Here is a 56697-nt window from a genome sequence, read left to right on the forward strand (position 1 = left end):
GCCCAGTTCGGCCCCATCAAGGTCCCGGAGGGTCCGCCCGACGACCGTTTCGTCTACCTCTCCGACGTCCTGCCCACCGCCTGGCAGGCGGTCGCCTACGCCGACATCCCCGAGGGCGGCAGCGTCGCCGTGCTGGGTCTCGGCCCCATCGGCGACATGGCCTGCCGGGTCGCCCAGGTGCGCGGCGCCGGGCGGGTGTTCGGCGTGGACCTGGTCGGCGACCGGCTGCGCCGGGCCCGCGCGCGGGGTGTGGAGACGTACGACCTGCGCAGCTTCGACAGTGAGAAGGAGTTGGTCGCCGCGATCCGCGACGAGACCGACGGCCGCGGCCCCGACGCCGTGATCGACGCCGTCGGCACGGAGGCGCACGGCAGCGCCGCCGCCCGCCTCGTCCAGAACGCCTCCGCCCTGCTGCCGCGCAGGATCGGCGGCCCGCTCGCGGAGCGCTTCAGCATCGACCGGCTCGCCGCCCTGCACACCGCCATCGAGCTGGTGCGCCGCGGCGGCACCCTGTCCCTGGTCGGCGTCTACGGCGGCATGGCCGACCCGCTGCCGATGCTCACCATGTTCGACAAGCAGCTCCAGATCCGGATGGGCCAGGCCAACGTCCGCCGCTGGACCGACGAGATCATCCCGTACCTCACCGAGGAGGACCCCCTCGGTGTCGACGACTTCGCCACCCACCGGATGCCGCTGTCGGAGGCGCCGAAGGCGTACGAGATGTTCCAGCGGAAGCGGGACGGCGCGGTGAAGATCCTCATGACGCCGTGACTCTCGTGACGTCGGGAGTCTTCCCGTGACGCCGTGAGTCTCGCGACGCCTGGAGTCCTGATGACGTCGTGAGTCCTGGTGACGTGGTGAGTCCTCGTGATGACGTCGTGCGTCCTCATGGCCCCTGAGTTCCCGTGCCCCGTGAGTCGCCGTGCGCCGTCAGGCAGGTGCCCTGACGGCACCGTGACGCAGGTGACGGCGTGCCGGCGCCGTGGTGACGTCGTGCGTCAGGTGCCGGCGGGCGGCGTCCGGGGCGGGGTGCCGAGGATCTCCGCGAGGTCGTAGCGCACCGGCTCCTCCAGCTGCGCGTACGTGCAGCTCTCCGGCATCCGGTCCGGGCGCCAGCGGCGGAAGCGGGCGGTGTGCCGGAAGCGCGCCCCGTTCTCCATGTGGTCGTACGCCACCTCCGCCACCCGCTCCGGCCTCAGCGGCACCCAGGAGAGGTCCTTCTTGCCCGACCAGCGGCTCGGCGCGCCGGGCAGCCGGGCCGTCTCGTGGGCGGCCTCGTCCGACCAGGCCGCCCACGGATGGCCCGCGACGTCCTGCACGCGCAGCGGCTCCAGCTCCTCGACCAGTTCCGCCCGGCGCTTCATGGTGAACGCGGCGGACACCCCGACGTGCTGGAGGGCGCCCCGGTCGTCGTACAGGCCCAGCAGCAGCGAGCCGACCACCGGACCGCTCTTGTGCAGGCGGTAGCCGGCCACCACCACGTCGGCCGTGCGCTCGTGCTTGACCTTGAACATGGCGCGCTCGTCCTGGAGGTAGGGCAGCGTCAGCGGCTTGGCGATCACACCGTCCAGACCCGCGCCCTCGTACTCCTCGAACCACCGCCGCGCCACCTCGATCTCAGTGGTCGCCGGGGCCAGGTGCACGGGCGGTGTCACCTCGGCCAGCGCCCTGGCCAGCAGCGCCCGCCGGTCGTTCAGCGGCACGTCGAGCAGCGACTCGTCGGCCAGCGCCAGCAGGTCGAAGGCGACGAACGACGCGGGGGTCCGCTCGGCGAGCGTGCGCACCCGGGAGTCCGCCGGGTGGATGCGCTCGGTCAGCGCGTCGAAGTCCAGCCGCCCCTCCCGCGCGATGACGATCTCCCCGTCCAGCACGCACCGCGCGGGCAGCCGCTCCCTGAGCGCCATCACCAGCTCGGGAAAGTACCTGGTCAACGGTTTCCCGGTACGGCTGCCCAGCTCGACGTCGGTCCCGTCGCGGAACACGATGGCGCGGAACCCGTCCCACTTCGCCTCGTACTGCATGCCCGGCGGGATCACCGTCACCGACTTGGCGAGCATCGGCTTCACGGGCGGCATCACCGGCAGATCCATGGTCCGATTCTGCGCTCGCTCCGTCCGTAATGCGAGGAACGCCCCGGTATGCGAGCGGCGGGAGGTGCGCCTACCGTGGCTCGCATGGGTGACGCGGTGGAACTCGAGGCGGGCGGCCGGACCGTACGGCTGTCCAGCCCGGACAAGGTCTTCTTTCCGGAGCGCGGCTTCACCAAGCTCGACCTCGCCCGGTACTACCAGGCGGTCGCCCCCGGCATCCTGCGTGCCCTGCGCGACCGCCCCACCACCCTCGAGCGCTACCCGGACGGCGTGGGCGGCGAGTCCTTCTTCCAGAAACGGGCCCCGAAGAGCATGCCGGACTGGATCCCGACCGCCCACATCACCTTCCCCAGCGGCCGCAGCGCCGACGAGATGTGCCCCACCGAGGAGGCCGCCGTGCTGTGGGCCGCCCAGTACGGCACCCTCACCTTCCACCCCTGGCCGGTCCGCCGCGCCGACGTCGACCGCCCCGACGAACTCCGCATCGACCTCGACCCCCAGCCCGGCACCGACTACGACGACGCCGTCCGCGCCGCCCACGAACTGCGCGCCGTGCTCGACGAGTTCGGCGGCCTGCGCGGCTGGCCCAAGACCTCCGGCGGTCGTGGCCTGCACGTCTTCGTGCCGATCGAACCGCGCTGGACCTTCACCCAGGTCCGGCGCGCCGCCATCGCCGTCGGCCGGGAGATGGAACGCCGCATGCCGGAGCGGGTGACCATCAAGTGGTGGAAGGAGGAACGCGGGCGCCGTATCTTCCTGGACTACAACCAGACGGCGCGGGACCGCACCATCGCCTCCGCCTACTCCGTACGGCCCCGGCCGCACGCCCCCGTCTCCGCCCCGCTGCGCTGGGAGGAGGTCGGCCAGGCCCACCCCCGCGATTTCGACATCGCGACCATGCCCGCCCGCTACGCCGAACTCGGCGACGTGCACGCCGACATGGACGACCACGCCTACTCCCTGGAAGCGCTGCTGGAACTGGCCACCAAGGACGAACGCGACCACGGACTCGGCGATCTGCCGTACCCGCCCGAGTATCCGAAGATGCCGGGCGAACCCAGGCGGGTACAGCCGAGCCGTGCGCGCAAGGAGCCGCCCGCGGCACCGTGAGCCGCCGCGGCCCCTCGCTCCGTCGCACCTCCCGCGGCCGCTACAGCTCCTTGATCCGGATGTCGCGGTACGACACCACGTCCGTCGTGCCGTGCACCTGGAGCCCGACGTAACCGGAGGCGAACCGCCGCCCGTCCGTGCCCGGGTCGTCCGCGCGCGGCGGGGAGAACGCCAGGCCGCCGATGTTGTCGAACTCGTTGATCAGCACGCCGTTGCGGTACACCGAGTAGTGCTGGCCGACCACGCGGATCTCGTAGTCGTTCCAGGTGCCCTTCTGGGTGACGCCGGCGCCGGCGAGCCCCACCCGGTCGAAGCCGTAGACCGAGCCCGTCTTGTACAGGTCGCCGTCCGGGCGGTCCAGCACCTGCACCTCGTGCCCGTACTTGATGGCGACCCACTCCGGACGCGGCTCCTCGGGATGACCGTGGATCCACGGGAAGCGCACGAAGACACCGGAGTTGGCGTTGCCGGTGCCCGGAGCGTCGTCACGCCACTGGAGCCGGAGGGAGAAGTCGCCGTACTTGCGCTGCGGGAACCACAGCATGCCGAGTCCCGGTCTCGTCGTGCCGGAGGTGATCGATCCGTCGGCGTTCAGGGCGAACGATCCGCCGCCGGCCTGCTCCCACCGCGCGAAGGACTCCGCGCTGCCGTCGAGGATCGTGCGGTAGCCCTCGGTCTGGCCCGGCTTGCCGATGCCGGAGGCGCGGGCCGCCTCGAGGACGGCGTCGTACTCCCGCTCGTCGACGACCCCGTCCCGGAACAGCCGGGCCAGGACCGACTTCACGTGCTTGAGGAAGAGCGCGTGGGACGTCCACTCCCTCTCGTCCTCGATCAGCTCGTTGATTCGGCAGCGGTTGTTCGTCACCCGGTTCGGCACGCCCGTGTCGACCGTGCCGACGATCACCGTCAACCGCTCGTCCCACTCGGGGCAGGCGGGCGCGGGCACCCCGCCACCGGCCACCACCGAGAACATGACGCTGAGCGCCGCGGAGGTGTTGCCCGCCTTGTCGCTCGCCCGGTAGGCCACGGTGTGCGTGCCGACACGGTCGACGACCACGGGGGCGGTGTACGCGATGTACGGTCCACCGTCGAGCGAGTACTCGATGCCGGCCACACCCGAACCTCCGTGGTCCGTCGCGCCGACGGTCACCCGCGCGCTGCCGACGTACGCCCCGGCCGAGTTGCGGGTGCCGTCGACGGTCGCGCCCGTGACCGGGGGAGTGGTGTCCTGCGGGGGCGCCGAGACGACGGTGAAGGTGACGGTCCTCTCGGGGGAGACGTTGCCGGCCTTGTCGACGGCGCGGTAACGGAGGGTGTGGGTGCCGGGCCGGTGGATCATGACGGGGGCCGTGTACGGGATCCAGTCGCCCGCCGGGCCGACCGCGTACTGTATGCGGTCGACGCCGGACCCCGTGTCGGAGGCCGTCACGGTGACGGTGGCCATGTCGACGTACGTCCCGTCGGCGTTCTGCTCACCGCTCACCGTCGCCGACGTCTCCGGCGGTGTGCCGTCGTCCGAGGGCTGGGGAACCACGGTGAACTCGACGCTCTTCTCCGCCGACACATTGCCGGCCTTGTCGAACGCCCGGTAGCGGTACGTGTGGCGGCCGAGCCGGTCGACGACGACCGGTGCGGTGTACGGGATCCAGTCGCCGGTGCCGCCGACCGCGTACTGGATCCTGTCGACCCCGGACCCGCCGTCGTCGTCCGTCGCCGCGATCTCGACGCTCGCCGACCCCACGTACTCACCCTGCGTGTTCTGCGTCCCGTTCACGCGAGCCGAGGTCTGCGGCGGCGTCGTGTCCTCACCGCCGCCCTCGGTCACCACGAGGATGCCCTGCATCTGGCCGTGGCCGGGGATCGTGCAGTGGTAGAAGTAGCGGCCCGGGGTGAGCGTGACCTCCGCGGTGTGGCGGCCGCCCCGGTCGTCGCCCGGGTTGGCGAGGATGTTCAGCTCGACGTCGCCGTTGAACTCGGGATCGGACGTCACGAACGTCAGCGTGTGCGGCATCCCGGTGGTGTTGCCGGTCGCCTCGCTGTTCTCGAAGACGATCGTCGCCGGTCCCGCCACCGCCGTCGTCGGCGCCGAGGTGTACTTCGTGATGTCGTCGCCGGCGGTCCAGGTGAGGACCTGGGCGGCGGCCCGCCCGGACGACGGTTCGGCCTGGCCGGACGCGGGCACCGCCTGCAGCCCCAGCACCGTCAGCAGCGCGGCCAGCAGGGCCGCCAGAATTCCTCGTCGCCGCGTCACCGGGCTCCCCCCACCAGGTGGCCGACGGCGGGCGTGGGCCCGCCGCCCGTGTAGGTGACCCGCCACAGCGCCGACTTGGCGTCGGAGGTGAAGAAGCCGCGGCCGTAGTCGAGGAGGTACAGGGCGCCGTCCGGACCGAACTTCCAGTCCATGAGGTTCTTGATGCCGTCGTTGCCGACCGGCACGATCCGCTTCAGCGACTCCGAGTGGACGGGCAGGCCGCCGTCGCCCTGGGTGGCCGGGTCCATCACGACCGCGTTGCGCGGCTGGTCGGCGTCGTAGAAGTCGCCGACGAACCACTTGCCGTCCCAGTACGCCGGCCACTTGGCGGTGCTCGCGCTCGTGGCGTCGTAGCGGTAGACGGGTCCGTTCATCGCGGCCTGCCCGCCGCCCTTGAGCCACGGCAGCCGGTAGGTGGCCTCCTCCTTCTTGTACGAGGGGACGCCGCTCGCGTCACGCGGGTAGTCGGGGGCGCCGCCCTGGGGCGAGTACCAGATGTTGTTGCCGGTCACCGGCGGCAGGTCGACGAGTCCGTCGTTGTTGGGGGACTCGTTCCTCGGGTGGTCGCAGTCGTACCAGCCCAGCGGCCGCGAGGGGTCCGGCAGGTTGCGGTCCCGGTAGGGCTGCTCGTTGCCCATGCAGTACGGCCACCCCCGGTTTCCCGCCTCGGTGATGACGGCGAACGTGTCGTACTTCGCCGGGCCCCAGGTCGTCGACGGCTCGCTCGCGTCCGGGCCGACCCAGCCCGCGTACAGGATGTCGGTGGTCCGGTCGACGAAGATGCGCGCGGGGTTGCGCACACCCATCACGTAGATCTCGCCGCGCGTCTTGCCGCCGCCCTCGTCGGTCTCCCGGCCCGTGAAGAGGTTCCCCTCCGGCAGCGTGTACGTGCCGTCGGGTTCGGGGTGGATGCGCAGGATCTTGCCGTTGAGGTTGTTGGTGTTCCCGGCGGTGCGGCGCGCGTCGGCGAAGGAGACGCCCTTGTAGTTCGGCTGGGGGTTGTTGCCGGAGTAACCACCGCTGAAGCCGCTGGAGTTGTTGTCACCGGTCGCGATGTACAGGTTGCCCCGGGAGTCCCAGGCCATCCCGCCTCCCGCGTGGCAGCAGCTGTGCACCTGAACCGGCCACTTCAGCAGCACCTTCTCGCTGTCGAGGTCCAGCCTGTTCGTGGCCTGGTCCAGCGTGAAGCGGGAGACGCGCCGCTCGGCCATCCGCGCCTCGCGGTCGACCCGGGCGTGGGGCGTGTAGTGGAGGTAGACCCAGCCGTTCTGCTCGAAGCGCGGGTCGAGTTCGATGCCGAGGAGACCTTCCTCCACCTTGACCAGCTCGTCGCCGCCGCCCTTGTTGCCGAAGACCGTCAGCTCGCCGGCCAGGGTGACCTCGCGGGTCTTCGGGTCGTAGACGTGGATCTGGCCCTTGCCCTTGCCGACGTCCGGGTTGTTCCAGTCGGTGATCACCGGCTGGGAGGAGTCGGCGCCGCCGCGGCCGATGTAGAACACGCGGCCGTCGGGGGCGGTGACCAGGCCGTGCGGTTCGCCGATCTGGTCGTTCCGACCCGGCTGGTTGGGCTGGGTGAGGCGTTCGGCCTTGTAGTTGCCGGTGATGGTGGCCTTGCAGTCGGCCTGCACCAGCCGAGACGTCCACAGCAGCGCGCCGCGCAGATGCGCCCGGAAGTCCGTCTCGTCGTACGACGACACGGTGCCGCCCATCCCCGTGTAGAAGGAGCGGCCGCCGTCGTAGTCGCGGCACCAGCTGATGGGGTGGTCCCAGCCGTTGGCGCCCGCCCCCGGCTGGTACGTCGACTCGCGCACCCGGGCGACGGTGTGCACCGAACCGGACGGATTGCGCACCCAGTTCGGCCACCGGTCGGGGCGCTTCCACTCGACCGGCAGACCCCGGGTGGCCGGATGCAGCCGGTCGCCGACCTCGACGGTGGCCCGCTGCGCGGCCGTCGGGCTCGACGCGGCTGGGCGGGCGCCGATCAGCCCGGTGAACCAGTCCGAGTACGGCTCGGCGCGGGCCGCGTCATGGATACCGACGAAGCCGCCGCCGGCCTCCATGTAGGCCTCCAGGCCCGCCTCCTGTTCCGGATCGAGGACGTCGCCGCCGCCGGTCAGGAAGACGACGGCGTGGTAACCGCCCAGCTCGGCCTCGCTGGTGAAGACGGAGGCGTCGTCGGTGGCCTCGATCTCGAAGCGCTGGTCCACCGGGCCGGACAGGCCGATCCGCTCGATCGCCTCGATCCCGGCGTTGACGACCGGCGACTCCTCACCGGCCGCCGCCGACCCGTGGAAGACCAGCACCCGTACGCCGGGGCCGCCCGGCGGCGACTTCACGGACATCGTTGTCGCGGACGGCTCCGGGGCCGGACGCGCGCTCGCGTCCGGCCCCGACAGCAGTCCGGCGGCGACCGCCCCGGCGGCCACACCGGCCGCCCAGACCCGTCTTCCCGGGCTCCTCGTCCTTCTCGCGCTTCTCCTGCGTGTCGTTCTCGTCGTGCTCCACCCTCGTAAGCGCATGGGCACCTCCTCGGTCACAGCGGCAGCGCCAAGGAAGCTAGACCCCTTTGCACGACCCGCCAATACCTATGACCGCAATGGCACGAACTTTGTCCTGGGTGTGGATGAACGGCGGAACGCCCGGTACCGTCTCACAGGTTCATCACAGGTACGCCTCCGCAAGTTCCTTACCCGGGTGGGGAGTTCCGCATGGACAGACGCAGTTTCAACCGGCGGGTGCTGCTGGGTGGCGCGACGGTGGCGACATCGTTGTCCCTGGCGCCCGCGGCCGTCGGCACCGGCGGACCGGCGCGAACGGCCCCGGCCGGGGGCGTGGTGCGACACCTGAGGCTGTACGCCGAGAAGCTCCCCGACGGGCAGGTGGGCTACGGCTTCGAGAAGGGCAAGGCCTCGATCCCGGGGCCCCTGATCGAACTCACCGAGGGCGACACCGTCCACATCGAGTTCGAGAACACCCTGGACGTGGCGGCGAGCCTGCACGTCCACGGCCTGGACTACGAGATCTCCAGCGACGGGACGAGGCTGAACCACAGCGACGTCGAACCCGGCGGCACCCGCACCTACACCTGGCGCACCCACGCCCCCGGCCGCCGTGCGGACGGCACCTGGCGTGCGGGCAGCGCCGGTTACTGGCACTACCACGACCACGTCGTCGGCACGGAACACGGCACGGGCGGCATCCGCAGGGGCCTCTACGGCCCGGTGATCGTCCGCCGGAAGGGCGACGTCCTGCCCGACGCGACCCACACGATCGTCTTCAACGACATGACGATCAACAACAGGCCGGCCCACTCGGGGCCCGACTTCGAGGCCACGGTCGGTGACCGTGTGGAGTTCGTCATGATCACGCACGGCGAGTACTACCACACCTTTCACCTGCACGGACATCGCTGGGCCGACAACCGCACCGGCATGCTCACCGGCCCCGACGACCCCAGCCAGGTCATCGACAACAAGATCGTCGGCCCGGCCGACTCCTTCGGCTTCCAGGTGGTCGCCGGGGAGGGGGTGGGCGCCGGCGCGTGGATGTACCACTGCCATGTGCAGAGCCACTCCGACATGGGGATGGTGGGGCTGTTCCTGGTGAAGAAGCCGGACGGCACGATCCCGGGGTACGAGCCGCACGGGTCGCACGAGTCGCCCGGGGCCGGTGAGACCTCCCGGACCCCCAAGGACCCCGCGTCGCACGAGCACTGAGGGATCATGGGCGGGTGACCCTCGTCCTGACGCGCGGCGACCTGGAGACCGTGCTGGAACCCGAAGCCTGCCTCGCCGCCCTGCGCGAGGGATTCCGCCGCGCGGACGGAGTGTCCGTGCCCGGGCAACGGGTCCGCACCGACCTGCCGTTCCCCGGTACGGCGACGGCGCTGATCCCTGGGCTGCTGCCCGGCATCGAGGCGTACACCGTCAAGGTCAACGCCAAGTTCCCCGGCGCCCGGCCCGCCCTGCGCGGGGTGGTCTGCCTGCACGGCGGACGGGACGGCGAACTCCTCGCCCTCCTCGACTCCGCGACGGTCACCGCCTGGCGGACCGGCCTCGCGGCGGCCCTCGGCACCCACGTCCTGGCTGGAGCGTCGGACGGACCGGTCGGGGTGATCGGCGCCGGCGCCCAGGCGGAGCTGGTGCTGTGCGGGCTGACCGTCCTGCGGGGGCGGCGCGACCTCGTCGTCCACGACACGGACGCCGGCCGGGCCGCCGCGTTCGCCGCCCGGCACGGCGGACGGACCGTCGGCTCGGCCGCGGAGGTGGCCGCGGCGGCCCACGTCGTCCTGCTGGCGACCTGGTCGCGGGCACCGCTGCTGTCCCTGGCGGACACCCGGGACGGCCAGCACCTCACCGGTCTCGGCGCCGACGAGCCCGGCAAGCAGGAACTCGCCCGCGACCTGCTGGAGACCGCGTTCCTCGTCGTCGACGACCGCGAACTCGCCGCCGCATCAGGCGCCCTGGCCGCCGCCGGCCTTCCCGCCGGGTCCGCCGACGCCACCCTCGGCGAGATCCTGCGCGGCGACCACCCCGGGCGCACGGACCCCGCCGCCCGCTCCGTGTACGCCCCCGTCGGTCTGCCCTGGCAGGATCTGGCGCTCGCCTGGCTCGCGTACGAGCGGGCCGGACGGGAGGGCGTGGGACGGCGGATCGACCTGCTGGCCTGAGCCCGGCAGGTCGTCAGCCGATGTCGTACACGGCCCAGTCGGTGAAGGGCTCCTCCTGGACGTAGAGGCGGGGGCCGCGGCTGACGACCCGGCTCCGGCCCGGTTCACCGCCGTCGGGGCGCAGCAGCCGGTCCTCGGTCACGGCTTCGACGGTGCCGTCCCCGAGGCGGCAGTCGACGAGGCGACAGCGCTCCTCGGCGTACCCGCCGAAGAACACGACCCGGTCGCCGTGCACGGCGAGGCCCCTGGCGCCCGGCACCGGCGTACCGCGCACCAGCGGCGGCCGGCCGTCGCGGACCTCGATGAGGGGGAACGCGGTGTACGGATACACCCAGGTCGCTCCGCGACCGACGTTGAGGGCGTAGCAGTCGACCAGCCGGCCGGCGTCGGGCAGCGGTTCGTAGGTCCACACGGGCGCGCCGGTACCGCTCCAGCACCGGACACCGGGAAAACCGAGCGGGTCGTCGCCGCACGTGCCTTCGTCGAAGTAGCCGACCCACAACCTGCCCGCGGCGTCGGCCAGCAGGTGCTCGATCCCGTCCCCCACGGCGAAGCCCCACGACGGGCGCCCCAGCGTGTCGAAGACCTGTACCTGTTCGTCGTCGCCCGGGCGCCGGCGCGCGTCGGCCACCACGAAGCCCCCGTCCGGCAGGGCGTCGAGCAGGGGGTACCGCGCGTGCAGGGAGTTCAGCTCCGTCTCGTACGGGCGGCCGTCGTCGACGGTCACGACCAGCGCGTCGTACAGGTCGCCCGGCCCGCGGGCGGTGCGGAGCAGCCAGTGGGCGCGCCCGAAGGCGTCGACGGTGCTGTGCAGGACGGTTCGGTCCCGGTACGCGCGGGGCAGCCGGGCGTACGGGGTGAGGAGGTCAGCGGCCACGGGCCTTTCTCGTCGTCATGCTGTGATCCTTGCCGGGGGACACCACCGCGCGCAAGCCGGTTCCGGGTGAGGAGAGCGCTCTCACCTCCGCCTGACCTCCGTCTCGTCGCGCGGTTATCCTGACCCCCACCCGTCCCGGAGGAGCCCCGCAGTGAGCAGGACAGCGCCACGTCCCACGTTGGAGGCCGTGGCCGCGCGGGCCGGGGTCTCCCGGGCCACCGTCTCGCGGGTCGTCAACGGTGGGGACGGCGTCAGGGAGCCGCTCGTCGAGCGGGTCCGGCAGGCCGTGGAAGAGCTCGGCTACGTCCCCAACCAGGCGGCCCGCAGCCTGGTGACGAAACGGCACGACGCCGTCGCCGTCGTCATCGCCGAACCGGAGACCCGCGTCTTCGCCGACCCCTTCTTCGCCCTCCAGCTCCGGGGCATCAGCAAGGAGCTGACGGCGCACGACAACCAGCTCGTGCTGCTGCTGACCGAGGGCCGCGACGACCACGCCAGGGTCGCCCGCTACCTCGCCGGCGGCCATGTCGACGGCGCCCTCGTCTTCTCGCTGCACCTCGACGACCCGCTGCCCGGCCTGATCCAGGGCGCCGGGGTGCCGACGGTGTTCGGTGGCCGCCCCGGCTGGAGCGACGGCACGCGCGACGTCGTGTACGTCGACAGCGACAACCGCGGCGGCGCCCGTGAGGCCGTCCGCCACCTGGTCGGCCTCGGCCGCCGCCGCGTCGCGCACATCACCGGCCCTCTCGACCAGACCTCCGCGGCGGACCGGCTCCAGGGGTTCCGCGACGTGATGGGCGACGCCGATCCGCGGCTGGTCGTGGAGAGCGACTTCACCCCCGGCGGCGGCGAGCGGGCCATGCGGCAACTCCTCGACCGCTGCCCCGACGTCGACGCCGTCTTCGCCGCCAACGACCTCACCGCCTCGGGCGCCCTGCGCGTCCTGCGCGAATGGGGACGCCGTGTGCCCGAGGACGTCGCCGTGGTCGGCTTCGACGACATGCTGCCCGTCGCCGAACAGACCGACCCGCCGCTGACGACGGTCCGTCAGAACATCGAGGAGATGGGCCGGATCATGGCCCGCCTCCTGCTGCGCGGCCTCGACCGCCGCACACCGCACGGCGCACCGGACGGCCCACCGCACGGCGCACCGGAAGACGAGCCCGACGGCTCACCGTCCGGTGTGGTCCTGCCGACCACACTGGTGCGCCGCGCCTCGGCCTGACCGGCAGCCCCCCGACCGGCCGCGCCCGCCGGGTGCTCCCCCGGAAGGCATCGCTCCGGGCCGCCGCCTCACGCCTGCTGCGGCGCGCTCCGGATCACCGCGAAGCGTGCCCCGTCCGGGTCGGCGAGACGGGCGATCCGGCCGACGCCCTCGACGTCCGTGGCGGCCAGCCGTACCGTGCCGCCCCGTTCCTCCGCCTGAGCGACCACCGCGTCCACGTCCGTGACCTCGAAATACGGCAGCCAGTACGTCCCCGAGTCCGGCTCCGCGGGAGCGTCGGCCAGCGGGACCACCCCGCCGAACACGGCGTCCTCGCCGGCGCCCGCCGGGTTGACGCAGGTGTAGCTGCCGCCCGGGAAGGAGACGGCCGACGTCTCCAGACCCAGGGCGGCCCGGTAGAAGGCGGCGGCCGCGGCTTCGTCCGGTGTGTAGAGCTCGACCCAGCACAGCGAGCCCGGCTCGCCCGCCACGTCCACACCCTCGGTCCGCCCGGGCTGCCAGAGGCCGAACGGTGCCCCCGCCGGATCGGCGAGGAGCGCCATCGTGCCCTCGCCCATCACGTCCATGGGCGGGAACAGCACTCTGCCGTGCGCCTGCTCGGCCGCCTTGCACGTGGCCTCCGCGTCCGGCGATCTGAAGTACACCGTCCACGACGGCGGGCCCTGCTCCGGCGTGGTCTGCATGCCGCCCGCCGCGGTCCGCGCGTCCAGCCGGAAGAAGCCGTAGCCGCCGGCGCCGGGCCCCGCCGACTCGAACCGCCACCCGAACAGGGCGCCGTAGAAGGTGGAGGCGCGGTCGATGTCGGTGGCGCCGACGTCGATCCAGTTCGGAGCGCCGTTGACGAAACGGGTGGTGAGCATCTTCGCCCTCCTCGTCGGAGTCCCGCCTGTGCACTGCCGAGTCTGGCACCGCCCTCTGACAATCGCTGCCGGAGCGTGGCGGTGGGCGTGGCGGAGGGTACGGCAGGGGGTACGGCAGGGGGTGTGGCGGAGGATGCGGCAGGGGGTGTGGTGGAGCGTGTGACCGTGGGATGGGCGGCCGGTGTGACCGGTGGGCGCGGCGGGGTGATCTCCTCGGCCCCTCCCGCTGGTCCCGCTGTTGCTGTCGTTCCCGCTGTTCCGCCGTTCCTGTCCCGTCGTTCCGACTGTTCCCGCCGTTCCTGCCGCTCCCGCGCGCCGCCGTGCGCCACGGTCCTCGGCGGGGGCACCATCGAGGCGGCCGGAGGCCTGCGGCCGCCGCGTATATCCGGCGTTGATCGAACGTTTTTCGCGGCGCGGCAAGCTCCTCGCCATGTACACCGACACGATTCCCACGCCCGACCTGGGCTGGCAGCGGGAGGCGCTGTGCGCGCAGACCGGGGCGGACTTCTTCTTCCCCGAGCCGGGCAGCTCGGTGCGGGAGGCCAAGCGCATCTGCGGCATGTGCGAGATGCGCTCCGCCTGCCTCGAGTACGCCCTGGACAACGACGAGCGGTTCGGCGTGTGGGGCGGCCTGTCCGAGAAGGAACGGTCGCAGCTCCGGCGTTCGTCGAGCTGAGCCCGCAAATCCGTGCGACCGCATCGCGGGGGTGCGGTTAGGATCCGGGGGCGCGTCCGGACGTAGCGCAGAGGCAGGCGCATCGCCTTGCTCAGGCGAATGACGCCGGTTCGAATCCGGCCGTCCGGATGCGTCTGCGGTCCCGTAGAGCAGAGGCAGACTCGCCGCCTTCTCAGGGCGGATACGCCGGTTCGAATCCGGTCGGGACCACGGCACGGCGAGCAAGGGGCGGGCAGGGCGGGGCGGGTACGGATGGGCGAGCACATCACCGGGACGAGCACGGGAGCGAGCGTCGGGCCGGTCGGCGACGTGGCCGCGAAGCCGACGCCGACCCACGAGCCGGTCACGGACGCGCTCACCGAGCGGACCGCCTTGCCGACCGCCGCGCCGGCCGGGCCGATCGCCGCGCCGCCGCACGAGCCGACCGCCGTACCGCCCCACGAGCCGGCCGGGCCGACGACCGAGCCGGCCGAGCCGGATCGGCCGGGGATCGCGGCCGGGACCGCGACGCCGGCCGCGGAGCCCGTCTCCGAGGCGGAGATGGCCGTCTTCCACGACCTCGTGGGCAGGCTGCGCGCCCTGCCCGTCGACGATCCCGTCCGGCTGAGGGCCGAGCAGGTCGCCGCGTCCTTCGCGCGCGACGGGCGGCTACGGCGGCGCAAGACGCGCGGCGCGCGGACATCGGCCGCGGACGCCGCCGCGATGGCCGCCACCGCGACCGGCGCCCCGGACCGGCGCGAGGACGCGCCCCTGGCCGGCACCGGCAGTCCCGGTGTCTTCCGCCGGCCGCGTACCTGCTACGTCTGCAAGTCCCCCTATCGACAGGTCGACGCCTTCTACCACCGGCTGTGCCCCGACTGCGCCGCCGACAACACCGCCCGCCGCGCCCTGAGCACCGACCTGAGCGGCCGCCGCGTCCTGCTGACCGGCGGCCGCGTGAAGATCGGCTTCCAGCTGGCGCTGATGATGCTTCGGGACGGCGCGGAGGTCTTCGTCACCTCCCGCTTCCCACACGACACCGTGCGCCGCTTCCGTGCCGCGCCGGGCAGCGGGGCGTGGCTCGACCGGCTCACCGTCCTCGCCGTCGACCTGCGCGACCCCCGTCAGGTGCTGGGCCTGTGCGAGGAACTCCGGGAGGAGGGCGCACCACTCGACGTCCTCGTCAACAACGCGGCCCAGACGGTACGCCGCCCACCCGAGTCGTACGCCCTGCTGGCCGCCGGCGAGTACGACGCCCTGCCCGAAGGGGCACGCCGCGCGCCGGGCTTCACGCCGATGCGGATGCTGGAGGGCCTCGGGGGCTGCGTCTCCGCTCTCCCCGCCGCCCTGCGCGAGGCCGACGAGGCGGGGCTGCTGCCCGACCCGTCCCCGGAGAACTCCTGGTCGGCCCGGCTCGGCGCCCTGGACCCGGCCGAGGTCCTGGAGACGCAGCTCGTCAACGCCCTCGCCCCCGCCCTGCTGTGCGACCGGCTGCTGCCCCTGCTCCTCGCCTCCCCGCGCCCGCGCCGGTACATCGTCAACGTCACCGCCGTCGAGGGCCGGTTCGCCGTGCGCCGGAAGATGCCCGGCCACCCCCACACCAACATGGCCAAGGCCGCCCTCAACATGCTCACCCGCACCAGCGCCGACGAACTCGCCGCGCAGGGCGTCCACATGTGCGCCGTCGACACCGGCTGGATCACCGACGAGAACCCGGCGCCCAAGAAGGCCCGCATGGCGGAGGCGGGCTTCCGCACCCCGCTCGACATCGTGGACGGCGCGGCCCGCGTCTACGACCCGATCGTGCGCGGCGAGGCCGGTGACCCGGTGTCGGGCGTGTTCCTGAAGGACTACCGGGAGGCGGAGTGGTGACCGAGGAGCCCCGGCCGGGGACGGAGCCCTCCCCGCGGCAGTCGCCCGGCTTCGCCGGTGTGCCGTACGTCGTCCCCCGCCCCCTGGCCGACCTCGCCCCGCTCCTGGACTGGCTGCGGGCCGGCCGCCCGGCGGGGGAGCGGCTGGACTTCGCCGCGGGCACCGCGCTGCCGGACGGACGCCTCGACCTGTGCAAGCAGGCGCTGGGCGCCCGGGGCGCCGCCCTGGTGGCCGAGGCCCTGGCCGACGGCCCCTCGCCGGTACGGCACCTGCTGCTGGGCACGGACGCCCTCGGCGACGAGGGCGCCGCCGCCGTGGCGGGCACCGACGCGCCGGTCGAGACGCTCTACCTCGGCTGCAACGGAATCACCGCGGGCGGCGCCTGCCGTATCGCCGACCAGCTGCGGGCCTCGCCGCAGGTCGTCACCGGCGTGTGGCTCAAACGCAACCCGCTGGGCAGCGGGGGAGGCCGGGCCGCGGCCGAACTCCTCGAGTCCGCCCGGACCCTGCGCACCCTCGACCTCGTCCAGACCGGCCTCGATCCGGCCGGTGCCGCCGTCCTCGCCGACGCGCTGCTGGCCGCCGCCGCCCACGGGCGGCGCATCGAGCGTCTCTTCGTCGGCGGCAACGCGCTGGGGGAGGCGGGCGCGGCGGCGCTCGCCGCGGTGGTCGCCGCCGGAGCGGTCGGCGAACTGTACGTCTCCGCCGCCCGGCTGGGCGACGCGGGCGCCCTCCGCCTCGCCGCCGCACTCGACGACGCCCCCCACAGACGGCTCGCGCGGCTGTCGGTCGCCAGCAACGGCATCGGCCCCGGCGCCGCCGCCCGGCTGGTCGCCGCGGCCGTCACGGCCGGCGTCACCCTGCTGGACCTGGGCCGGGTCCGGGCGGCGGCGGTGCTCGGCGCGGCGGACAACCGGCTCGACCTGGCGGCCGCCGAGACCGTCGGGCAGGCACTGGCCGCCTGCGAACACCGCCTCCACCACCTCGTCCTGCGCCACACGGGCCTGCGCAGCCGCGAGGCCCACCGCCTCCTCGACCACGCGACCCGCGCCGTCGCCCCCACCCGCTTCGTCCTCGGCTCGGGCGTCGCCGCCAGCATCAAACGCCGCCTGACGGACCTGAGCGGCCACCTCCCGCCCCCGGCCGTGCCCGCCGACGTGGCGGCCGTCCGCAGCGTGCACCGCACGGCACCCGCCGAGGAGTGACGGCCCTCCTCACCGTCGCATGTCGCCGAATACCCCCGTCCAGAACCTCTGCTGCTGCTCCGACGCCCCCACCAGATAGGTCGCCCGCAGCTTCGCCGGGAGATGGGCCACCAGGCGGGTCACCACCGCGCGGTGCTTCCTCAGCTGGGACAGCTCCGCGTTGGCGAGGATCTGGTGGACCACGTCGCTGTCGTCGGCTCCCTCGTCGGACCGCTCGGCGGCGCGGCGCAGCCGGGCCTCCCAACCGTCCGCGTCGCGGGCCAGCTCGCGCAGACCCGTCACCGGGCGGCCCCGGAACCGGTCGATCAGCGCGGACAGCGGCACGGGCGCGTACTCCCCGTCGCCGAGGTAGACCGTCGCCATCTCCAGCGGCAGCCCACGCCGGTGCAGCTTGATCAGCCGCTCCAGGGTGCGCTTGGTGATCCAGGCGCGACCCTCCTCGTCGATGTCGTGCTTCCACCACTCCAGCACCGTCTCGGCGTCCGGCCCGTACCGCGCCAGCAGCCACTCGTTGGCCGGGATGTCCTCCGGCGCCACCTCCAGCGAGGCCGTGAACCGCGTCGCCTGCGCGATGTTGTTCCGGGACACCAGCAGCTTGCGGCCCAGGTGGTACGGCGGGTTCTGCACGGCTATCTGCGCCCGCAGGTTCTCGATGCGCCGCCCGGCCAGCGACCACTCCTGGGTGATCTCCATCAGCTTGGCGAACGCGGCCCTGTCCTTCGGCCGGTTGTACTCGTCCCACACGATCGCCTTGGGCTCCGGCCCGGTGAACTTCGCGGCGAGGAGGTTGTCCAGCGTGCCGTCCGGCGACGGCACCGGCGCGCACAGGTCCTCCACGTTGGTCACCGGCAGCGAGAAGTACAGGGCGTCGCGGCCCAGCCCCTCGCGGACCGTCTCCCGCACCAGCTCCGTCTTGCCGCACCCGGGCGGGCCCTGCAGCAGCACCGTCCAGCGGTTGCGCAGCGCCGCCCGCACCACCTGCCGCACCGGGTCGGCGATCGTCGCCGGGTTGGGCACGCCCAGGGCCTGGGCGATCCGGTCGAGGATCTCGGCGGTGCGGTTCTGACCCGGTCTGCCGTCCGGGCCGGGCTCGGCCAGCCGCAGCCGCTCGCCGTCGACCAGGGGCAGGCCCCAGCGCAGCGGGAAGCCCTCGCGGGCGTTGGCCAGGACGTGGTCGAGGGTGCGCGGGGAGAGCAGCTCGCGCAGCGCCGGGGAGAGCGACGCCCACAGCGAGAACACCGGACGCAGGTCCCACGGCCGGTACCTGGCCGCGAGGTGCCGCCGCCAGGACGTGTCGTTCGCCGTGATCCGCATCGTGACCATGCGGTCCAGCAACGCCAGGTCGCCGCGCCGGGCGGACGTCTCCGCGAGGGACTCGTTGTCCGTGAGGAAGACGCCGACGCAGCCCAGGGCGCGCAGATCGTGCTCGCCGAGCGTCCAGTTGCAGGCGATCTGCATCAGCTGGGACTGGATGGTGTCCCCGGCCTGCAGCGAGTCGTCGATGAGCAGCACGAACGGCCGCCCCGGCTTCAGCTGGCTCATCACCAGTTGCCGCAGCACCAGCTCACCGGAGTCCGGGTCGCGCACCGGCGCGTTGACCAGCAGGTCGTCCGGTGTGAGGTTCGCCGCCGGCACGTACACCAGCGTGGTGTCCGGGCGGGCCCGCGCGACGTACGAGAAGAACGTGGCCGTCTTGCCGATGCCGTGCTCGCCGAAGACCTGACCGGTCTGTCCGAGGTCGATCATCGCGTCGATGAAGGCCTCCAGACGCGAGATTTCGGTGTGCTGCTCGTGGGTGGTCGAGGTGCTCATGTGCTGTGTCTCCGGGGTCGTTCACCGCGAACCTGTCGTGACGCGATGGCAGGCCATCGCCGGTGTGTGCGTCTCGGGCCACTCGCTGCCGCCCTCGGTGATCAGCCAGATCCACTTCTCCGGCTCGGCGGGCGTGACCGGCGGCGCGTACCCGTCGGTGAGGACGACGACCGCGTCCGGACTCACCTCGCACCGGCGGCCGTCCACCTCCGTACGGCCCTCCACGTAGTCCGCGACGGCCTGGAAGCTGGTGCCGCCACCGCCGTACACCCGCTCGCCCGGTCTGAACGGCATCACCACGGCGTCGAAGGACAGCCAGTGCGCCTCCACGCCGTCGATCCGGCCGACCAGGTCGGTCAGCCAGCGGATCACATGGTCCGGCATCGATCCCGACGTGTCGTACGCGATCACCAGGACCTTGTCGCGGACCGGGCCGCGGCGCGCCAGCACCGGGTCCTGGCCGAGGGCCGCGAGCAGCGCGCCCCGCTTCTTCGGGTACACCAGCCGCTCGCCGTCGCGCAGTCTCGAACCGAGGACGTCGACCAGCCACCGCTGCCACCAGTGGACCGTCCGGGTGCGCGTGATCTCGCCGCGCAGCGCGCCGGCGCCCAGCCGTCCCCAGAGGCGGGCGGCCCGCGCCGAGCCCTCCTCGGTGCGCCCCATGAGATCGAGCAGCTCACGCTCGGCGCCGGTGTGCCCGCGCCGGGCCGCCAGCAGGGAGTTGAGCAGCGCCGAGGACGTCACCGCGTCGACCGTCTCCTGGTCGGCGGGGACGCCGTCGGCCGACAGGTGCAGGCACAGCCGCCCGTCGGGTACCGGCGGGTGGCGCATCCGCTTCAGCTCGCCGTACACCCGCAGGTCGGTCTCGGTGAACGTCTCGTACGCCACCGGTTCCAGCCCGTGCGTCGTCAGGTCCTCGACGTAGGCGTCGTACACCTGCCGCGGGTCGACGCCCGTCGGGAGGCCGTCGAGCAGGGGAAGCTCCTCGCGGGCGAGCCGGACCAGTGTCACGTGGTTGATGGAGACCTCGGCGGCCAGCGTGAACACCGGGTCGTCACGCAGCTCGGGGTCGGCGAGCAGATGCCGGTGCACGAGATGGCGGGCCTCGTGGAAGAGGACGAACTTCACGCCCGCCAGGCCCAGTCCGACGAAGAAGTCCGGGTTGTACAGCAGCAGGCAGGTGCCGTCGCCGGAGGCGACCACGGCCGCCGTGTCCACCGCCGTCGTCGGGATCTGGTGGGGGCACTTGGCGTACAGCCAGGACGCCACCGCCGACTCGGTCAGCCCGAAGTCCAGCAGTGCGGCCTCCTTGAGCTGCCGCGCCTCCTCCACTACCGCCGGATCCGCCGGACGGTACGCCTCCAGTGCCCTGCGGTCGGCGAGGTCCACCACCGGCGGACGCCGCCGCCCCTGCTCCCCGTACCCCATGTCACGCCCCCCGTGCCGTGCTTCCCCCAGTGCCTCATTGGTATCAGGCCCCACTGACAACGGGCCAAGGCATTACCCTGAGCGGCAAGGGCGGGGTCGTAGCGCAGAGGCAGGCGCACCGGTCTCCAAAACCAGAACACGCTGGTTCGAATCCAGCCGCCCCGCCCCCTCGTCGCTCGCGGGGTCAGACGATGGCGCCCGCGGTGACCACCAGCTCCGGGGCCGTTCCGTGGAACGTGCCGACGATCTGGGCCAGCACCGCCCAGGCCTCCTCGTTCCCGCCCAAGTGGTCACGCACCAGCGGGCGCAGGGCCTCCTCGGCCTCACCGATCCGCGCCGGGAACATGAGCCGGCCCATCGCCAGCACCTCCAGCACCCGGACGGCGGGGCCGTGGTCCGTCGCGTACTCGGCCGGACCGCTCAGCACGCCCGCCTCGCGCACCCGGTGGGCGAACTTGGGGTGCGAGCCGAACTGGGAGCGCAGTGCGGGCGGGCAGTCCGGGCGGACGGACAACGCCCAGCGCGCGTAGCCGGGCAGCGGCGTCCCGGCGTCCGCGTCGGTGACCGTGCGCCAGTCCGCCGGGGTCAGCACCATGGACGCGGCCGCGCGGCCGGCGGCCATGGAACCGGCCTCGCGCAGCGCCCCGACGAGGCCGTGGCGGACGTAGCTCTCGGGGATCTCGGGTTCCTCGCCGGGCAGCCGGGGGTCCACCGGGACCGGCTCCGTGCGGCCGGGGCCGAACGGGATTCCCCGGGCGAGGGCCCGGCGCAGGCCGGCGTCGAGCCCGAGGTAGCGCCACACCACGGCGTTCAGCTTTGGGTCGTCCTCCTCCAGGATCCACAGCGTCAGCGAGGCGGGCACCCGGGGCCACGACCACACGCGGTGCAGCCGGCGCCGCGTCACCTCGGGGCTCTCCGGTTCGGGCGCGGGCAGCCCGATCCGGTCCCGGATCCGTCCGGCGGCGTCCTCGTCGGTCAGACCGAGCAGGAAACCGAGCGCCTGTCCGACCGTGTGGCTGTAGTACATGGCGGCATGATGCCGCAGGTCGCGAACGGCCCGCACCGGGAAATCGGTTCCCTGTGCGAGCCGTTGCCGTGCCGTCGTGCGCGGGGGTCAGCCGGCGGCGCGCGCCGCCATCCGCGCCTTGCGCGCCGCCAGCTTCTCGTCGAACTTCGACGCCTCCGCGTCCAGGCCGCCCATGAACAGGCCGAGTTCCTCCTGCGCCTGCCGCCCCTCGGAGCCGAGACCGTCGATCTCCATGACCTTGAGGTGGCGCAGGACGGGCTGGATGACGTCGTCGTGGTGGATGCGCAGGTTGTAGACCTCGCCGATCGCCATCTGCGCCGCGGCCCGCTCGAATCCGGGGATGCCGTGGCCGGGCATGCGGAAGTTGACGACGACGTCCCGCACCGCCTGCATGGTCAGGTCGGGGGCGAGCTCGAAGGCGGCCTTGAGCAGGTTGCGGTAGAAGACCATGTGCAGGTTCTCGTCGGTCGCGATGCGCGCCAGCATGCGGTCACAGACCGGGTCGCCGGACTGGTGGCCGGTGTTGCGGTGCGAGATACGGGTCGCGAGCTCCTGGAAGGCGACGTAGGCGACCGAGTGCAGCATCGAGTGGCGGTTGTCCGACTCGAAGCCCTCGCTCATGTGGGCCATGCGGAACTGCTCCAGCTTGTCCGGGTCCACCGCGCGCGAGGCGAGCAGGTAGTCACGCATCACGATGCCGTGCCGGCCCTCCTCCGCCGTCCAGCGGTGCACCCAGGTGCCCCAGGCGCCGTCCCGGCCGAAGAGGCTGGCGATCTCGTGGTGGTAGCTGGGGAGGTTGTCCTCCGTCAGCAGGTTCACCACCAGCGCGATCCGGCCGATCTCGGTGACCTGCGACTGCTCCTTCTCCCAGGCCTCGCCGTCCTCGAAGAAGCCGGGGAAGTTGCGGGCGTCGCTCCACGGCACGTACTCGTGCGGCATCCAGTCCTTGGCGACCTTCAGATGCCGGTTCAGTTCCGTCTCGACCACTTCCTCCAGGGCGTACAGCAGCTTGGCGTCGGTCCAGACGGAGGGGCTGCCGAGGTGCGGGGAAGTGATCGTCACGGGTACTCCAGGGGGACGTGATGCAATGCGGAAACCGTCCGGCAGGCGATGCCGGAACTTACGGGATCGTAGGCTACGAACCCGTAGGTTACGTAGCCGTAGGTTAAGAACACTGTAAAGACCGCTGACCAGTCCCGCTCCATGACGCTCCGAAGGGTGCTCCCGGGCATGCGAAGAAGCCCCGGAACCGCAGGTCCCGGGGCTGGAAGCGCCATCGGATCACCCGGTCAGGCGTACAGCTCCCGCAGGCGCACCGAGAGGCATGTCACACAGCCCTCGAGCTTCTCGAACTCACCGATGTCGACCACCACGGGTTCGTACCCGAGGTCGGCGAGCAGGTCGGCCGTCTTCGGCGCGCTCGCCGCCATCAGCAGCTTCGGGCCGCCCAGCAGCACCACGTGGGCGCCGGCCTCCTCGGGCACCGACAGGAAGCGCGGGAACAGCGACGGCCGGTCCACCTTCGGGATGTGGCCGATCACCGTGCCGTCGGGCAGCGCGGTGACGGCCGACTTCAGGTGCAGCACCTTGCTCACCGGCACGGCCACGACCCGCGCGCCCAGCGGCTCGAACGCCTCCCGCACCTGCTGCACGCCGGCCACGTTGGTACGGCCGCCCCGGCCGACGTAGATCGTGTCGCCGACCTTCAGCACGTCACCGCCGTCCAGCGTGCCCGGCGCCCAGATCCAGTTCACCGAGCAGCCCAGGGAGGCCACGGCCTCCTCGACGCCGGCGGTCTCCCCGCGCCTGGACTCGGCGCCGGGCCGCGTGATCAGGGCGACGTTCTTGTACATCACCACCGTGTCCTCGACGAACACGGAGTCCGGGCAGTCGTCGGCCGGATCGACCTCGATGGTCTCCCAGCCGTGCGTCCGCAGGGCCTCGGCGTACGCCTCCCACTGCTCCAGGGCGAGTCCCACGTCCACCTTGTCCCGCTCGAGGTGCGTCACCAGACCTTCGGCGAGGCGCGGGCTGGGGCGGCGGATGAGGGCCTTCTTGCTGGGCACGTCCAGGTCTCCGAGATCGGCGGTGGCTGACCGGCGCCCTTGACGCGGCGCCGGTCAGCCATCATGCAGGCCCGGTCCACGAGGACAAAACCCCGCCCGGCGGCTGTGTCCCTCCTGAGACCCGTGGGCCCCTACGCGGGGTCCACCGGTTCCAGCACCTCCTCCGCCGACGTCTCGCGCAGTTCCCCGTCCAGCAGCAGCCAGCGGGTGATGCCGACCGACTCCAGGAACGGCAGGTCGTGGCTGGCGACGATCAGCGCCCCCTCGTAGGACTCGAGAGCCGTGGTGAGCTGTCGGACGCTCGCCATGTCGAGGTTGTTCGTCGGCTCGTCCAGCATCAGCAGCTGGGGCGCCGGCTCGGCGAGCATCAGGGCAGCCAGGGCGGCGCGGAACCGCTCCCCGCCGGACAGGGTGGCCGCCTTCTGGTCGGCGCGGGCGCCGCGGAACAGGAAGCGGGCCAGCCGGGCACGGATCCGGTTGTTGGTGGCGGCGGGCGCGAACCGGGCCACGTTCTCGGCGACCGTCAGCTCGCCGTCGAGGACGTCCAGCCGCTGCGGCAGGAAGCGGAGCGGCACGTGCGCGCGTGCCTCGCCCGACACCGGGGCCAGCTCCCCGGCGATCGTGCGCAGCAGCGTCGTCTTGCCCGCCCCGTTGCGGCCGACCAGCGCCACCCGCTCGGGCCCGCGCAGATCGAAACCGCCCCGCACCCGCGCGCCGTACGCGAGTTCCAGGTCCAGGAGCGTGAGGACGTCCCGGCCCGGCGGTACGGCCGTGTACGGCAGGTCGACGCGGATCTCGTCGTCGTCCCGCACCGCCTCCACCGCCTCGTCGAGCCGCTCCCTGGCCTCGGCGAGCTTCTCCTCGTGCATGATCCGGTGCTTGCCCGCGGACTCCTGTGCCGCGCGCTTGCGCGCCCCCATGACGATCTTCGGCTCGCGCTTGCTGTCCCACATCTTCTGGCCGTACCGCTTGCGGCGGGCGAGCTTGACCTGCGCGTCGGCGAGTTCGCGTTTCTGCTTGCGCAGGTCGGCCTCGGCGACGCGCACCATGCGCTCGGCGGCCTCCTGCTCGGTGGTGAGGGCCGCCTCGTACGCCGAGTAGTTGCCGCCGTACCAGGTCACCTCCCCGCCGCGCAGGTCGGCGATCTGGTCGACGAGGTCCAGCAGTTCCCGGTCGTGGCTGACCACGACCATCACGCCCGGCCAGGAGGCCACGGCCGCGTACAGCCTGCGACGGGCGTACAGGTCGAGGTTGTTGGTCGGTTCGTCGAGCAGCAGGACGTCCGGGCGGCGCAGCAGCAGCGCGGCCAGGCGCAGCAGGACCGACTCGCCGCCCGACACCTCGCCGATCGTGCGGTCCAGGTCGACGTGGCCGAGTCCGAGTTCGCCCAGGGTGGCGAGGGCGCGCTCCTCGACGTCCCAGTCGTCGCCGACCGTCTCGAAGTACTCCCCGGACACGTCACCGGCCTCGATCGCGTGCAGCGCGGCCCGCTGGGCGGCGATGCCGAGGGCCTCGTCGACCCGGAGGGAGGTGTCGAGCGTGACGTTCTGCGGGAGGTGGCCCACGTCGCCGGCCACCCGCACGGTGCCGTCGGAGGGACCGAGTTCCCCGGCGATCAGCTTCAACAGGGTGGACTTGCCGGAGCCGTTGACACCGACCAGTCCGGTGCGGCCGGGGCCGAAGGCGACGTCGAGCCCCTCGAAGACGGGGGTGCCGTCCGGCCAGGCGAAGGAGAGGGAGGAACAGGTGATCGACATACTCAAGTGGGCCTCGCGGTTGCGTGTGCGGTCAGGGGCAACGCGTATCGAGACACCGAAGGGCGGCGACCACCGCGGGAGCGGGGGGAACGAGGGGGCACGGACACGGCCGCGCGGTCAGGTGAAAGGCCCTGCTCCGCAAGGACGGCTCGAACGCCGAGGTCGCACGCGGCACGCACACCCACAGGTGTGGCGCGGTGTCTCCAACCTCAGACGAGCAACGTCCTTCTCCGATCGACGGCAACAGAAGCGTTCTACACCGTAGGAGCGCGGCGGAGGGCTGTCAACGCATTATTCAGGCGTCCCGCATCAGCTCCGCCAGGTCGTGGTCGAGGTCCAGCTGGAGGTGTTCCAGGCCGGCCGGCACCAGTTCGCTCGTGGCGCGCAGGAAGCGCCGGATCTCCTCCGAGTGCACGTGGACGATCGCGGTGCCCTCGGGCGCGTGGAACTCCAGCACCGTACGGTCGTAGCCGTAGGGGCGGACGCGGACGTCGCCGTGTCCCTCGGCCTCGTGCAGCCCCGCGGAGAGCAGCTCGCGGGCGAAGGTCCAGCACACGTCCACGCCTTCGAGGGTCGCCGGGGCCGGGAAGGTCATGCGGACGGCGAACGGGTCGCGCCGGTCGTAGTGCAGTGTGGCGGGGATGCTCTGCATCCGGGGCGCGGCGGCGACCAGACGGGCCTCGACGGGCTGCTCGATGACGATGGACAACGCCTTGCTCCCTCGTGACGGCGGGACATACTTCCGGGCGGGTGGGCCGGACACTGGAAGAGACGCCGGAACCGGCCGATCCGTGCACACCAGATCCGAGTGACCTCGGTCACCGCCTTTCATGCACGCGAGTGACTCAGCTCTCCTGCCGTGCTCCGTAGGGCCCTTGAGGCGCTCGGGGCCCTCTGGACGCCATCCGGGCCGTGGGCTAGCTTCGCCCGCCATGAGGCGCTTGGGGAACTCGCGACGTACGGTCCGCACGGCACGGGTGAGGCGCGCAGGGCGGGTGGCGGCCGTCGCAGCGGCCTGTGGGGCGGCGCTGGCCGTCCTCACGGCCGTACCCGCGCAGGCGCACGACCCCGTGTGGGCGTACGACCCGGCGCAGGCGCACGGCCCGGCGTGGGCGCTCAAGGACACCGGCACCCCCTCCGTCCGCTTCCGCGGCCTGGCGGCGGTCGACCGGCACACCGCCTGGGTGGCCGGCAGCCAGGGCACCGTTGTGCTCACCACCGACGGTGGCCGCAGCTGGCGGAACGTCTCGCCGCCCGGCGCCGCCGCGCTGCAGTTCCGGGACGTCGAGGCGTTCGACGCGCGGCGCGCCGTGGTGCTCGCGATCGGCGAGGGCGAGGCCTCGCGCGTGTACCGCACCGACGACGGCGGCGCGACCTGGACGGAGTCCTTCCGCAACACCGACGCCCGGGCCTTCTTCGACTGCCTGACCTTCTTCGACCGCCGCCACGGCCTGGCGATGAGCGACCCGGTGGACGGCAGGTTCCGCATCCTGTCGACGAGCGACGGCGGCCGCACCTGGACGGTGCTGCCCACCACAGGGATGCCGCCCGCCCTGGACGGTGAGGCGGGGTTCGCGGCCGGCGGCCAGTGCCTCGTCTCGGCCGGCTCCCGGGACGTCTGGCTGGCCACCGGCGGTGCCGCACGCGCGCGCGTGCTGCACTCCGCCGACCGCGGACTGACCTGGACGGCCACCGACGCCCCGATTCCGGCGGGCGATCCCGCGCGCGGGGTCTTCGCCCTCGCCTTCCGCGACCGCGCCCACGGCCTCGCGGTGGGCGGCGACCACCGACCCGACCAGCCGTCCCCGCAGGCCGCGGCCACGACCGCCGACGCGGGCCGGACCTGGCGGCCCGCCACCACACCCCCGCCCGACTACCGCTCCGGCGTCACCTGGCTGCCGCACAGTCGCACCGCCGCCCTCGCGGTCGGCCCCACCGGCACCGACCTGACCACCGACGCCGGCCGCACCTGGCGCACGCTCGACACCGGCTCGTACGACACCGTCGACTGCGCCCCGGACCTCGGGTGCTGGGCCTCCGGTGAACAGGGGCGGGTGGCTCGGCTGGAGGGCTGAACCCGCGCGCGTCGCGCCCGTTTCGGGGTACCCGTCGTGCGAACGCGAAAGGAGTGAGCGCACATGCCACGCGGTTCCAGCCCCAAGCGGGAGCGCCAGTACGAGCACATCAAGAAGAGTGCGCAGGACCGGGGGGAGAGCTCCGAGCGGGCGAAGGAGATCGCCGCCCGGACGGTGAACAAGGAACGCGCCCGGTCCGGCGAGTCGAAGACCGCCAGCCGCACCTCCACGCAGGACATGTCGTCCGGGAAGCGCGGCGGGCAGCGGTCCGGCAAGGGCTCGCAGGGGCCCACGTACGACCAGCTGTACGAGGAGGCCAAGCGCCGCAACGTCCACGGTCGTTCGGACATGAACAAGAGCCAGCTGCAGCGGGCGCTGGGCAAGGGCTGACGCGGCCGCCGCGGACCGGGATCGCGGGCCGGCCCGGGGGAGCCGTACGCTCGTCCTCACCATGACGACGACCGTACGCATCCCCGCGGGCTGGCCCGCGACCGAGGAAGAGGCCCGCGCCGTCCAGGACGAACTGCGGGCGAGGGTGGTGCTCGACGACCCCGGGCCCCCGACCGGCACGGGCCGGGTGACGGGGGTCGACGTCGCCTACGACGACGAGCTCGACGTCGTCGCTGCGGCGGCCGTCGTGCTGGACGCGGCGAGCCTCGACGTCGTCGCCGAGGCCACGGCCGTCGGGCGGGTCTCCTTCCCGTACGTGCCCGGCCTGCTCGCCTTCCGGGAGATCCCCACCGTCCTGGCCGCGCTCGACGCCCTGCCATGCCCGCCCGGACTGGTCGTCTGCGACGGCTACGGCCTCGCGCATCCCCGCCGCTTCGGCCTCGCCAGCCACCTCGGGGTCCTCACCGGCCTGCCCACCATCGGCGTCGCGAAGAACCCCTTCACCTTCACCTACGACGACCCGGACGCCCCGCGGGGCTCGTCCGCGCCGCTGCTGGCGGGCAGCGAGGAGGTGGGCCGTGCCCTGCGCACCCGGGAGGGCGTGAAGCCGGTCTTCGTGTCCGTCGGCCACCGCGTGACCCTGGACACCGCCTGCGCCCACACCCTCGCCCTCACCCCCCGGTTCCGCCTGCCGGAGACGACGCGCAGGGCCGACGCACTGTGCCGTCGGGCACTTCAGGACGCGACGATCCGCCACTGACCGACCTCGCGGTACTCCGAGTCGTAGACCGCCGACCCGTCGCCGGGTTCCAGGGCGTAGTGGCGGAGGTTCCCGCCCCAGTACCGCAGGATGCGCCCCAGCTCACCCACCGTGTCCCGCGCCGACGCGCCTTCGTCCACGGTGACTTCGAGAACGAACTTCAAGCTGCTCACCTCCCTCCGCTCGTGCCCTTCCATCGTTTCATTGAAGTGCTTGTTGGCACTTCGAGGCCGATGGGCCCGGCCAGGACCGGGGGAGAGGGGCGGCAAGTCTCAAACGGGTGGGCAGGGCGGGGCCGGCCCCGGGCCCACGGGCCTTAAGAGCTCCGAACAAAAGGGGAGTCCGATCAGCTCGCGGCGTCCGGTGCGTGCGATCGCCAGGCGCCGGAAGGTCCTCGAAGCGGAGCTACCAGGGCCTTCCGGCAACGCGGCGAGCGTGCGTGCCGGGCGTCGCGAGCCGGGCGCCCCTTTTGTTCGGAGCTCTAAGTACGTCGTCTGAGTACCCGTACGGATGTGGGGCCCGGCCGCCGCCCGGCAGGCTGACGGCATGACGACGCACCGCTCCCCGAAGCCCCTCGCCGACCCCGACCGCCCCGTCGAGCGCGCCGTGAACGCCGCGCTGATCCTCGCCGTCCTGGCGGGACTGGCCTGGATCGTCGGGATGATCTACACGCTGGTGGAGTGGCCGGTCTAGGGGGGCGTCCGGGGAGGGCGGTGACGCGGCACAGGGCCGTCAGCGGCTCGCGGCCACCCGGAAGCGGATGCCGGCCGCGCGCAGCCGCTCGGTGAGCGCGTCGCCCATCGCGACCGCCGTCGTGACCTGGCCGGCCGTCTCCGGGAGGTCGTCGAAGGCCAGGGCGAGCGCCGCCTCGGCGAACATCTTCGCCGTCTCGTCGTAGCCGGGGTCGCCGCCCGACACCTCGGTGTACACCCGTCGGCCGCCGCCCTCGCCCACGAACCGGACGGAGAACCAGCTGCGCGCCCGCTTCTCGGCGCTCGGCCCCTCCCCGGGCTTCAGCCGGTCCGACAGCCAGCGCCGGGCGGGCGGCAGTTGGGCGGCGGCGAAGAGCGCCCCGACGGCCGCGGTGCCGCCCACCGCGACCGGCAGCCGCCGTACGGCCGCGTAGTGGCGGTAGCGGAAGTCGGGACCGTAGCGCTCCAGCGCCTTCGCGGACCGGCGCACGATCTGCGGGTCGATGGTCGGCAAGGGCAGCGCCCAGGCGCCGACCTCGGGGGCGAACCGGGGCGTCCCGGGCGGTGCCGTGGCCCGGCGGCCCATCAGCCGCGGCTCGTGCCGGTGCCGCTCCCGCGCCGCGGCCACCATCTGGCGGCCGCGGGCGAACTGGCCCAGCGCGGAGGCGAACGTGCCGCCCGAGAAGGTGGCGTCGGCGGTCACGAAGCCGTCCACGGTCAGCGGCACACCCTCCGGCAGCTGCCGGACGGTGAAGTACACGCCCAGGTCGTGCGGGACCGAGTCGAACCCGCACGCGTGCACCAGGCGCGCGCCCGTCTCGCGCGCGCGTGCGTCGTGCCGGACGTACATCAGGTCCACGAACTCCGGCTCGCCCGTGAGGTCGAGGTAGTCGGAACCGGCGTCCGCGCAGGCGGCCACGAGTTCCTCGCCGTACGTCACGTAGGGGCCGACCGTCGTCGCCACCACGCGCGCGTGCCCGGCGAGGGCGCGCAGGGAGGCCGGGTCCGACACGTCCGCGCGCAGCACCCCGGGCCGCGCGCCGCCGGGCAGCCGGTCGCGCAGCCGCCGCAGCCTGGTCTCGTCCCGGCCGGCGATCGCCCAGCGGAGGTCCTCGGGCGCGTGGGCCGCGAGGTACTCCGCGGTGAGCGTCCCGACGAAGCCGGTGGCCCCGAAGAGCACGATGTCGTACGGACGGTCCGTCCTTTTCAGCCTGCTCATGACACCCCTTGGTCGTGCAGCCCGCGCCGCTGTCGGTGGCTGAGGCTAGCGTGAGGAGTGCGGAGCCCGACGACGAGCCCGGAGGCAGCAGGTGGCCGTACCCAGGAACGCCCTGAACAAGTGGGCGACAGTGCGCGAGTTCGCCCTCGGTCTGCCGGGCGCGACCGAGGAGTTCCCCTGGGGCGAGACCGTCGCCAAGGTCAACCGGAAGGTGTTCGTCTTCCTCGGGGCCGACGGCGGCAGCCACCCGCTCGGCCTCACGGTCAAGCTCAGGGACGAGACGGCCCATGCCCACGCCCTCGCCTCCCCGGGCGCCGAGCCCGCCGGGTACGGCCTCGGCGGGTCCGGGTGGGTGAGCGTCCCGCTGGAGGGCCGGGGCGCCCCCGCGGCCGAGCTGCTGTGCGACTGGGTGGAGGAGAGCTACCGCACGATCGCGCCCAGACGGCTCGTCACGGAGCTGGACGGCCGCAGAGGCACGGCGGGCGCCCGGCCGTAAACTGGCTAAGCGCTTGCTCGCCCCACCTCTTGTCTCCACTGGAACACGTTCTTAGCATCACTGGTGTTACATCGGTTGTGTCACAGCGAGGGGGCTGGATGACAACGGCAGGGACGGCCGAAGGACCGGCCGGCACGGCTGGGCCCGGCCCGCTCGCCGGTGTGCGCGTGGTCGAACTGGCCGGCATCGGGCCCGGCCCCTTCGCGGCCATGCTCCTCGCCGACCTCGGCGCCGACGTCGTCCGGGTGGACCGCCCCGGCGGCCCCTCCCTCGCGATCGACCCGGCCCACGACGTCACCAACCGCAACAAACGATCGGTGATCGTCGACCTGAAGGCACCGGACGGCCCCGCGCGCGTGCTCGACCTCGCCGCCCGCGCCGACGTGCTGATCGAGGGCAACCGCCCGGGCGTCGCCGAGCGTCTCGGCGTCGGCCCCGACGCCTGCCACGCCCGCAACCCCCGGCTGGTGTACGGCCGGATGACCGGCTGGGGCCAGGACGGCCCGCTCGCCCACCGGGCCGGCCACGACGTCGCCTACATCGCCGTCACCGGCACCCTCGGCATGATCGGCGCCCCGGACACACCCCCGGCCGTCCCCGCCAACCTCCTCGGCGACTACGCCGGCGGCTCCCTCTACCTCGTCGTCGGCCTCCTCGCCGCGCTCCACCACGCGCGCGTGACGGGCACCGGCCAGGTCGTCGACGCGGCCATCGTCGACGGCACCGCCCACCTCTCCGCGATGATCCACGGCATGCTCGCCGCCGGCGGCTGGCAGGACCGGCGCGGCGCCAACCTCCTCGACGGCGGCTGCCCGTACTACGGCACCTACGAGACCGCCGACGGCGGGTACATGGCCGTCGGCGCCCTGGAGCCGCAGTTCTACGACGAGTTCGTGCGCCTCCTCGGACTCCGGGACGTCGCCGAGGCCCGCGGGGACTGGACCCGCTGGGGCGACCTGCGCGAGGCGGTCGCCGCCCGCTTCGCGTCCCGCACCCGCGACGAGTGGACGGCCGTCTTCGAGGGCTCCGACGCGTGCGTGGCGCCCGTGCTGTCGCTGCGCGAGGCCCCGCACCACCCGCACCTCGCCGCCCGCTCCACCTTCACCGACCACGGCGGCATCACCCAGCCCGCCCCCGCCCCCCGGTTCTCCGCGACTCCCACCGCCGTCCGCAGCGGTCCCGCGCTGCCCGGCGCCGACACGGCCGCCGTGGCGCGCGACTGGGACACGCCCCGTCTCGTCGACGACCTCCCGCAGGGCGACTGACCCGCTCCGCCCACCCTCCCCGAAAGGCCTACCAGTGAGCACCGAAGCGTACGTGTACGACGCGATCCGCACCCCGCGCGGGCGCGGCAAGGCGAACGGCGCCCTGCACGGGACGAAGCCCATCGACCTCGTCGTCGGCCTCATCCACGAGCTGCGCGACCGCTTCCCGGCCCTCGACCCGGCCGCGATCGACGACATCGTCCTCGGCGTCGTCGGCCCCGTGGGCGACCAGGGCTCCGACATCGCGCGGATCGCCGCGATCGCGGCCGGCCTGCCGGACACGGTGGCCGGCGTGCAGGAGAACCGCTTCTGTGCGTCGGGCCTCGAAGCCGTCAACCTGGCCGCCATGAAGGTCCGCTCGGGCTGGGAGGACCTGGTCCTCGCGGGCGGTGTCGAGTCGATGTCCCGGGTGCCGATGGCCTCCGACGGCGGCGCCTGGTTCAACGACCCGATGACCAACCTCGCCGTCAACTTCGTGCCGCAGGGCATCGGCGCCGACCTCATCGCCACCATCGAGGGCTTCTCCCGGCGCGACGTCGACGAGTACGCGGCCCTGTCGCAGGAGCGGGCGGCCACGGCCTGGAAGGAGGGCCGCTTCGACCGCTCCGTGGTGCCGGTGAAGGACCGCAACGGCCTCGTCGTCCTCGACCACGACGAGCACATGCGCCCGGGGACGACCGCCGACTCCCTCGCCGCGCTCAACCCCTCCTTCGCCGACATCGGCGACCTGGGCGGCTTCGACGCCGTGGCCCTGCAGAAGTACCACTGGGTGGAGAGGATCGACCACGTCCACCACGCGGGCAACTCCTCCGGCATCGTCGACGGCGCCTCGCTGGTCGCGATCGGCTCGAAGGAGGTCGGCGAGCGCCACGGCCTCACCCCGCGCGCGCGGATCGTCTCCGCCGCCGTCTCCGGCTCCGAGCCCACCATCATGCTCACCGGCCCCGCCCCCGCCACCCGCAAGGCACTCGCCAAGGCCGGCCTGACCATCGACGACATCGACCTCGTCGAGATCAACGAGGCCTTCGCGGCGGTCGTCCTGCGCTTCGTGAAGGACATGGGCCTGTCCCTGGACAAGGTCAACGTCAACGGCGGCGCCATCGCCCTCGGCCACCCCCTCGGCGCCACCGGCGCGATGATCCTCGGCTCGCTCGTCGACGAACTGGAGCGCCAGGACAAGCGCTACGGCCTCGCCACCCTCTGCGTGGGCGGCGGCATGGGCATCGCCACGATCGTCGAACGCGTCTGACCACCCCGGCGGAACCAAGAGACTTCTACGGAGACCCTGTCATGACACAGAGCACCACCATCCGCTGGGAACAGGACCGCACCGGCCTCGTCACCCTCGTCCTCGACGACCCCGACCAGTCCGCGAACACCATGAACCAGGCGTTCCGCGACTCCCTCGCCGTGGTCACCGACCGCCTGGAGGCCGAGAAGGACACCGTCCGGGGCGTCATCATCACCTCCGCCAAGAAGACCTTCTTCGCCGGCGGCGACCTGCGCGACCTCATCCGCGTCACCCCCGACACCGCCCAGGAGCTGTTCGACGGCGGCCTGGAGATCAAGCGCAACCTCCGCCGCATCGAGACCCTCGGCAAGCCGGTCGTCGCCGCGATCAACGGCGCCGCCCTGGGCGGCGGATACGAGCTCGCCCTCGCCTGCCACCACCGGATCGCCCTCGACGCGCCCGGCTCGAAGATCGGCTGCCCCGAGGTCACCCTCGGTCTGCTCCCCGGCGGCGGTGGTGTCGTGCGCACCGTACGCCTGCTGGGCATCGCCGACGCCCTCCTCAAGGTCCTCCTCCAGGGCACCCAGTACAGCCCCCGGCGGGCCCTGGAGAACGGCCTGATCCACGAGGTCGCCGTCACCCAGGAGGAGATGCTGGCCAAGGCCCGCGCGTTCATCGACGCCCACCCCGAGTCCCAGCAGCCCTGGGACAGGCCCGGCTACCGCATCCCCGGCGGCACGCCCGCCCACCCCAAGTTCGCGGCGAACCTGCCCGCCTTCCCGGCCACCCTGCGCAAGCAGACGGGCGGCGCCCCCTACCCGGCCCCGCGCAACATCCTCGCCGCCGCCGTCGAGGGCGCCCAGGTCGACTTCGAGACCGCCCAGGTCATCGAGGCCCGCTACTTCGTGGAACTGGCGGCCGGCCAGACCTCGAAGAACATGATCCAGGCGTTCTTCTTCGACCTCCAGGCCGTCAACTCCGGCGCCAACCGACCGCAGGGCATCGCGCCGCGCCAGGTCCGTAGGGTCGCCGTGCTGGGCGCCGGGATGATGGGCGCCGGCATCGCCTACTCGTGCGCCCGCGCGGGCATCGACGTCGTCCTGAAGGACGTCTCCCTGGAGGCGGCCGTCAAGGGCAAGGGCTACTCCGAGAAGCTGTGCGCCAAGGCCGTCTCCCGGGGCCGCACCACCCAGGAGAAGGCCGACGCGCTGCTCGCCCGCATCACGCCCACCGCCGACCCCCAGGACCTGGCCGGCTGCGACGCCGTCATCGAGGCGGTGTTCGAGGACACCTCCCTCAAGCACAAGGTCTTCCAGGAGATCCAGCACGTCGTCGCGCCGGACGCCCTGCTGTGCTCCAACACCTCCACCCTCCCCATCACCGTCCTGGCCGAGGGCGTCGAGCGGCAGGCCGACTTCATCGGCCTGCACTTCTTCTCGCCCGTCGACAAGATGCCGCTCGTCGAGATCATCAAGGGCGGGCGCACCGGCGACGAGGCGCTCGCGCGCGCCTTCGACCTGGTCCGGCAGATCAAGAAGACGCCGATCGTCGTCAACGACTCACGCGGCTTCTTCACCTCCCGGGTGATCGGCCACTTCATCAACGAGGGCGTCGCCATGGTCGGCGAGGGCATCGAGCCCGCGTCCGTCGAGCAGGCGGCGGCCCAGGCCGGCTATCCGGCGAAGGTCCTGTCCCTGATGGACGAGCTGACGCTCACCCTGCCCCGCAAGATCCGCAACGAGTCGAAGCGGGCCGTCGAGGAGGCAGGCGGCACCTGGCCCGGGCACCCCGCCGAGGCCGTCATCGACCGCATGGTCGACGAGTTCGGCCGCACCGGCCGCAGCGGAGGCGCCGGCTTCTACGACTACGTCGACGGCAAGCGGGCGGGCCTGTGGCCGGGCCTGCGTGAGCACTTCACCCGCGAGGGCGCGGAGATCCCCTTCCGGGACATGCAGGAGCGCATGCTCTTCTCCGAGGCCCTCGACACCGTCCGGCTGCTCGAGGAGGGAGTGCTGACGTCCGTCGCCGACGCCAATATCGGCTCCCTCTTCGGCATCGGCTTCCCCGGCTGGACCGGCGGCGTCCTGCAGTACATCAACGGCTACGAGGGCGGCCCCGCCGGATTCGTGGCACGCGCGCGTGAACTCGCCGAGCGTTACGGCGACCGCTTCACCCCGCCCGCGCTGCTGGTGGAGAAGGCGGAGAGGGGGGAGACCTTCACCGACGGCCGCTGAACACCGTCAGGGGGAGCCGCCTGTCCGCGGCTCCCCGAGCCATCCGCGCAGCTCCTTGCCGAGCGAGCGCTGGAAGGTCGTCAGCAGCGCCTCAACGACCAGCGGCTGCATGTGCGTGGACAGCGACCTCACGTCCTCCGCGCCGCGCTCGGCCACCGCGTCCCGCAGCAGCCGGGACAGTTCCTGCGCCGCCGCGCGCGAGTGCTCCAGCAGCACCTCGCGCGCCGCGAGGACCACCTCCTGCGACAGCGGTACGTCGAGCAGGGCGACGCCGAGCCGGAGCAGCCCCGCGTCGACGCGGAAGGAGCCGTTGTCGTCGGCGACGACGTCCATGGCGGCCAGCCGCCGCACGTCCTCGTCGGTCAGGTGCCGCCCCGCCAGCCGGTCCAGCTCCTGTCGTGGGACGGTCTCCACCGTCTCCGGCGCCCACGAGGCCACCACCGCGCGATGGATGGCGAGGTCCTGCGCGTCGAGACCGGGCGGCAACTGGTTCAGGTAGCGCTCGATCGCCGCCAGCGTCATGCCCTGCCGCTGGAGTTCCTCGATCAGCGCGAGACGCGCGAGGTGCTCCGGGCCGTAGTGCCCCACCCGGCGCGGACCGATCACCGGCGGCGGCAGCAGACCCCTGGTGCTGTAGAACCGCACCGTGCGCACCGTGACCCCCGCGCGGGCGGCCAGTTCGTCGACCGTGAGGGCCGGCTCCTCGGTCTCGATCGTCATGTGCAGCAGTATCGCTGTCGCACCGGTGCTGTGACACCGGAGGGGACGGCGGGGAAGCCGGCTGACCCCGTGACGGTCGTGTGAGAAGTAACGCTGTGTGATGTGAACCACCGCATGAGCGCGGACCCCTCTGGGAAGCTGCTGCCTTGGTCTGTGCCCCGACCCGGGTGCCGCGGGCCTTGACCGTAAGGACACCCGGGCGCACCACGCCCGGGCGCACCAGAGAGTGGAACCACCCGTGAGCAAGGACACCGTGCACACGGCCAGGGTCGCCGCCCACCCCCAGGCGACCGCGACACCCGCGGACGCGGGCGACGCCGGCTACAGCAAGGACCTCAAGCACCGCCACGTCAACATGATCGCCATCGGCGGCGCGATCGGCACCGGCCTCTTCCTGGGCGCCGGAGGACGCCTGAACAACGCGGGCCCCGCGCTCGCCCTCGCCTACCTCGTCTGCGGCGTCTTCGCCTTCTTCGTCGTCCGCGCCCTCGGCGAGCTGGTCCTGTACCGGCCGTCCTCCGGGTCGTTCGTGTCGTACGCGCGCGAGTTCCTCGGCGAGAAGGGCGCCTACGTCGCCGGCTGGATGTACTTCCTGAACTGGTCCACCACCGGCATCGCCGACATCACCGCGATCGCGCTCTACACGCACTACTGGAGCATGTTCACGAGCATCCCCCAGTGGGTGCTCGCGCTCATCGCCCTCGCCGTGGTGCTGGCCGTGAACCTCATCTCGGTGAAGATCTTCGGCGAGATGGAGTTCTGGTTCGCCATCGTCAAGGTCGCCACCCTCGTCGCCTTCATGTGCGTCGGCATCTTCCTGCTCGCCACCCAGCACGAGGTCGGCGGCCAGACGCCCGGCCTGCACGTCATCACCGACAACGGCGGTTTCCTCCCGCACGGCCTGATGCCGGTCGTCCTCGTCATGCAGGGCGTGATCTTCGCGTACGCCGCGCTGGAGCTGGTCGGTGTCGCCGCGGGCGAGACCGCCGAGCCGGAGAAGGTCGTCCCGCGCGCGGTGAACTCCATCATGTGGCGCGTGGGCCTGTTCTACGTCGGCTCGGTCGTCCTGCTCGCCCTGCTGCTGCCCGGCTCGGTCTACTCGGCCGACGAGAGCCCCTTCGTCACCGTCCTGTCGAAGATCGGCGTCTCCGGCGCCGGCGACGTGATGAACCTCGTCGTCCTGACCGCCGCCATGTCGTCCCTGAACTCCGGCCTGTACTCGACCGGCCGCATCCTGCGCTCCATGGCCATGGCGGGTTCGGCGCCGAAGTTCACCGCCCGCATGAACCGCAGCCAGGTCCCCTACGGCGGCATCCTCCTGACCTGCGCGGTCTGCGTCCTCGGCGTCGGCCTGAACTTCCTCATGCCGGACCAGGCCTTCGAGATCGTGCTGAACGTCGCCTCCCTCGGCATCATCAGCACCTGGGTGATCATCATGGTCTGCCACCTGGTCTTCGTCCGCCGCGCCAGGGCCGGCCTGGTCGACCGCCCCTCCTTCCGCCTCCCCGGCAGCCCCGTCACCGAGATCGTCACGATCGCCTTCCTGGTCGCCGTGCTCGGCCTGATGTGGAACGACCCCGAGGTCGGCCGCAGGACCCTCCTGCTCGTCCCGGTCGTCGCGGCGGCCCTCGTCGGCGGCTGGTTCGCCATCCGACGCCGGGTGGCGAGGACGGCCGACGAGGAGCTCTCGCAGCTCACCCAGTAGCCGGGCCCGAACGGGAGAACAGCAGCTCACGGCCGCTGTCAGCGGCATCGCCTAGGGTGGCGTCATGTCGGGGATCACGTATGTCCGGGGTGACGCCACCGTGCCGTCGGTGAAGGGCGTCAAGGTGATCGCCCATGTCTGCAACGACATCGGGGGATGGGGCAAGGGCTTCGTCGTGGCGCTCTCGCGCCGCTGGCCGGAGCCGGAGGCGGCCTACCGCGCCTGGCACCGCAACCGCGCGGCGAACGACTTCGGGCTGGGCGCCGTCCAGTGCGTCCAGGTCGAACCGTACGTCTGGGTGGCCAACATGGTCGGCCAACGCGGCACCCGCACGGGCAGCAAGGGCGTCCCGGTGCGCTACGAGGCGATCGACACCGCGCTGGCCCGCCTCGCCGGCAAGGCGGCGGAACTCGACGCCTCCGTCCACATGCCCCGGATAGGCTGCGGCCTGGCCGGAGGCAAGTGGTCCCGGATCGAGCCGCTGATCACCGAGCGGCTGGTGAAGCGGGGGATCACGGTCACGGTCTACGACCATGGGGAGGGTTCGAGTTGAGCCGTGACACCGACGTCCTCGTACTCGGCGGGGCGGGTGTGGACACCATCGTGTACGTGCCGGAGCTGCCGCTCCCGTACGCCGACAGCTACATGATCGACAGCGGCATCCGTCCCCGCGCGGGGCAGACCGGGGACTTCGTGGCCCTCGGGCTGAGCGCCCTCGGCCTGCGCACCCACCACCTCGACTTCCTGGGCGACGACCCCGAGGGCGAGCTGGTGCGTGCCCTGCACCACGAGAAGGGCCTCGCCCTGACCGCCATCCCGCAGCCCGCCGGCACCAAGCGCGCGGTGAACCTGGTCGGCCCCGACGGACGGCGCCTGTCCCTGTACGACAGCAGCCGTTCCCACCCGGACGACCGGTTCCCGCAGGACATCCTGGTACCCCTGGCCGAGTCGAGCCGGCACGCCCATGTCTCGATCACCCAGCCCTGCGCCCAGGCCCTGCCCGCGCTGCGTGCGGCCGGCGTGAGCATCTCGACCGATCTGCACAACTGGGACGGGGAGAACGCCTACCAGGAGGCGTTCGCCCTCGCCGCCGACGTCGTCTTCCTGTCCACGACGGCCCTGGCCGACCCCGAGCGGACCATGCGCCGCATCCTGGAGCGGGGCCGGGCCGAGGTGGTCGTCGCCACCGCCGGTGCCGAGGGCGCGTACCTGCTGACCGACGACGAGCTGACCCACGTACCGGCGGTGGCGCCCCCCGCACCGGTGGTGGACAGCAACGGCGCGGGTGACGCCTTCGCCGCCGGATTCCTCTACGGCCGCCTCACCGGCGCGACGCCCCGCACCTGCGCCCAGTACGGCGCGGTGGCCGGGGCGTACGCCTGCACGGTGCCCTCGACGGAGACGGACGCCATCGGCCGGGCGGAACTCCTGGCCCGGGCGGCCCAGGGCAGCCTCGCTCCCTGAACCGCCCGCCGGTCACTCAGTGCCCGTGCCCGTCCTCGTGCTCGTGCACCGCGTTCGTCGCCGCGATCTTCTTCCACGACCTCGGCTGCTCCACGGCGGCCGGGGTCCGGGCGACGGAGGCATCCGCCGCCGCGGCCGCCGTCGGCTTCGACGCCTGGAAGAGCCAGGTGTCGAACAGCGCGTCCAGCGACTTCCCGGACACCTCCTGCGCGTACCGCCGGAAGTCGGCGACGGTGGCGTTGCCGTGGGCGTACGTGCGAGGCCAGCCCTTCAGCACGGCGAAGAAGGCCTCGTCGCCGATCTCGTTCCGCAGCGCCTGGAGAGCCAGCGCGCCCCGGTCGTACACCGCGAGGTGGAACTGGTTCTCCGGCCCCGGGTCCCCGGGCCTCACCGTCCAGAACGGGTCGTCGGCCGGATGTGAGGCGTACACGTAGTCCGCGATCTCCTGCGCCGTGCCCTCGCCCTCGTGTTCGGACCACAGCCACTGCGCGTACCGCGCGAAGCCCTCGTTGATCCAGATGTCCTTCCACCCGGCGACGGAGACCAGGTCGCCGTACCACTGGTGGGCCAGCTCGTGCACGACCACGGAGGTGTTCGAGCCGTTCGCGAACTGCCGGGGGCTGTAGAAGGGCCGGGTCTGCGTCTCCAGCGCGTACCCGGTGGTGGTGTTCGGGACGTATCCGCCGAGCGCGTCGAAGGGGTACGGCCCGAAGGAGCCGGCCAGCCAGTCGGCGATCTCCCCGGTGCGTTCGATGCTGGCGCGCGCCGCACCGGCGTTGTCGCCGAGGTCCTTGCTGTAGGCGTTGACGACCGGGATGCCGCTCTCGCTCGTGCCGGTCGTGATGTCGAACCTGCCGACCGCGAGCGTGGCGAGATAGGTCGCCTGCGGCTTGTTCGAGCGCCAGCTGAAGCGGGTCCAGCCCGCGCGTGAACTCGTCGACTGCAGGGTGCCGTTGGAGATGGCCTGCGTGCCGTCCGGCACCTGTACCGACACGTCGTAGGTGGCCTTGTCGAGCGGATGGTCGTTGCTCGGGAACCACCACCAGGCCGCTTCGGGCTCGTTGGCGGCGACCCCGCCGTCCGGGGTGCGGTGCCAACTGGTGAAGCCGTACGCCTGCTTCGACGACGGGACCCCGCTGTAGCGCACCACGACGGTGACCGCCGTGCCCTTGGCCAGGGGTGTCCTCGGCGTGATCTCCAGTTCGTGCTCGCCCGAGGTCGCGAAGGCCGCCCTGGTGCCGTTGACCCGCACCTCGGCCACGTCGAGCAGGAAGTCCAGGTTGAACCGCGACAGGTCCTGGGTGGTCCTCGCCAGGATGGTCGCCGTGCCCTCCAGCTCGTCCGTGGCGGGCTGGTACCTCAGCCGCAGGTCGTAGTGGGAGACGTCGTATCCGCCGTTGCCGTAGTCCGGGTAGTAGGGGTCGCCGATGCCCGGGGCGCCGGGGGAGACGCTCGCGGCCGATGCCGGGATCGCCAGCAGGACGGACGCGGCGGCGAGTGCGCCCGGCGCGATGAATCTGCGGTGCACGAGAGCTCCAAGTCGTTGGGGCACGAAGTTCCGTTCGGAGCCTATTGACTCCCTGTGCCCACGACCTGCCCACAGCCACCGCTGTCACACGATCGCCATTCGGCCGTCATGACCTGACCTGAACCATGGACGTCTTCCGGCCACAGGCGACGCGCAATCGCCCTCTTCTGTAAGGGAGTTGGCCGCTGTACCGTCCCGCGCATGCCGACACGCACGCGCTTCACGATCTGGAGACCGCTCGCGACCGCCGCCGTCACCGCCCTGGTGGCCGCCCTCCTCACCCCGGCAGCGGCCCACGCCACCACCCCGCGCGAGAGCAGGCCCGTCCACTCCTACGACAACGCCGTCCGCGAGGCCGTCTGGGTGGACACCCGCCTCGACGGCGACGGCGACGGCAGGACCGATCGGGTCGCCGTCGACATCGTCCGCCCCCGCGAACCCGCCGAACAGGGCCGCAAGGTGCCCGTCATCATGGACGCCAGCCCCTACTACTCCTGCTGCGGACGCGGCAACGAGAGCCAGCGGAAGACGTACGACGCGCAGGGCCGCGTCGAGCAGATGCCGCTGTTCTACGACAACTACTTTGTCCCCCGCGGCTACGCCGTCGTCGGTGTCGACCTGGCCGGCACCAACCGCTCCGACGGCTGTGTCGACGTCGGCGGCCGCTCCGACGTCCTCTCCGCGAAGGCCGTCGTCGACTGGCTCAACGGCCGTGCCACGGCGTACACGACCCGCACCGGCACCACCACCACCGAGGCGGACTGGACCAACGGCCGCACCGGCATGATCGGCAAGAGCTGGGACGGCACCATCGCCAACGGTGTCGCCGCCACCGGCGTGAAGGGCCTGAGGACCATCGTCCCGATCAGCGCCATCTCCTCCTGGTACGACTACTACTTCCAGCAGGGCGCCCCGCTGTACGACTCCGGCCCCGACTGGCTGTCGCACTACGTGAACAGCCCCGACGCCCGCGCCAGGTGCGCCGCCGTCCAGCGGAAACTCGTCGAGGGGGCCCCGCGCACCGGTGATTGGACCGGTCTGTGGACCGAGCGCGACTACGTCGAGGACGCGAGCAAGGTGCGGGCGAGCGTCTTCCTCGTCCACGGCCTGCAGGACCTCAACGTCCGGATGAAGCACGTCGGCCAGTGGTGGGACGCCCTGGCGCAGAACGGCGTCGAGCGCAAGATCTGGCTCTCCCAGACCGGCCACGTCGACCCCTTCGACTTCCGTCGCGCCGCCTGGGTCGAGACCCTGCACCGCTGGTTCGACCACGAACTCCTCGGCCACGACAACGGCATCGACCGCGAGCCCATGGCCGACATCGAACGCCACCCCGACCAGTGGGTGACCTCCGCGGTCTGGCCGCCGAAGGGCACGCGGACGGCGACCCTGCGCCCGGCCGCCGGCGAACAGGCGGGCGTCGGCACCCTCGGCCTGCGCCCGGGCACCGGCACCGCGGCCTTCACCGACGACCCCCGGCTGGGCGAGACCGACTGGGCCGCGGCCGTCGACACCCCGACCCCCGGCAAGGCCGGCTTCGTGACCGGGCCCCTCGCCCGCGACCTGCGCCTGTCCGGCTCCTCGCGGGTGACGGTCACCGCCACGCCCACCACCGCGACGGCCCATCTGACCGCCGTCCTGGTCGACCTCGGCCCCGACACCATCCGTGACTACGCGGCGAGCGGCGAGGGCATCACCACCCTCACCGACCGCACCTGCTGGGGCGCGAGCACCACCGGCGACAGCGCCTGCTTCAAGGAGACCAGGGCCGCGACCACCGAGGTGGACCACACGGTCGTCAGCCGCGGCTGGGCCGACCTCGGCACCCACGCAGACGCCGGCAAGGGCGCCCCGCTCACGCCGGGCAAGGCGTACAGGATCACCCTCGACCTGGCGGCCACCGACCACGTCGTACCCAAGGGCCACCGCCTGGCCCTGATCGTCGCCGGGACCGACAGGGACCTGATCGACCCGCCCGCCGACACCCCGACCCTCACCCTGGACCTCTCCCGGACCTCGGCCCGCGTCCCGCTGGTCGGCGGCGCCCCGGCCTTCGCGCACGCCACGGCCGGCCACGCGGCGGCGGTGACCCCCGAGGCGGCCCCACGGGACGGCGTACGGGCACCGCGGGAGCCGTACCGCGTCCCGTGAGCCCTGACCGGAGCCTGGGGGGGGGGGGGGGGGGGGGGGGGGGGGGGGGGGGGGGGGGGGGGGGGGGGGGGGGGGGGGGGGGGGGGGGGGGGGGGCCCCCCCCCCCCCGGCCGGTCAGCACTCAGCGATCCGGCCGGTGCGGGCCCAGAGAACCTGCCGGTCCAGGTCTGTGAACCCACCGCTCCGGACCCGATGACCCACCGGTCCGCATCCCGTCACCCTGTCGGTCCGGACCTCCGGCCCGACCGGTCCGGATCCCGGACGAGAGCCGCTACGGGGAGTCCGCCGCAGCCACCAGGTCGGCCGCTTCCTCCGCACAGCCCCAGGCCACGGTCACTCCGCCCCCGCCGTGCCCGTAGTGATGCACGACCGTCCGCCCGTCCGGCAGCACTCCCCGCTCCAGCCGCACCGCGTCCCGTACCGGACGCAGCCCCACCCGGTGTTCCAGGACCCGCGCCCCGGCGACCTCCGGCCGCAGCGCGGCACAGCGCCGGACGATCGCCTGGGCGACCGCGGGGTCCGGCTCCAGTGACCACGCGTCGTCCTCCGCGGTGCCGCCCAGCAGCAGCCGCCCCGGCTGCGGGAAGAGGTAGGCCGGTTCGTCGTCCGGGCCGGCGGAGACGAGCCAGGTGTCGATCCCCGGGTTCTCCACGACGACCAGCTGTCCCCGCTGGGGCCGTACCGACGCGTCCCCGGCCAGGTCGCGGGCGCCCAGGCCCGCGCAGTTGACGACGACCGGCGCGTCCGCCTCGGCCAGCTCGGTCACGGTGCGCTCCTCGACCGTGCCGCCCGCACGCAGCAGCCGCTCCCGCAGCCACGGCAGATGGACCGTCATGTCGATCAGCGGCAGGCGCGCCCAGGTGCCGGTCCCGGCGGGGTACTCCCGCGCCGTCGCCCGGCGCAGCCCGGTCAGCCGCCCGGCCGTCCAGCTCTCGACGCCGGCCGGGTCCGTCCCTCCCAGGACGCCCTCGACCAGGCGCACACCGGTCTCCCCGGGCCGCTCGGCCAGGGCCCCGTACACCTCCAGCGAGCGCAGCGCCCACACCCGGGCCGACGCCATCGGCTCGACGTGGTACGGCCACCACAGCGCGCCCGCGACGGCCGAGGTGGTCCGCTCGACCGGCTCCCGAGTCCACACCCGTACCCGGCGGCCCCGCTCGGCCAGGACGACCGCCGTCGCCAGCCCGATGACCCCGGCGCCGACCACGACGACCTCGCCGTTTCCCCGCATGTCCACGTCCGGACGGTAGCCGATCCTCCCGGCGGGCGGCGACGGGGCGCAACCGGCGCGACCCGGGCACCGGGGGCCGACTAGGATCCTCCGTCTGTGACCGCCACCCTCGTCGCCAAGAACCTCGCCGCCGGGCACGGCGACCGCTCCCTCTTCTCCGGGCTGGACCTCGTCGTCGCCCCCGGGGACGTGATCGGGCTGGTCGGAGCCAACGGCGCGGGCAAGTCCACGCTGCTGAGGCTGCTCGCCGGCCTCACCGCGCCGGAGGAGGGGGAGCTCAGGCTCTCCCCGCCGACCGCGACCGTCGGCCACCTGCCCCAGGAGCCGGAGCGCCGCCCGGGTGAGAGAGTGCGGGAGTTCCTCGCCCGCCGTACCGGCGTCGCCGAGGCGCAGCGCGCGATGGACGAGGCCACGCAGGCGCTGGTCGACGGCGCGCCGGGTGCCGACGACGCGTACGCGACGAGCCTGGAGCGCTGGCTGGATCTCGGCGGCGCCGACCTCGACGAGCGCGCGGAGGAGGTCGCCGACTCCCTCGGTCTCGGCGTGGACCTCGACCAGCCGATGACGTCGCTCTCCGGCGGCCAGGCCGCCCGGGCCGGCCTCGCCTCCCTGCTGCTCTCCCGCTACGACGTCTTCCTCCTCGACGAGCCCACCAACGACCTCGACCTCGACGGCCTGGAGCGCCTGGAACGCTTCGTGACCGGCCTGCGGGCCGGCACCGTCGTCGTCAGCCACGACCGCGAGTTCCTCACCCGCACCGTCACCAAGGTCCTCGAACTCGACCTCGCGCAGCGGCAGATCAACCTCTACGGCGGCGGTTACGGCGCCTACCTGGAGGAACGCGAGGTCGCCCGCCGGCACGCCCGCGAGGACTACGAGGAGTACGCCGACAAGAGGGCCGCCCTCCAGGACCGCGCGCAGATGCAGCGCGCCTGGATGGACAAGGGCGTGAAGAACGCGCGCCGCAAGGCGGCCAACGACAACGACAAGATCGGCCGCAAGTTCCGCAGCGAGGCCAGCGAGAAGCAGGCCGCGAAGGCCCGGCAGACGCAGCGCATGATCGAGCGTCTGGAGGTCGTCGAGGAGCCGCGCAAGGAGTGGGAGCTGCGCATGGAGATCGCGGCCGCCCCGCGCTCCGGCGCGGTCGTGGCCACCCTCCGGGACGCCGAGGTGCGGCGCGGCGACTTCACGCTCGGACCGGTGTCGCTGCAGATCGACTGGGCCGACCGGGTCGCGGTCACCGGTGCGAACGGCACCGGCAAGTCGACGCTGCTGGGCGCGCTCCTGGGCCGTGTTCCGCTGGACGCCGGCCATGCGGCCCTCGGTTCGGGCGTCCTGGTCGGCGAGGTCGACCAGGCGCGTGAGCTGTTCCACGGTCCCGAGGCACTGCTCGACGCCTTCGGCGCGGCCGTCCCGGACACCGAACCGGCCGAGGTGCGCACCCTCCTGGCCAAGTTCGGGCTGAAGGCGGACCACGTGCTGCGCCCGGCGGCCACCCTGTCACCCGGCGAACGCACCCGCGCCGCCCTCGCGCTGCTCCAGGGACGCGGCGTCAACCTCCTCGTCCTCGACGAGCCGACCAACCACCTCGACCTGCCGGCCATCGAGCAGCTGGAGTCGGCCCTCGACGCCTACGAGGGCACCCTGCTCCTGGTCACCCACGACCGCCGCATGCTGGACGCGGTCCGCGTCACCCGCCGCCTGGAGGTCGCCGACGGCAAGGTGACCGAACGCTAGGCCCTGTCGTCACATTCCCGTCGTCGCCCGAAGGGCGGCCCTGCGGCGTCAGGTGCGTGCTCTCGGTGTGCCGGGCCCTGACCCTCGTACTGGATGTACTCGGGTCTGGGCCCGGTGGGGCGAGAGTGCGTGCATGGCGTCGCGGGGCAGACGGGAATGTGACGACAGGGCCTAGGGGGGTGTCCCGTGGATCAGGCCGGCTTCGAGTGAGGGTGCTGCTCGGCCGGGCCGAGCGGGGCCCGGTGCGTGCCCCCGCACGGCGGAGGAGGGTGTCGACGGGACAGGGGGCCCTCCGGCGCGAGCGCAGCCGACCGTGGGGGAGTCGGCAACCGACGACGACGCGGCGGAGGCGCCCGCCAGAGGCAGGCCCGCGCCCCCGGCACGATCCACGAGACACTGCCTAGACCCCGCCCGCCTCCCTGGCCGCCCGCTCGACGCGCTCGCGGTGTGCCTTCCACCACACCGCGTCGCCGTCGGGCGTGTTGACGCCGCCCGGCCGCTGTCCCGTCGCCCCGTCGAGCAACTCCCGGACGATGTCGGCGTGCCCGGCGTGCCGCTGTGTCTCGGCGATCATGTGGGCGAGGCTGTGATGCAGCGTCAGCTCGGCCCCCTCGTCCCCGGGCAGCCGGCCGACCGCGTCCAGCGGCAGCGCCGCGATCGTCTCGTCCGCGTGCGCGCAGGCCTTCCGGTACAGCCCGACGATCTCCTCCCGCGTCTCGTCGGGCCGCGCCCACAGGTCGGCGTTGGGCTCCGCGTCCCCCGTGATCCACAGCGGGGTCCCCGCGAACGGCCGCCCGTAGGTCGCCCCGAAGTACAGCGCCTCCGCCCCGGCCAGGTGCTTGACCAGCCCCAGCAGGTTCGTGCCGGTCGGCGTCACGGGCCGCCGTACGTCGTACTCCGACAGCCCGTCGAGCTTCCACACCAGCGCGTCGCGGGCGTCCTGAAGACAGGTCAGGAGGCCGGCCTTGGGATCCGATCCGCTCATACGGCCAGTCTGACGGCCGGATGATCTTCTGGGCAGGCGATTTCAGGCACGCCGCGACGCCAGCCCCGGGTAGTCGACGACGTACCCGTCCCGGTCGAACTCGATCTCGGCGCGGAACGCCCCGGACACGAACCGGACCAGGCCGCCGCCCCGCCCGGCCGCGCCGAGATACGTGTACGTCTGCCACGACGGCCGCACGGTCAACTCCGGCACGGACACCCAGGCCATCAGGAACCGCCGCTCGCCCGGCCCCCGGTGCAGTCCGTGCCGCAGGACCGGCATGGTGTTGGTGAGCGGGCACAGCCCCAGATCACAGTCGACGGCGCCCTCGAAACCGGGCAGGCGCTCCCCGTCGGCCGTCCACGCGCCCCGCCCGTCGTGCCGCAGATCGAGCGATCTCGTCCGCTCGGCGGTGTCGACCGTGACCCGCAGCCGCCGGGTCACGAACCCGTCGGCGGTGTCGAGTTCGTACGTCACCCAGTAGGGCTCGGGCACCGTCCCGACCGCCCGGCCGCGCACCCGCAGTTCACCCTCGCCGCACTCGGCCCACGCGGTCTCGTAGCCCCTGCTCGCCGTGACGTCCCACGTCAGGACACGCGAAGTGCTCATTCCGTCACTGTACGAGCGGTGGCCCGGTTCCGGCGCTCCGCCGGAACCGGGCCCGGTCTTCCTCAGCCGCGGCCCTTCTTCGGGTCGAGCAGCCCCGCCCGGCGCAGCGCGTCGGCCATCGCGCTGTTCGCCGGCGCCGGGGCCTGGCGCGCGTTGCCGCCCCGCTGACCGCCCCCGCCGCGCTGGCCGGAGCCGGACTGCCGGCGCTGCTGCGGCGGACGCCCGCCACCGCGCTGCGGCCGGCCCTCGTCGGAGGGGCCGCCCTTCGGGGCCGCCTCGTCGTCCAGCCGGAGCGTCAGCGAGATCCGCTTGCGCGGGATGTCGACGTCCAGGACCTTCACCTTGACGATGTCTCCGGGCTTCACCACGTCCCGGGGGTCCTTGACGAACGTCCTCGACATCGCGGAGACGTGCACCAGACCGTCCTGGTGGACGCCGACGTCGACGAAGGCGCCGAAGGCGGCCACGTTCGTCACGACGCCCTCCAGGACCATCCCGGACGACAGGTCGGAGATCTTCTCCACGCCCTCCTTGAAGGTGGCCGTCCGGAACGCGGGCCGCGGGTCGCGCCCGGGCTTCTCCAGCTCCTTGAGGATGTCGGTGACGGTCGGCAGACCGAACGTCTCGTCCACGAAGTCGTCCGGCCGCAGCGAGCGCAGCACCGAGGTGTTGCCGATGAGCGCGGCCACCTCCTGCCCGGAGGTCTTCACCATCCGCCGCACCACCGGATAGGCCTCGGGGTGCACGCTGGAGGCGTCCAGAGGGTCGACGCCGCCGCGGATCCGCAGGAAGCCCGCGCACTGCTCGTACGCCTTGGGGCCGAGCCGCGGCACCTTCTTCAGCTCCGAGCGGGACCTGAACGGCCCGTTGGCGTCGCGGTGCGCCACGATGTTCTCCGCGAGGCCGGAACTGATGCCGGACACGCGGGCGAGCAGCGGGGCCGAGGCGGTGTTGACGTCGACACCGACGCCGTTCACACAGTCCTCCACCACCGCGTCCAGTGAGCGCGACAGCTTCACCTCGGACAGGTCGTGCTGGTACTGGCCGACACCGATCGACTTCGGGTCGATCTTGACGAGCTCGGCGAGCGGGTCCTGCAGCCGGCGGGCGATGGAGACCGCTCCGCGCAGCGACACGTCCATGTCGGGCAGCTCCTGCGAGGCGAAGGCGGAGGCCGAGTACACCGAGGCGCCGGCCTCGGACACCATCACCTTGGTGAGCTTCAGCTCCGGGTGCCGGGTGATGAGGTCACCGGCGAGCTTGTCGGTCTCGCGGGACGCGGTGCCGTTGCCGATCGCGATCAGCTCGACCGCGTGCTCCTCGGCCAGCCGGGCCAGCTTGGCGATCGCCTCGTCCCACTTGTTCGCCGGGACGTGCGGGTAGATCACGTCGGTGGCGACCACCTTGCCGGTCGCGTCCACGACGGCCACCTTCACGCCCGTACGGAAGCCGGGGTCCAGGCCCAGCGTCGCGCGGGTGCCCGCCGGGGCGGCCAGCAGCAGGTCCCGCAGGTTCGCCGCGAACACGTTGACCGCCTCGTCCTCGGCGGCCGTACGCAGCCGGAGCCGCAGGTCGATGCCGAGGTGCACGAGGATCCGGGTCCGCCAGGCCCAGCGGACCGTGTCGGTCAGCCACTTGTCGGCCGGGCGGCCGCGGTCGGCGATGCCGAACCGGTGGGCGACCATCCCCTCGTACGACGAGGGTCCGTCGGTCGGCTCCTCCGGCTCCAGGACGAGGTCGAGGACCTCCTCCTTCTCACCGCGCAGCATCGCCAGGATGCGGTGCGAGGGCAGCTCGGTGAACGGCTCGGCGAAGTCGAAGTAGTCGGCGAACTTCGCGCCGGCCTCCTCCTTGCCCTCCCGCACCTTGGCGGCGAGGCGCCCGCGCACCCACATCCGCTCGCGCAGCTCACCGATCAGGTCGGCGTCCTCCGAGAACCGCTCGGTGAGGATCGCCCGCGCGCCGTCCAGCGCGGCCTGCGGATCGGCGACGCCCTTGTCGGCGTCGACGAAGGCGGCCGCCGCCGCGAGCGGCTCCACCCCCGGGTCGCCGAGCAGCCCGTCGGCGAGCGGCTCCAGACCGGCTTCCCGCGCGATCTGCGCCTTGGTCCGCCGCTTCGGCTTGTACGGCAGGTAGATGTCCTCGAGCCGCGCCTTGGTCTCGGCGCCGCGGATCTGCGCCTCCAACTCGCCGGTGAGCTTGCCCTGCTCGCGCACGGACTCCAGGATCGCCGCCCGGCGCTCCTCCAGCTCCCGCAGATAGCGCAGCCGCTCCTCGATCGTGCGCAGCTGCGCGTCGTCGAGCATCTCGGTCGCTTCCTTGCGGTAGCGGGCGATGAAAGGCACCGTCGAACCGCCGTCGAGCAGCTCCACGGCGGCCTTCACCTGCCGCTCCCGTACGCCGAGTTCCTCGGCGATCCTGCCTTCGATGGACCCTACTTCGATGGACCCGGGTGTCGTCACGATCCCGTACCGCCTTCTCCACTGAGGTTGCGCGGCAATTGTGGCAGGCGGCACCGGCACTCAGGGACCAGGGCGGATTCCCGGGCGGGCCGGGGAGGCGGCGGGGGCCTCGCCTCCCGGCGGCCCGGGCCCGCGGGTCAGGCCCTGCCGTGCCGCGTGGAGGCCGAGGCGCCGCCGAAGAGCCGGGCCAGGGCCCGGAAGGGCAGGGTCACCACGGTGGCGAGGGCGCCACCGACCTGCCGCAGTACGTCTGCGATCGCACGGAACACGTGACTCTCCTTTCCTCTCCCGGCCACCACGGCCGGGAGCGCACGGGTACCTCGCCGACGCCCGGGCATGCCCGCCGACCGCGAACGGCGTGGCAGGAAAGGTGGGGAGAAGGTCATTGCGGCCCCCTCACGAGGGGCCAAGAATCGACCGCATGGCGCAGCGAACCGTCCTCGTCGTCCTCTTCGACGGCGTCCAGAGCCTCGACGTCACCGGGCCGGTGGAGGTCTTCACGGGAGCCGAGAAGGCCGTCCCGGGCACGTACCGCATCGTCACCGCCTCCCTGGACGGCGCGGCGGTACGCACCTCCAGCGGCCTCGCCCTCGTCCCCGACGGACCCCTCACCGACACGCACCGCCCGCACACCCTGCTCGTCCCGGGCGGCCAGGGGACCCGTCGTCCGGACCCGCGCCTGGTCGAATGGGTGCGCGCGCGGGGGTCGCGCGCCGAGCGCCTGGTCTCCGTGTGCACCGGCGCGATCCTGCTGGCCCGGGCGGGGCTGCTGGACGGCCGCCGCGCCACGACCCACTGGGCGTACTGCGCCACCCTGGCCCGCGACCACCCCGCCGTCGAGGTCGACGCCGACCCCATCTACGTACGGGACGGGCACGTGTCGACGTCGGCGGGCGTCACCTCGGGCATCGACCTCGCGCTGGCCCTGGTCGAGGAGGACCTGGGCCGGGAGGTGGCGCTCACCGTCGCCCGTCACCTGGTCGTCTTCCTGCGCAGGCCCGGCAACCAGGCCCAGTTCAGTGCCCAGCTCGCCGCCCAGACGGCCCGGCGGGAACCCCTGCGCGACGTCCAGCAGTGGATCACCGAGCATCCCGCCGCCGACCTGAGCGTCGAGACCCTCGCCGCCCGCGCCCGTCTGTCGCCCCGTCACTTCGCCCGGGCCTTCCGCGCCGAGACCGGCACCACGCCCGGCCGCTACGTCGACCGCGTCCGCCTCGAACACGCCCGCCGGCTCCTGGAGGACACCGCGGACGGTGTCGAGGAGATCTCCCGGGCAAGCGGCTACGGCACGCCCGAGGCCATGCGCCGCGCCTTCCTCCGGGCCCTCGGCACGGGCCCGGCCGAGTACCGGCGCCGGTTCCGCCCCGCGCCCGTCCACTGACACCCACCGGAAGGAAGACCATGCAGATCGCACTCGTCGTCTACGACCGTTTCACCGCCCTCGACGCCGTCGGCCCGTACGAGATCCTCTCCCGCATGCCGGACGCGGAGACCGTCTTCGTGGCCAGGGAGCGCGGCCCCGTCCGCACCGAGACCGGGGCTCTCGCCCTCACCGCCGACAAGGCGCTGGCGGAGGTGCCGCGCCCCGACGTCGTGGTCGTCTCCGGCGGACCCGGCCAGCACGCGCTGATGGAGGACGAGGTCCTCCTGGACTGGCTGCGCGCCGCCGACGCCACCAGCACCTGGACGACCTCCGTGTGCAGCGGGTCGCTGCTGCTCGCCGCCGCGGGTCTGCTCGAGGGGCGCCGTGCCACCTCGCACTGGCTGGCCCTCGACCAGCTCCGGCCCTTCGGCGTCGAGCCCACCGGCGAACGGGTCGTCGTCGACGGCAAGTACGTGACCGCGGCCGGCGTGTCCTCCGGTATCGACATGGCGCTCACCCTGCTCGGCCGGATCGCGGGCGACGACCTCGCACAGGCCGTGCAGCTCGGCACGGAGTACGACCCGCAACCGCCCTACGACGCGGGCTCCCCGCAGAAGGCGCCCGGCCACCTCGTCGACATGCTGCGGGAGCGCAGCCGCTTCATCCTGACGTAGTCCAGGTGAAGCGCGGCTCCCTGCGCTCCAGGAACGCGGCGACGCCCTCCGCGGTGTCGCCGCTGCCGCGGGCCTGAGCGGTCCAGTGGGCGTCCCGGTCGGTGCGGCCGTTCGCGAACTCCTTCGCGGCGGCCTGCGTCAGCTGCGAGCGGGACACCAGCACGCGCGTGAACTCCGCCACCCGGCCGTCGAGTTCCCCGGCCGGCAGCACCTCGTCGACCAGCCCCGTGCGCAGTGCCCGCTCGGTGCCGATCAACTCGCCCGAGAACAGAAGGTACTTGGCGGTGGCCGGCCCCACCAGCGCCACCAGCCGCCGGGTCGCGGAGGAGGGATAGACGATCCCGAGCTTCGCCGGTGTCACCCCGAACAGCGCGCCCTCCTCGGCGAACCGCAGATCGCAGGCGGCCGCGAGCTGCGCGCCACCGCCCACGCAGTGTCCCTTCACCGCCGCCAGCGTCGGCTTCGGAAACGCGGCGAGGGCCTCCTCGGCGCGCCCCGCCAACCCCTGCGCCTCGTCGGGCGATCCCCGGAGGGTGGAGATGTCGGCCCCCGCGCAGAAGGTGCCCCCCGCACCGGTCAGCACGAGTGCCCGGACGCCCGGGTCGGCGGCCAGCTCGTCCAGCAACGGCGGAAGCGCCCGCCACATCTCGGCCGTCATGGCGTTGCGCTTGGCCGGGTGGTGCAGGACGACGGTGGCGACCGCGTCGGTGACGCCGTACAGCAGCTCGGGCTCCATGGGCCGGATGCTAACCGGCCGCCCGCGCGCGTGATCGACCGCCTCCGCCTGAGCGCCCCCGAACCGGCCGAACCATCGAGAGGCGACGACGGAAGCACCGAGAGGTACCGGCCGCAAGCACCGGAAGGCGACGACGGAAGCACCGGAAAGCAGTGACCGGAAGCACCGGAAGGCAGTGACCGGAAGCACCGAGAAGGCGGCGACCCGGCCACGGAGAAGGCAGCGACCGCGTCGCCGGAGGAAACATCGACGGAAGCGTCGAGGGCAGAAGGGATGAGAGGTGGGGTGGGAAAAGGGGAAGCGACCCGAGGAGGCGTCCATGGTCACGTCCACCCACCCGCGGGGCGAGGCGGCGAAGCTCCAGCGGGGGTTCGGCTGGCTCGCGGTCCTCGGGGTGATCCTGGTCGTCGCCGGGCTCGTGGGTCTCGTCCACACCGGCGTCGCCACCCTGACCTCGATGCTCCTGTTCGGCTGGCTGCTGCTGATCGGCGGCGTCGTCGGCCTGCTGCACGCGGTCCAGGCGCGCGGCACCCACTTCTTCTGGCTCGGCGTCATCGTCGCCTCCCTGAACATCGCCGCCGGCGTGGTCGTGATCGGCAGGCCCGACGCGGACGCCGCCGCGCTCGCCATGTTCGCCGCCCTCCTCTTCCTCACCGGCGGCCTCTTCCGGCTGGTCGGCAGCCTGGTCGTGCGTGGCTCGCAGTTCGGCTGGACGTTGCTGCTGGGCGCCTTCGACCTGCTGCTGGGCATCCTGGTGCTGGTCGACCGGCCGAGCAGCAGTCAGTACGTCATCGGCTGCTTCCTCTCCCTCGCGCTCCTCTTCGACGGCCTGGGGCTGATCGCCTCCGGGTTCGGCGGCCGGCGCATCGTCGGACTGGTCTCCGAGCGACTGGCCGGGGAGAGCGCACCGGGGGGACGAATCGGGCGAGCGTCACGCCAAACCCGTACAACCCGAATAATGCGCGAAGGTGGCGCGAAGGTGGCGGGAGTCGCCGAATCGCTGGCAGCCTTCGACATGAACGGTCGGAAACGCTCGATAAGTGCTGACTTCTGTTCAGTCATCGGGAGCCAAGCGCCTCGTTGCCAACACTCGACGTGTGGCGACAACCGAGCGCAAGGGTGGCGACCGGACGATGGACGATCACGGGCGTGGGTCCGGCCCGCGCCCAGAAGGCGACACGGGCGCACTTCCGGAGCCTTCCGAGAAGGCCCAGGCTCCCGGGCCCCCCGAGACCGACATGCCGCGGCCGTTGCCGTACGAAGGGGTCTGGCGGTTCACCGCCGCCGCCGTGGACGCCTCGGTCCCGCAGGCACGACACGCCGTTCGGGACCTGCTGCTGCGCCAGGGAGTGCCCGTCTCGGACGACCTCGTCCAGGGGCTCCTGCTGATCGTCTCGGAACTGGTGACCAACGCCGTCCGGCACGCGGCGCTGCTGTCGCCGGTGCTCGCGGTTGAGGTGGCCGTCGGCGCCGAGTGGCTGCGACTGTCCGTGGAGGACAGCCACCCCTACCGCCCGACCGCCCTGGAGACCGACCCCGCCCGCACGGGCGGCCGCGGACTGCTGCTGGTGCGGGAGATCACCAGGGAGGCGGGCGGAGTGTGCGACGTGGAGCACACGGCGAGCGGCGGCAAGGTGGTCTGGGTCGCCCTGCCGCTCAAAACCGCGGGCGCCGTCTGATCACCAGCCGGCCGACGGGCCCGTCAGTTCCCTGACCGCGGGCCGGACGGCGTCCAGCACGGTCATGAACCAGGCGGAGAAGGTGTCCTTCGCGTGCCGCTCGGCCAGTTCGGCGGGTGTCACGAAGGCCGTCTCGCCGACCTCGTCCGCGTCCGGCCGCAGCGGGGACTGCACCATCCCGACGAACAGGTGGTTGTACTCCTGCTCCACCAGGCCGGACGCCGGGTCCGGGTGGTTGTAGCGGACCGTGCCCGCCTCCGCGAGCAGCGACGGGGACACGCCCAGCTCCTCGAAGGTGCGCCGCGCGGCCGCCGCGAAGGGCGCCTCGCCCGGGTAGGGGTGACCGCAGCAGGTGTTGGACCAGACACCGGGGGAGTGGTACTTGCCGAGCGCTCGCCGCTGGAGCAGCAGCCGGCCGTACTCGTCGAAGAGGAACACCGAGAACGCCCGGTGCAGCTGCCCCGGCGGCTGATGGGCGGCGAGCTTCTCCGCGGTGCCGACGGTCACGCCGTTCTCGTCGACGAGCTCCAGCAGAATCGCGTCCGCGGTGCCGTTCGACGAACCGGTCGTCGTGGTGGCAGGTGTGATCGGCATACCCATCCTTAGCATCGGTCCTCGCGCCCCCAAGTCTGCCGTACGCGCCCGGCACTCCCGGCACTTCGCGCGAACGCCCGCATGTCCCGCGCACGGCAACGGGGCCCGGTGGCTGATCTTGCCCGGCGCGGTGCGCGGGGAACCGTCCTGAACGGGTGTGCGGATCCGTACGGCGCCCCGGTGTCCGGGCCGCTCAGTGGCAGAGCCGGGCCTCGTGCTCGGCGTGCCCGACCGGCTCCAGCTGGAACGTGCAGTGCGCCACGTCGAAGTGGTCGCCCAGGCAGCCCTGGAGCTCGTGGAGCATCTTCTCGTGGCCGATCGCGTTCAGCACGTCCGAGCGCACCACCACGTGCGCTGACAGCACGGGCATCCCGGAGGTGATCGTCCAGGCGTGCAGGTCGTGCACGTCCTCCACGCCGTCCAGGGCCAGTACGTGCGCCCGCACCTCCGCCATGTCGACGTCCTTGGGGGCCGCCTCCAGCAGGACGTCCAGGGTCTCGCGCAGCAGTTTGAGGGTCCGCGGCACGATCATCAGGCCGATGACGAGGGAGGCGATCGGGTCGGCGGCCTGCCAGCCGGTGGTCAGGATCACCGCCGCCGAGACCAGCACCGCCACCGAGCCCAGCGCGTCCGCCGCCACCTCCAGGAACGCGCCCCGCACGTTCAGGCTGTCCGCCTGGCCGCGCATCAGCAGCGTGAGCGAGACCGTGTTCGCGACCAGGCCGACCGCGCCGAACACGATCATCAGCCCGCCCTCGGTGGCGGCCGGCGTGAAGAACCGCTGCGCGGCCTCGTACAGGATGTAGCCGCCCACCCCGAGCAGCAGCAGGCAGTTGGCGAGGGCGGCCAGGATCTCCGCGCGGGCGAAGCCGAAGGTGCGGTGCTCGCTCGGGGGCCGGTTGGCGAAGTGGATGGCGAGCAGCGCCATGCCGAGACCGAGCGCGTCCGTCGCCATGTGCGCCGCGTCCGCGATCAGGGCGAGGGAGTCCGCGAGCACCCCGCCGACGATCTCCACCACCATCACGGTGAGTGTGATCGCCAGCGCCACCCGCAGTCTGCCGCGGTACGCCGCAGCGGCCGTACCGTTGGTCGGCACGTGCGCGTGCGTGTGGCCGTGGTCGTGCCCAGCGCCCATGGGAGAAAGCCCTCCTGTGTTGCGTCCGGGACCACAGTCAACTACGGGTGGGGGGTATGGGGCAACGCGGCACTGAACACCGTTGTCATCTGCCCTGACCTGCGGAAACCAACCGCAGGTCAGGGCAGCCTCACTTACCGTGCGGCGTCCTCGCCCGGCCGCCCCGGAGCGCGGTTTGTCGGCCGGGCCGCCGATCGCCCATGATGATCTCGGCACAGGCCGGTTCACACCGTGCTCTCCGACCGCGCGATCCGACCTGAACGGCCGGTGAACACGGCCTTCGCGGCATCCGATAGCCTCTGCCGACATGCCGCCCGCCTGGTGCCGCCAAGGGGCGCCCCCACCATGCAGATGACCGACGTGGACGCGTCGGTACCCAGGGAGTGAGTTCGGTTGCCGACCGCCATCCTCACCGGTCAGCCGGTCCCCGGATCGTCGATAGAGTCGGACCTGCGGTCCCTCGGTTTCGACGTCCGGGCCGCCGCCGACGCCGCCGACGCGGAGACGCTCCTCGCCGCGGTCCCCGGTGACGAGCGGGTCGCCGTCGTCGACGCCCGCTTCGTGGGCCACCTGCACGCGCTGCGTCTCGGCCTCACCGACCCCCGCTTCCCGCTCGCCGCGGTCCCGGGCGCCGTGACCGCCCAGGCGGCCGGCCGTC

The 56697-nt window shown here is 72.8% G+C and carries 49 protein-coding genes, 3 tRNA genes and 1 pseudogene (2 of these 53 running past the window's edge); 29 read left to right on the forward strand and 24 right to left on the reverse strand.

Annotated elements, in window-relative coordinates; all coding sequences use genetic code 11:
* Nucleotides 1-771 carry the 3' portion of a zinc-dependent alcohol dehydrogenase gene (locus ACIBBD_RS10450; RefSeq protein ID WP_399418919.1) on the forward strand. 420 nt of this gene lie to the left of the window's left edge, so only the last 771 of its 1191 coding nucleotides appear in the window; its start codon lies beyond the left edge, outside the window; its stop codon occupies nucleotides 769-771.
* A 227-nt stretch (nucleotides 772-998) separates the two neighbouring features.
* On the opposite strand, the gene ACIBBD_RS10455 is transcribed toward ACIBBD_RS10450, so the two are convergent.
* A complete protein-coding gene (locus ACIBBD_RS10455; RefSeq protein WP_399418920.1) occupies nucleotides 999-2090 on the reverse strand; it encodes an ATP-dependent DNA ligase in 1092 nt (363 codons plus the stop codon).
* A gap of 84 nt (nucleotides 2091-2174) precedes the next feature.
* On the opposite strand from ACIBBD_RS10455, the gene ligD reads away from it, so the two are divergent.
* Complete coding sequence (ligD, locus tag ACIBBD_RS10460) at nucleotides 2175-3200, forward strand: non-homologous end-joining DNA ligase (RefSeq protein ID WP_399418921.1); 1026 nt, start codon at nucleotides 2175-2177, stop codon at nucleotides 3198-3200.
* 40 nt (nucleotides 3201-3240) lie between these two features.
* Here ligD and ACIBBD_RS10465 read toward each other — a convergent pair whose 3' ends face one another.
* Both ACIBBD_RS10465 and ACIBBD_RS10470 read right to left on the reverse strand, forming a co-directional pair.
* Nucleotides 3241-5451: an OmpL47-type beta-barrel domain-containing protein gene (locus ACIBBD_RS10465; protein ID WP_399418922.1), complete on the reverse strand. Its 2211-nt coding sequence runs from the start codon at nucleotides 5449-5451 to the stop codon at nucleotides 3241-3243.
* Nucleotides 5448-7877 (reverse strand): ThuA domain-containing protein, encoded by a 2430-nt coding sequence (locus tag ACIBBD_RS10470; RefSeq protein WP_399418923.1) that lies wholly within the window; start codon nucleotides 7875-7877, stop codon nucleotides 5448-5450. Before ACIBBD_RS10470 ends, ACIBBD_RS10465 begins: the two co-directional genes overlap by 4 nt.
* Nucleotides 7878-8159: 282 nt before the next feature.
* Between ACIBBD_RS10470 and ACIBBD_RS10475 the strand changes: the two genes are divergently transcribed.
* Both ACIBBD_RS10475 and ACIBBD_RS10480 read left to right on the forward strand, forming a co-directional pair.
* Nucleotides 8160-9167, forward strand: a complete 1008-nt coding sequence (locus tag ACIBBD_RS10475; RefSeq protein WP_399418924.1) for a multicopper oxidase domain-containing protein — start codon at nucleotides 8160-8162, stop codon at nucleotides 9165-9167.
* Between the two features lie 14 nt (nucleotides 9168-9181).
* A complete protein-coding gene (locus ACIBBD_RS10480) occupies nucleotides 9182-10120 on the forward strand; it encodes an ornithine cyclodeaminase family protein (protein WP_399418925.1) in 939 nt (312 codons plus the stop codon).
* Between the two features lie 13 nt (nucleotides 10121-10133).
* On the opposite strand, the gene ACIBBD_RS10485 is transcribed toward ACIBBD_RS10480, so the two are convergent.
* A complete protein-coding gene (locus tag ACIBBD_RS10485) occupies nucleotides 10134-10997 on the reverse strand; it encodes a hypothetical protein (RefSeq protein WP_399418926.1) in 864 nt (287 codons plus the stop codon).
* A 151-nt stretch (nucleotides 10998-11148) separates the two neighbouring features.
* Between ACIBBD_RS10485 and ACIBBD_RS10490 the strand changes: the two genes are divergently transcribed.
* Nucleotides 11149-12222 (forward strand): LacI family DNA-binding transcriptional regulator, encoded by a 1074-nt coding sequence (locus ACIBBD_RS10490; RefSeq protein ID WP_399418927.1) that lies wholly within the window; start codon nucleotides 11149-11151, stop codon nucleotides 12220-12222.
* A gap of 68 nt (nucleotides 12223-12290) precedes the next feature.
* On the opposite strand, the gene ACIBBD_RS10495 is transcribed toward ACIBBD_RS10490, so the two are convergent.
* Complete coding sequence (locus ACIBBD_RS10495) at nucleotides 12291-13082, reverse strand: VOC family protein (RefSeq protein ID WP_399418928.1); 792 nt, start codon at nucleotides 13080-13082, stop codon at nucleotides 12291-12293.
* 430 nt (nucleotides 13083-13512) lie between these two features.
* Here ACIBBD_RS10495 and ACIBBD_RS10500 point away from each other — a divergent pair, with 430 nt between their 5' ends.
* From ACIBBD_RS10500 to ACIBBD_RS10520, 5 genes are all read left to right on the forward strand, one after another.
* A complete protein-coding gene (locus ACIBBD_RS10500) occupies nucleotides 13513-13758 on the forward strand; it encodes a WhiB family transcriptional regulator (RefSeq protein WP_399418929.1) in 246 nt (81 codons plus the stop codon).
* A 56-nt stretch (nucleotides 13759-13814) separates the two neighbouring features.
* Nucleotides 13815-13887, forward strand: a tRNA-Ser gene (locus tag ACIBBD_RS10505).
* 9 nt (nucleotides 13888-13896) lie between these two features.
* Nucleotides 13897-13968 (forward strand) — tRNA-Glu (locus ACIBBD_RS10510).
* A gap of 330 nt (nucleotides 13969-14298) precedes the next feature.
* Nucleotides 14299-15609 carry an SDR family NAD(P)-dependent oxidoreductase gene (locus tag ACIBBD_RS10515; protein WP_399419103.1) on the forward strand — a complete coding sequence of 437 codons (1311 nt, stop codon included), beginning with the start codon at nucleotides 14299-14301 and terminating at the stop codon, nucleotides 15607-15609.
* Nucleotides 15606-16814, forward strand: a complete 1209-nt coding sequence (locus ACIBBD_RS10520; RefSeq protein ID WP_399418930.1) for a ribonuclease inhibitor — start codon at nucleotides 15606-15608, stop codon at nucleotides 16812-16814. Before ACIBBD_RS10515 ends, ACIBBD_RS10520 begins: the two co-directional genes overlap by 4 nt.
* A gap of 9 nt (nucleotides 16815-16823) precedes the next feature.
* Here the strand turns inward: ACIBBD_RS10520 and ACIBBD_RS10525 are convergent, their stop codons facing one another.
* Together ACIBBD_RS10525 and ACIBBD_RS10530 are read right to left on the reverse strand one after the other, a co-directional pair.
* Nucleotides 16824-18626: an AAA family ATPase gene (locus ACIBBD_RS10525; protein WP_399418931.1), complete on the reverse strand. Its 1803-nt coding sequence runs from the start codon at nucleotides 18624-18626 to the stop codon at nucleotides 16824-16826.
* Between the two features lie 21 nt (nucleotides 18627-18647).
* Entirely contained in the window at nucleotides 18648-20054 is a 1407-nt protein-coding gene (locus ACIBBD_RS10530) for a hypothetical protein (RefSeq protein WP_399418932.1), read from the reverse strand.
* 90 nt (nucleotides 20055-20144) lie between these two features.
* Between ACIBBD_RS10530 and ACIBBD_RS10535 the strand changes: the two genes are divergently transcribed.
* Nucleotides 20145-20220, forward strand: a tRNA-Trp gene (locus tag ACIBBD_RS10535).
* Nucleotides 20221-20238: 18 nt separating this feature from the next.
* Here ACIBBD_RS10535 and ACIBBD_RS10540 read toward each other — a convergent pair.
* The 5 genes from ACIBBD_RS10540 to ACIBBD_RS10560 form a co-directional block, all read right to left on the reverse strand.
* Nucleotides 20239-21081, reverse strand: coding sequence for a hypothetical protein (locus tag ACIBBD_RS10540; RefSeq protein WP_399418933.1), 843 nt, complete (start codon nucleotides 21079-21081; stop codon nucleotides 20239-20241).
* A gap of 87 nt (nucleotides 21082-21168) precedes the next feature.
* On the reverse strand, nucleotides 21169-22143 hold the full coding sequence (locus tag ACIBBD_RS10545; protein ID WP_399418934.1) for an acyl-ACP desaturase: 975 nt from the start codon (nucleotides 22141-22143) through the stop codon (nucleotides 21169-21171).
* 227 nt (nucleotides 22144-22370) lie between these two features.
* Nucleotides 22371-23147, reverse strand: a complete 777-nt coding sequence (ddaH, locus tag ACIBBD_RS10550) for a dimethylargininase (protein ID WP_399418935.1) — start codon at nucleotides 23145-23147, stop codon at nucleotides 22371-22373.
* A 131-nt stretch (nucleotides 23148-23278) separates the two neighbouring features.
* Nucleotides 23279-24910, reverse strand: a complete 1632-nt coding sequence (locus ACIBBD_RS10555; RefSeq protein ID WP_399418936.1) for an ABC-F family ATP-binding cassette domain-containing protein — start codon at nucleotides 24908-24910, stop codon at nucleotides 23279-23281.
* Between the two features lie 289 nt (nucleotides 24911-25199).
* The gene (locus ACIBBD_RS10560) at nucleotides 25200-25613 is read right to left on the reverse strand and encodes an SsgA family sporulation/cell division regulator (RefSeq protein ID WP_399418937.1); all 414 of its coding nucleotides are present in this window, start codon (nucleotides 25611-25613) and stop codon (nucleotides 25200-25202) included.
* Nucleotides 25614-25836: 223 nt separating this feature from the next.
* Here ACIBBD_RS10560 and ACIBBD_RS10565 point away from each other — a divergent pair, with 223 nt between their 5' ends.
* The 3 genes from ACIBBD_RS10565 (at nucleotide 25837) to ACIBBD_RS10575 (ending at nucleotide 28129) form a co-directional block, all read left to right on the forward strand.
* Entirely contained in the window at nucleotides 25837-26979 is a 1143-nt protein-coding gene (locus ACIBBD_RS10565) for a WD40/YVTN/BNR-like repeat-containing protein (protein WP_399418938.1), read from the forward strand.
* A 63-nt stretch (nucleotides 26980-27042) separates the two neighbouring features.
* On the forward strand, nucleotides 27043-27369 hold the full coding sequence (locus ACIBBD_RS10570; protein WP_399418939.1) for a plasmid stabilization protein: 327 nt from the start codon (nucleotides 27043-27045) through the stop codon (nucleotides 27367-27369).
* A 61-nt stretch (nucleotides 27370-27430) separates the two neighbouring features.
* A complete protein-coding gene (locus ACIBBD_RS10575) occupies nucleotides 27431-28129 on the forward strand; it encodes an endonuclease V (RefSeq protein ID WP_399418940.1) in 699 nt (232 codons plus the stop codon).
* Here the strand turns inward: ACIBBD_RS10575 and ACIBBD_RS10580 are convergent.
* Entirely contained in the window at nucleotides 28105-28293 is a 189-nt protein-coding gene (locus ACIBBD_RS10580) for a hypothetical protein (RefSeq protein ID WP_399418941.1), read from the reverse strand. The genes ACIBBD_RS10575 and ACIBBD_RS10580 overlap by 25 nt on opposite strands.
* Nucleotides 28294-28675: 382 nt before the next feature.
* Here ACIBBD_RS10580 and mmpA point away from each other — a divergent pair, with 382 nt between their 5' ends.
* Nucleotides 28676-28822 carry a morphogenic membrane protein MmpA gene (gene mmpA, locus ACIBBD_RS10585; protein ID WP_399418942.1) on the forward strand — a complete coding sequence of 49 codons (147 nt, stop codon included), beginning with the start codon at nucleotides 28676-28678 and terminating at the stop codon, nucleotides 28820-28822.
* 39 nt (nucleotides 28823-28861) lie between these two features.
* Here mmpA and ACIBBD_RS10590 read toward each other — a convergent pair whose 3' ends face one another.
* Entirely contained in the window at nucleotides 28862-30040 is a 1179-nt protein-coding gene (locus ACIBBD_RS10590; RefSeq protein WP_399418943.1) for a saccharopine dehydrogenase family protein, read from the reverse strand.
* 91 nt (nucleotides 30041-30131) lie between these two features.
* On the opposite strand from ACIBBD_RS10590, the gene ACIBBD_RS10595 reads away from it, so the two are divergent.
* The 4 genes from ACIBBD_RS10595 (at nucleotide 30132) to ACIBBD_RS10610 (ending at nucleotide 35266) form a co-directional block, all read left to right on the forward strand.
* Complete coding sequence (locus tag ACIBBD_RS10595) at nucleotides 30132-30536, forward strand: MmcQ/YjbR family DNA-binding protein (RefSeq protein ID WP_399418944.1); 405 nt, start codon at nucleotides 30132-30134, stop codon at nucleotides 30534-30536.
* Between the two features lie 98 nt (nucleotides 30537-30634).
* Nucleotides 30635-31801: a CaiB/BaiF CoA transferase family protein gene (locus ACIBBD_RS10600; protein ID WP_399418945.1), complete on the forward strand. Its 1167-nt coding sequence runs from the start codon at nucleotides 30635-30637 to the stop codon at nucleotides 31799-31801.
* A 34-nt stretch (nucleotides 31802-31835) separates the two neighbouring features.
* Nucleotides 31836-33050 (forward strand): acetyl-CoA C-acetyltransferase, encoded by a 1215-nt coding sequence (locus ACIBBD_RS10605; RefSeq protein ID WP_399418946.1) that lies wholly within the window; start codon nucleotides 31836-31838, stop codon nucleotides 33048-33050.
* 41 nt (nucleotides 33051-33091) lie between these two features.
* Nucleotides 33092-35266 (forward strand): 3-hydroxyacyl-CoA dehydrogenase NAD-binding domain-containing protein, encoded by a 2175-nt coding sequence (locus tag ACIBBD_RS10610; RefSeq protein ID WP_399418947.1) that lies wholly within the window; start codon nucleotides 33092-33094, stop codon nucleotides 35264-35266.
* Nucleotides 35267-35272: 6 nt separating this feature from the next.
* Here the strand turns inward: ACIBBD_RS10610 and ACIBBD_RS10615 are convergent, their stop codons facing one another.
* A complete protein-coding gene (locus ACIBBD_RS10615; RefSeq protein WP_399418948.1) occupies nucleotides 35273-35986 on the reverse strand; it encodes a MerR family transcriptional regulator in 714 nt (237 codons plus the stop codon).
* Nucleotides 35987-36224: 238 nt separating this feature from the next.
* On the opposite strand from ACIBBD_RS10615, the gene ACIBBD_RS10620 reads away from it, so the two are divergent.
* The 3 genes from ACIBBD_RS10620 to ACIBBD_RS10630 all read left to right on the forward strand — a co-directional run bounded on the left by ACIBBD_RS10620 (nucleotide 36225) and on the right by ACIBBD_RS10630 (nucleotide 39155).
* Nucleotides 36225-37691 carry an amino acid permease gene (locus ACIBBD_RS10620; protein ID WP_399418949.1) on the forward strand — a complete coding sequence of 489 codons (1467 nt, stop codon included), beginning with the start codon at nucleotides 36225-36227 and terminating at the stop codon, nucleotides 37689-37691.
* A 64-nt stretch (nucleotides 37692-37755) separates the two neighbouring features.
* A complete protein-coding gene (locus ACIBBD_RS10625; RefSeq protein ID WP_399418950.1) occupies nucleotides 37756-38244 on the forward strand; it encodes a macro domain-containing protein in 489 nt (162 codons plus the stop codon).
* Nucleotides 38241-39155, forward strand: coding sequence for an adenosine kinase (locus tag ACIBBD_RS10630; RefSeq protein ID WP_399418951.1), 915 nt, complete (start codon nucleotides 38241-38243; stop codon nucleotides 39153-39155). The genes ACIBBD_RS10625 and ACIBBD_RS10630 overlap by 4 nt, the downstream gene beginning before the upstream one ends.
* A gap of 16 nt (nucleotides 39156-39171) precedes the next feature.
* Here the strand turns inward: ACIBBD_RS10630 and ACIBBD_RS10635 are convergent, their stop codons facing one another.
* A complete protein-coding gene (locus ACIBBD_RS10635) occupies nucleotides 39172-40683 on the reverse strand; it encodes a M1 family metallopeptidase (RefSeq protein ID WP_399418952.1) in 1512 nt (503 codons plus the stop codon).
* Nucleotides 40684-40884: 201 nt separating this feature from the next.
* Between ACIBBD_RS10635 and ACIBBD_RS10640 the strand changes: the two genes are divergently transcribed.
* Complete coding sequence (locus tag ACIBBD_RS10640) at nucleotides 40885-42834, forward strand: Xaa-Pro dipeptidyl-peptidase (RefSeq protein WP_399418953.1); 1950 nt, start codon at nucleotides 40885-40887, stop codon at nucleotides 42832-42834.
* A gap of 271 nt (nucleotides 42835-43105) precedes the next feature.
* Here ACIBBD_RS10640 and ACIBBD_RS10645 read toward each other — a convergent pair whose 3' ends face one another.
* A complete protein-coding gene (locus ACIBBD_RS10645; protein WP_399419104.1) occupies nucleotides 43106-44065 on the reverse strand; it encodes an NAD(P)/FAD-dependent oxidoreductase in 960 nt (319 codons plus the stop codon).
* 96 nt (nucleotides 44066-44161) lie between these two features.
* Between ACIBBD_RS10645 and ACIBBD_RS10650 the strand changes: the two genes are divergently transcribed.
* On the forward strand, nucleotides 44162-45802 hold the full coding sequence (locus ACIBBD_RS10650; protein ID WP_399418954.1) for an ABC-F family ATP-binding cassette domain-containing protein: 1641 nt from the start codon (nucleotides 44162-44164) through the stop codon (nucleotides 45800-45802).
* A gap of 400 nt (nucleotides 45803-46202) precedes the next feature.
* On the opposite strand, the gene ACIBBD_RS10655 is transcribed toward ACIBBD_RS10650, so the two are convergent.
* From ACIBBD_RS10655 to ACIBBD_RS10670, 4 genes are all read right to left on the reverse strand, one after another.
* Nucleotides 46203-46787 (reverse strand): DinB family protein, encoded by a 585-nt coding sequence (locus ACIBBD_RS10655; RefSeq protein ID WP_399418955.1) that lies wholly within the window; start codon nucleotides 46785-46787, stop codon nucleotides 46203-46205.
* A 42-nt stretch (nucleotides 46788-46829) separates the two neighbouring features.
* Nucleotides 46830-47396 (reverse strand): putative glycolipid-binding domain-containing protein, encoded by a 567-nt coding sequence (locus ACIBBD_RS10660; RefSeq protein ID WP_399418956.1) that lies wholly within the window; start codon nucleotides 47394-47396, stop codon nucleotides 46830-46832.
* A gap of 62 nt (nucleotides 47397-47458) precedes the next feature.
* Nucleotides 47459-49858 (reverse strand): Tex family protein, encoded by a 2400-nt coding sequence (locus tag ACIBBD_RS10665; protein WP_399418957.1) that lies wholly within the window; start codon nucleotides 49856-49858, stop codon nucleotides 47459-47461.
* A 137-nt stretch (nucleotides 49859-49995) separates the two neighbouring features.
* Nucleotides 49996-50127: an LPFR motif small protein gene (locus ACIBBD_RS10670; RefSeq protein ID WP_399418958.1), complete on the reverse strand. Its 132-nt coding sequence runs from the start codon at nucleotides 50125-50127 to the stop codon at nucleotides 49996-49998.
* A gap of 152 nt (nucleotides 50128-50279) precedes the next feature.
* Here ACIBBD_RS10670 and ACIBBD_RS10675 point away from each other — a divergent pair, with 152 nt between their 5' ends.
* Both ACIBBD_RS10675 and ACIBBD_RS10680 read left to right on the forward strand, forming a co-directional pair.
* A complete protein-coding gene (locus ACIBBD_RS10675; RefSeq protein ID WP_399418959.1) occupies nucleotides 50280-51239 on the forward strand; it encodes a GlxA family transcriptional regulator in 960 nt (319 codons plus the stop codon).
* 20 nt (nucleotides 51240-51259) lie between these two features.
* A complete protein-coding gene (locus ACIBBD_RS10680) occupies nucleotides 51260-51895 on the forward strand; it encodes a DJ-1/PfpI family protein (RefSeq protein ID WP_399418960.1) in 636 nt (211 codons plus the stop codon).
* On the opposite strand, the gene ACIBBD_RS10685 is transcribed toward ACIBBD_RS10680, so the two are convergent.
* Nucleotides 51882-52631, reverse strand: a complete 750-nt coding sequence (locus ACIBBD_RS10685; protein ID WP_399418961.1) for an enoyl-CoA hydratase/isomerase family protein — start codon at nucleotides 52629-52631, stop codon at nucleotides 51882-51884. The two genes, ACIBBD_RS10680 and ACIBBD_RS10685, sit on opposite strands and share 14 nt — an antisense overlap.
* 319 nt (nucleotides 52632-52950) lie before the next feature.
* Between ACIBBD_RS10685 and ACIBBD_RS10690 the strand changes: the two are divergent.
* A pseudogene (locus tag ACIBBD_RS10690) lies at nucleotides 52951-53541 on the forward strand (HdeD family acid-resistance protein); the annotation flags it as partial.
* 223 nt (nucleotides 53542-53764) lie between these two features.
* The gene (locus ACIBBD_RS10695; protein ID WP_399418962.1) at nucleotides 53765-54310 is read left to right on the forward strand and encodes an ATP-binding protein; all 546 of its coding nucleotides are present in this window, start codon (nucleotides 53765-53767) and stop codon (nucleotides 54308-54310) included.
* Here the strand turns inward: ACIBBD_RS10695 and idi are convergent, their stop codons facing one another.
* The gene (idi, locus tag ACIBBD_RS10700; protein ID WP_399418963.1) at nucleotides 54311-54904 is read right to left on the reverse strand and encodes an isopentenyl-diphosphate Delta-isomerase; all 594 of its coding nucleotides are present in this window, start codon (nucleotides 54902-54904) and stop codon (nucleotides 54311-54313) included.
* A gap of 193 nt (nucleotides 54905-55097) precedes the next feature.
* Entirely contained in the window at nucleotides 55098-56039 is a 942-nt protein-coding gene (locus ACIBBD_RS10705) for a cation diffusion facilitator family transporter (RefSeq protein ID WP_399418964.1), read from the reverse strand.
* Nucleotides 56040-56432: 393 nt separating this feature from the next.
* Between ACIBBD_RS10705 and ACIBBD_RS10710 the strand changes: the two genes are divergently transcribed.
* Nucleotides 56433-56697 carry the start of a DUF5941 domain-containing protein gene (locus ACIBBD_RS10710; protein ID WP_399418965.1) on the forward strand. It continues 1535 nt past the right edge of the window, so 265 of the gene's 1800 nt are visible here — the first part of the coding sequence; it begins with the start codon at nucleotides 56433-56435; its stop codon lies beyond the right edge, outside the window.

It is taken from the genome of Streptomyces sp. NPDC051315 (assembly GCF_044455165.1).
Lineage (GTDB): Bacteria > Actinomycetota > Actinomycetes > Streptomycetales > Streptomycetaceae > Streptomyces.

What these genes read in the sequence shown, in the direction of transcription:
- ACIBBD_RS10455 (WP_399418920.1), bottom strand. Translation starts at nt 2,090, where the DNA reads ATGGATCTGCCGGTGATGCCGCCCGTGAAGCCGATGCTCGCCAAGTCG.
- ligD (WP_399418921.1), top strand. Translation starts at nt 2,175, where the DNA reads ATGGGTGACGCGGTGGAACTCGAGGCGGGCGGCCGGACCGTACGGCTG.
- ACIBBD_RS10475 (WP_399418924.1), top strand. Translation starts at nt 8,160, where the DNA reads ATGGACAGACGCAGTTTCAACCGGCGGGTGCTGCTGGGTGGCGCGACG.
- ACIBBD_RS10495 (WP_399418928.1), bottom strand. Translation starts at nt 13,082, where the DNA reads ATGCTCACCACCCGTTTCGTCAACGGCGCTCCGAACTGGATCGACGTC.
- ACIBBD_RS10500 (WP_399418929.1), top strand. Translation starts at nt 13,513, where the DNA reads ATGTACACCGACACGATTCCCACGCCCGACCTGGGCTGGCAGCGGGAG.
- ACIBBD_RS10515 (WP_399419103.1), top strand. Translation starts at nt 14,299, where the DNA reads ATGGCCGTCTTCCACGACCTCGTGGGCAGGCTGCGCGCCCTGCCCGTC.
- ACIBBD_RS10525 (WP_399418931.1), bottom strand. Translation starts at nt 18,626, where the DNA reads ATGAGCACCTCGACCACCCACGAGCAGCACACCGAAATCTCGCGTCTG.
- ACIBBD_RS10530 (WP_399418932.1), bottom strand. Translation starts at nt 20,054, where the DNA reads ATGGGGTACGGGGAGCAGGGGCGGCGGCGTCCGCCGGTGGTGGACCTC.
- ACIBBD_RS10540 (WP_399418933.1), bottom strand. Translation starts at nt 21,081, where the DNA reads ATGTACTACAGCCACACGGTCGGACAGGCGCTCGGTTTCCTGCTCGGT.
- ACIBBD_RS10565 (WP_399418938.1), top strand. Translation starts at nt 25,837, where the DNA reads ATGAGGCGCTTGGGGAACTCGCGACGTACGGTCCGCACGGCACGGGTG.
- ACIBBD_RS10570 (WP_399418939.1), top strand. Translation starts at nt 27,043, where the DNA reads ATGCCACGCGGTTCCAGCCCCAAGCGGGAGCGCCAGTACGAGCACATC.
- ACIBBD_RS10575 (WP_399418940.1), top strand. Translation starts at nt 27,431, where the DNA reads ATGACGACGACCGTACGCATCCCCGCGGGCTGGCCCGCGACCGAGGAA.
- mmpA (WP_399418942.1), top strand. Translation starts at nt 28,676, where the DNA reads ATGACGACGCACCGCTCCCCGAAGCCCCTCGCCGACCCCGACCGCCCC.
- ACIBBD_RS10590 (WP_399418943.1), bottom strand. Translation starts at nt 30,040, where the DNA reads ATGAGCAGGCTGAAAAGGACGGACCGTCCGTACGACATCGTGCTCTTC.
- ACIBBD_RS10600 (WP_399418945.1), top strand. Translation starts at nt 30,635, where the DNA reads ATGACAACGGCAGGGACGGCCGAAGGACCGGCCGGCACGGCTGGGCCC.
- ACIBBD_RS10610 (WP_399418947.1), top strand. Translation starts at nt 33,092, where the DNA reads ATGACACAGAGCACCACCATCCGCTGGGAACAGGACCGCACCGGCCTC.
- ACIBBD_RS10615 (WP_399418948.1), bottom strand. Translation starts at nt 35,986, where the DNA reads ATGACGATCGAGACCGAGGAGCCGGCCCTCACGGTCGACGAACTGGCC.
- ACIBBD_RS10625 (WP_399418950.1), top strand. Translation starts at nt 37,756, where the DNA reads ATGTCGGGGATCACGTATGTCCGGGGTGACGCCACCGTGCCGTCGGTG.
- ACIBBD_RS10640 (WP_399418953.1), top strand. Translation starts at nt 40,885, where the DNA reads ATGCCGACACGCACGCGCTTCACGATCTGGAGACCGCTCGCGACCGCC.
- ACIBBD_RS10645 (WP_399419104.1), bottom strand. Translation starts at nt 44,065, where the DNA reads ATGCGGGGAAACGGCGAGGTCGTCGTGGTCGGCGCCGGGGTCATCGGG.
- ACIBBD_RS10655 (WP_399418955.1), bottom strand. Translation starts at nt 46,787, where the DNA reads ATGAGCGGATCGGATCCCAAGGCCGGCCTCCTGACCTGTCTTCAGGAC.
- ACIBBD_RS10660 (WP_399418956.1), bottom strand. Translation starts at nt 47,396, where the DNA reads ATGAGCACTTCGCGTGTCCTGACGTGGGACGTCACGGCGAGCAGGGGC.
- ACIBBD_RS10675 (WP_399418959.1), top strand. Translation starts at nt 50,280, where the DNA reads ATGGCGCAGCGAACCGTCCTCGTCGTCCTCTTCGACGGCGTCCAGAGC.
- ACIBBD_RS10680 (WP_399418960.1), top strand. Translation starts at nt 51,260, where the DNA reads ATGCAGATCGCACTCGTCGTCTACGACCGTTTCACCGCCCTCGACGCC.
- ACIBBD_RS10685 (WP_399418961.1), bottom strand. Translation starts at nt 52,631, where the DNA reads ATGGAGCCCGAGCTGCTGTACGGCGTCACCGACGCGGTCGCCACCGTC.
- ACIBBD_RS10695 (WP_399418962.1), top strand. Translation starts at nt 53,765, where the DNA reads ATGGACGATCACGGGCGTGGGTCCGGCCCGCGCCCAGAAGGCGACACG.
- idi (WP_399418963.1), bottom strand. Translation starts at nt 54,904, where the DNA reads ATGCCGATCACACCTGCCACCACGACGACCGGTTCGTCGAACGGCACC.
- ACIBBD_RS10705 (WP_399418964.1), bottom strand. Translation starts at nt 56,039, where the DNA reads ATGGGCGCTGGGCACGACCACGGCCACACGCACGCGCACGTGCCGACC.